General features: G+C 49.7%; 47 protein-coding genes (2 of these 47 cut by a window edge). 27 read left to right on the top strand and 20 right to left on the bottom strand.

Annotated features, from left to right (window positions below; genetic code table 11):
• From lon to CCC32_RS09680, 4 genes are all read left to right on the top strand, one after another.
• Positions 1 to 1,826, top strand: partial view of an endopeptidase La gene (gene lon / locus CCC32_RS09695; RefSeq protein ID WP_278842083.1) — the 3' portion only. Its footprint begins 640 nt before the window's first position; the window shows 1,826 of its 2,466 coding nt (coding positions 641–2,466); the start codon falls outside the window, past its left edge; its stop codon occupies positions 1,824 to 1,826.
• Between the two features lie 74 nt (positions 1,827 to 1,900).
• The gene (gene tgt / locus CCC32_RS09690; RefSeq protein ID WP_022316952.1) at positions 1,901 to 3,028 is read left to right on the top strand and encodes a tRNA guanosine(34) transglycosylase Tgt; all 1,128 of its coding nucleotides are present in this window, start codon (positions 1,901 to 1,903) and stop codon (positions 3,026 to 3,028) included.
• Positions 3,029 to 3,195: 167 nt separating this feature from the next.
• Positions 3,196 to 4,317, top strand: coding sequence for an LptF/LptG family permease (locus CCC32_RS09685; protein WP_287074463.1), 1,122 nt, complete (start codon positions 3,196 to 3,198; stop codon positions 4,315 to 4,317).
• A gap of 121 nt (positions 4,318 to 4,438) precedes the next feature.
• Complete coding sequence (locus CCC32_RS09680) at positions 4,439 to 5,893, top strand: DEAD/DEAH box helicase (RefSeq protein WP_287074087.1); 1,455 nt, start codon at positions 4,439 to 4,441, stop codon at positions 5,891 to 5,893.
• Between the two features lie 100 nt (positions 5,894 to 5,993).
• On the opposite strand, the gene rprY is transcribed toward CCC32_RS09680, so the two are convergent.
• The 6 genes from rprY to pyrB form a co-directional block, all read right to left on the bottom strand.
• The gene (rprY, locus tag CCC32_RS09675; RefSeq protein ID WP_042517498.1) at positions 5,994 to 6,692 is read right to left on the bottom strand and encodes a response regulator transcription factor RprY; all 699 of its coding nucleotides are present in this window, start codon (positions 6,690 to 6,692) and stop codon (positions 5,994 to 5,996) included.
• A 135-nt stretch (positions 6,693 to 6,827) separates the two neighbouring features.
• Positions 6,828 to 8,411, bottom strand: a complete 1,584-nt coding sequence (locus tag CCC32_RS09670) for a sensor histidine kinase (RefSeq protein WP_287074083.1) — start codon at positions 8,409 to 8,411, stop codon at positions 6,828 to 6,830.
• Between the two features lie 406 nt (positions 8,412 to 8,817).
• Complete coding sequence (gene htpG, locus CCC32_RS09665; RefSeq protein ID WP_287074081.1) at positions 8,818 to 10,872, bottom strand: molecular chaperone HtpG; 2,055 nt, start codon at positions 10,870 to 10,872, stop codon at positions 8,818 to 8,820.
• Between the two features lie 469 nt (positions 10,873 to 11,341).
• A complete protein-coding gene (gene glyA, locus CCC32_RS09660; RefSeq protein WP_287074079.1) occupies positions 11,342 to 12,622 on the bottom strand; it encodes a serine hydroxymethyltransferase in 1,281 nt (426 codons plus the stop codon).
• A 68-nt stretch (positions 12,623 to 12,690) separates the two neighbouring features.
• On the bottom strand, positions 12,691 to 13,146 hold the full coding sequence (gene pyrI / locus CCC32_RS09655; protein ID WP_022316518.1) for an aspartate carbamoyltransferase regulatory subunit: 456 nt from the start codon (positions 13,144 to 13,146) through the stop codon (positions 12,691 to 12,693).
• Between the two features lie 13 nt (positions 13,147 to 13,159).
• Positions 13,160 to 14,107 carry an aspartate carbamoyltransferase gene (gene pyrB / locus CCC32_RS09650; RefSeq protein ID WP_022316519.1) on the bottom strand — a complete coding sequence of 316 codons (948 nt, stop codon included), beginning with the start codon at positions 14,105 to 14,107 and terminating at the stop codon, positions 13,160 to 13,162.
• 274 nt (positions 14,108 to 14,381) lie between these two features.
• Here pyrB and CCC32_RS09645 point away from each other — a divergent pair, with 274 nt between their 5' ends.
• Both CCC32_RS09645 and ispE read left to right on the top strand, forming a co-directional pair.
• Positions 14,382 to 16,682 (top strand): penicillin-binding protein 1A, encoded by a 2,301-nt coding sequence (locus CCC32_RS09645; RefSeq protein ID WP_044072342.1) that lies wholly within the window; start codon positions 14,382 to 14,384, stop codon positions 16,680 to 16,682.
• Positions 16,675 to 18,021 (top strand): 4-(cytidine 5'-diphospho)-2-C-methyl-D-erythritol kinase, encoded by a 1,347-nt coding sequence (gene ispE / locus CCC32_RS12720; protein ID WP_353756456.1) that lies wholly within the window; start codon positions 16,675 to 16,677, stop codon positions 18,019 to 18,021. Before CCC32_RS09645 ends, ispE begins: the two co-directional genes overlap by 8 nt.
• Before the next feature lie 48 nt (positions 18,022 to 18,069).
• Here ispE and CCC32_RS09630 read toward each other — a convergent pair whose 3' ends face one another.
• On the bottom strand, positions 18,070 to 18,885 hold the full coding sequence (locus CCC32_RS09630) for a tetratricopeptide repeat protein (protein ID WP_287074075.1): 816 nt from the start codon (positions 18,883 to 18,885) through the stop codon (positions 18,070 to 18,072).
• 416 nt (positions 18,886 to 19,301) lie between these two features.
• Here CCC32_RS09630 and CCC32_RS09625 point away from each other — a divergent pair, with 416 nt between their 5' ends.
• Positions 19,302 to 20,489 (top strand): hypothetical protein, encoded by a 1,188-nt coding sequence (locus CCC32_RS09625; RefSeq protein WP_287074072.1) that lies wholly within the window; start codon positions 19,302 to 19,304, stop codon positions 20,487 to 20,489.
• A gap of 33 nt (positions 20,490 to 20,522) precedes the next feature.
• On the opposite strand, the gene CCC32_RS09620 is transcribed toward CCC32_RS09625, so the two are convergent.
• A complete protein-coding gene (locus CCC32_RS09620; protein WP_022316524.1) occupies positions 20,523 to 22,085 on the bottom strand; it encodes a PD-(D/E)XK nuclease domain-containing ATP-binding protein in 1,563 nt (520 codons plus the stop codon).
• Between the two features lie 257 nt (positions 22,086 to 22,342).
• A complete protein-coding gene (locus CCC32_RS09615) occupies positions 22,343 to 22,468 on the bottom strand; it encodes a hypothetical protein (protein WP_287074069.1) in 126 nt (41 codons plus the stop codon).
• 120 nt (positions 22,469 to 22,588) lie between these two features.
• Here CCC32_RS09615 and CCC32_RS09610 point away from each other — a divergent pair, with 120 nt between their 5' ends.
• The 7 genes from CCC32_RS09610 (at position 22,589) to CCC32_RS09580 (ending at position 30,716) form a co-directional block, all read left to right on the top strand.
• Positions 22,589 to 23,212, top strand: coding sequence for a BT4734/BF3469 family protein (locus tag CCC32_RS09610; RefSeq protein WP_287074067.1), 624 nt, complete (start codon positions 22,589 to 22,591; stop codon positions 23,210 to 23,212).
• Between the two features lie 269 nt (positions 23,213 to 23,481).
• Positions 23,482 to 25,701, top strand: a complete 2,220-nt coding sequence (locus CCC32_RS09605) for a DUF3987 domain-containing protein (protein WP_287074065.1) — start codon at positions 23,482 to 23,484, stop codon at positions 25,699 to 25,701.
• Between the two features lie 29 nt (positions 25,702 to 25,730).
• The gene (locus tag CCC32_RS09600) at positions 25,731 to 25,985 is read left to right on the top strand and encodes a DUF4248 domain-containing protein (protein ID WP_022315701.1); all 255 of its coding nucleotides are present in this window, start codon (positions 25,731 to 25,733) and stop codon (positions 25,983 to 25,985) included.
• 203 nt (positions 25,986 to 26,188) lie between these two features.
• The gene (locus CCC32_RS09595; protein WP_287074062.1) at positions 26,189 to 26,623 is read left to right on the top strand and encodes an HU family DNA-binding protein; all 435 of its coding nucleotides are present in this window, start codon (positions 26,189 to 26,191) and stop codon (positions 26,621 to 26,623) included.
• 975 nt (positions 26,624 to 27,598) lie between these two features.
• Positions 27,599 to 29,068, top strand: a complete 1,470-nt coding sequence (locus tag CCC32_RS09590) for a phosphohexomutase domain-containing protein (RefSeq protein ID WP_287074059.1) — start codon at positions 27,599 to 27,601, stop codon at positions 29,066 to 29,068.
• A 149-nt stretch (positions 29,069 to 29,217) separates the two neighbouring features.
• A complete protein-coding gene (locus CCC32_RS09585; protein ID WP_287074056.1) occupies positions 29,218 to 29,550 on the top strand; it encodes a hypothetical protein in 333 nt (110 codons plus the stop codon).
• 770 nt (positions 29,551 to 30,320) lie between these two features.
• Entirely contained in the window at positions 30,321 to 30,716 is a 396-nt protein-coding gene (locus CCC32_RS09580) for an endonuclease domain-containing protein (protein ID WP_287074054.1), read from the top strand.
• Between the two features lie 1,022 nt (positions 30,717 to 31,738).
• Here the strand turns inward: CCC32_RS09580 and CCC32_RS09575 are convergent.
• From CCC32_RS09575 to CCC32_RS09555, 5 genes are all read right to left on the bottom strand, one after another.
• A complete protein-coding gene (locus CCC32_RS09575; RefSeq protein WP_287074052.1) occupies positions 31,739 to 34,060 on the bottom strand; it encodes a pectate lyase family protein in 2,322 nt (773 codons plus the stop codon).
• Between the two features lie 15 nt (positions 34,061 to 34,075).
• Positions 34,076 to 34,519 carry a T9SS type A sorting domain-containing protein gene (locus CCC32_RS09570; protein WP_022316364.1) on the bottom strand — a complete coding sequence of 148 codons (444 nt, stop codon included), beginning with the start codon at positions 34,517 to 34,519 and terminating at the stop codon, positions 34,076 to 34,078.
• A gap of 204 nt (positions 34,520 to 34,723) precedes the next feature.
• Positions 34,724 to 36,220, bottom strand: coding sequence for a DUF5687 family protein (locus CCC32_RS09565; RefSeq protein ID WP_287074048.1), 1,497 nt, complete (start codon positions 36,218 to 36,220; stop codon positions 34,724 to 34,726).
• A gap of 69 nt (positions 36,221 to 36,289) precedes the next feature.
• Positions 36,290 to 36,892, bottom strand: a complete 603-nt coding sequence (gene lolA1 / locus CCC32_RS09560; protein WP_287074046.1) for an outer membrane lipoprotein periplasmic chaperone LolA1 — start codon at positions 36,890 to 36,892, stop codon at positions 36,290 to 36,292.
• An 84-nt stretch (positions 36,893 to 36,976) separates the two neighbouring features.
• The gene (locus CCC32_RS09555; protein WP_287074044.1) at positions 36,977 to 39,484 is read right to left on the bottom strand and encodes an FtsK/SpoIIIE family DNA translocase; all 2,508 of its coding nucleotides are present in this window, start codon (positions 39,482 to 39,484) and stop codon (positions 36,977 to 36,979) included.
• A gap of 140 nt (positions 39,485 to 39,624) precedes the next feature.
• On the opposite strand from CCC32_RS09555, the gene CCC32_RS09550 reads away from it, so the two are divergent.
• The 3 genes from CCC32_RS09550 to tilS all read left to right on the top strand — a co-directional run bounded on the left by CCC32_RS09550 (position 39,625) and on the right by tilS (position 43,080).
• Complete coding sequence (locus CCC32_RS09550) at positions 39,625 to 40,284, top strand: 3'-5' exonuclease (protein WP_278841208.1); 660 nt, start codon at positions 39,625 to 39,627, stop codon at positions 40,282 to 40,284.
• Positions 40,285 to 40,440: 156 nt separating this feature from the next.
• Positions 40,441 to 41,628: a class I SAM-dependent rRNA methyltransferase gene (locus CCC32_RS09545; RefSeq protein WP_287074041.1), complete on the top strand. Its 1,188-nt coding sequence runs from the start codon at positions 40,441 to 40,443 to the stop codon at positions 41,626 to 41,628.
• A 96-nt stretch (positions 41,629 to 41,724) separates the two neighbouring features.
• A complete protein-coding gene (gene tilS, locus CCC32_RS09540; RefSeq protein WP_278841206.1) occupies positions 41,725 to 43,080 on the top strand; it encodes a tRNA lysidine(34) synthetase TilS in 1,356 nt (451 codons plus the stop codon).
• A gap of 180 nt (positions 43,081 to 43,260) precedes the next feature.
• On the opposite strand, the gene nth is transcribed toward tilS, so the two are convergent.
• From nth to nusB, 6 genes are all read right to left on the bottom strand, one after another.
• Positions 43,261 to 43,908, bottom strand: coding sequence for an endonuclease III (gene nth, locus CCC32_RS09535; RefSeq protein ID WP_044064887.1), 648 nt, complete (start codon positions 43,906 to 43,908; stop codon positions 43,261 to 43,263).
• Between the two features lie 202 nt (positions 43,909 to 44,110).
• The gene (locus tag CCC32_RS09530) at positions 44,111 to 44,557 is read right to left on the bottom strand and encodes a DUF5606 family protein (RefSeq protein ID WP_044079703.1); all 447 of its coding nucleotides are present in this window, start codon (positions 44,555 to 44,557) and stop codon (positions 44,111 to 44,113) included.
• Positions 44,558 to 44,648: 91 nt separating this feature from the next.
• A complete protein-coding gene (gene coaE, locus CCC32_RS09525; protein ID WP_287074035.1) occupies positions 44,649 to 45,209 on the bottom strand; it encodes a dephospho-CoA kinase in 561 nt (186 codons plus the stop codon).
• A 136-nt stretch (positions 45,210 to 45,345) separates the two neighbouring features.
• Positions 45,346 to 46,326, bottom strand: a complete 981-nt coding sequence (locus CCC32_RS09520) for a CdaR family protein (protein ID WP_022316353.1) — start codon at positions 46,324 to 46,326, stop codon at positions 45,346 to 45,348.
• Positions 46,326 to 46,655: a preprotein translocase subunit YajC gene (yajC, locus tag CCC32_RS09515; RefSeq protein ID WP_022316352.1), complete on the bottom strand. Its 330-nt coding sequence runs from the start codon at positions 46,653 to 46,655 to the stop codon at positions 46,326 to 46,328. The genes CCC32_RS09520 and yajC overlap by 1 nt, the downstream gene beginning before the upstream one ends.
• 150 nt (positions 46,656 to 46,805) lie before the next feature.
• Positions 46,806 to 47,741, bottom strand: coding sequence for a transcription antitermination factor NusB (gene nusB, locus CCC32_RS09510; RefSeq protein ID WP_022316351.1), 936 nt, complete (start codon positions 47,739 to 47,741; stop codon positions 46,806 to 46,808).
• A 234-nt stretch (positions 47,742 to 47,975) separates the two neighbouring features.
• Here nusB and CCC32_RS09505 point away from each other — a divergent pair, with 234 nt between their 5' ends.
• From CCC32_RS09505 to CCC32_RS09460, 10 genes are all read left to right on the top strand, one after another.
• On the top strand, positions 47,976 to 48,569 hold the full coding sequence (locus CCC32_RS09505; protein WP_022316350.1) for a 50S ribosomal protein L25/general stress protein Ctc: 594 nt from the start codon (positions 47,976 to 47,978) through the stop codon (positions 48,567 to 48,569).
• Between the two features lie 279 nt (positions 48,570 to 48,848).
• Entirely contained in the window at positions 48,849 to 49,418 is a 570-nt protein-coding gene (gene pth / locus CCC32_RS09500; RefSeq protein WP_044072314.1) for an aminoacyl-tRNA hydrolase, read from the top strand.
• 6 nt (positions 49,419 to 49,424) lie between these two features.
• Entirely contained in the window at positions 49,425 to 49,844 is a 420-nt protein-coding gene (locus tag CCC32_RS09495; protein ID WP_022316348.1) for an RNA-binding S4 domain-containing protein, read from the top strand.
• A 112-nt stretch (positions 49,845 to 49,956) separates the two neighbouring features.
• Positions 49,957 to 50,523, top strand: a complete 567-nt coding sequence (gene purN / locus CCC32_RS09490; RefSeq protein WP_287074024.1) for a phosphoribosylglycinamide formyltransferase — start codon at positions 49,957 to 49,959, stop codon at positions 50,521 to 50,523.
• An 81-nt stretch (positions 50,524 to 50,604) separates the two neighbouring features.
• Positions 50,605 to 51,867: a type IX secretion system plug protein gene (locus tag CCC32_RS09485; protein ID WP_287074022.1), complete on the top strand. Its 1,263-nt coding sequence runs from the start codon at positions 50,605 to 50,607 to the stop codon at positions 51,865 to 51,867.
• Between the two features lie 354 nt (positions 51,868 to 52,221).
• Positions 52,222 to 53,328: an MORN repeat-containing protein gene (locus CCC32_RS09480; RefSeq protein ID WP_022316550.1), complete on the top strand. Its 1,107-nt coding sequence runs from the start codon at positions 52,222 to 52,224 to the stop codon at positions 53,326 to 53,328.
• Between the two features lie 210 nt (positions 53,329 to 53,538).
• On the top strand, positions 53,539 to 53,982 hold the full coding sequence (locus tag CCC32_RS09475) for a NanQ anomerase/TabA/YiaL family protein (RefSeq protein WP_022316551.1): 444 nt from the start codon (positions 53,539 to 53,541) through the stop codon (positions 53,980 to 53,982).
• A 67-nt stretch (positions 53,983 to 54,049) separates the two neighbouring features.
• The gene (locus CCC32_RS09470; RefSeq protein WP_287074020.1) at positions 54,050 to 56,116 is read left to right on the top strand and encodes an alpha amylase C-terminal domain-containing protein; all 2,067 of its coding nucleotides are present in this window, start codon (positions 54,050 to 54,052) and stop codon (positions 56,114 to 56,116) included.
• A 1-nt stretch (position 56,117) separates the two neighbouring features.
• Positions 56,118 to 57,272, top strand: a complete 1,155-nt coding sequence (locus tag CCC32_RS09465) for a DUF6057 family protein (protein ID WP_287074018.1) — start codon at positions 56,118 to 56,120, stop codon at positions 57,270 to 57,272.
• Between the two features lie 170 nt (positions 57,273 to 57,442).
• On the top strand, positions 57,443 to 57,671 hold the start of the coding sequence (locus tag CCC32_RS09460) for an L-threonylcarbamoyladenylate synthase (RefSeq protein WP_287074016.1). Its footprint extends 338 nt past the window's final position; 229 of the gene's 567 nt are visible here — the first part of the coding sequence; it begins with the start codon at positions 57,443 to 57,445; its stop codon lies off the right edge, out of view.

Raw genomic sequence — 57,671 nt, 5'->3', positions numbered from 1 at the left:
ACTCAATCAAAGACAGGGTGTTCGCCATGCTCAAGATAATAAACCGTGAGCTTCAGCTCCTGGAGCTCAAGCAGAACATACGTTCTAAAACCCGAGAAGACCTCGACGAACAGCAACGCGAATATTTCCTCAAGCAGCAGATCAAGAACATTAAGGAAGAACTCGGAAACGAAGACGGGCAGCCAGAACGCAAGGAACTGCTCGACAAAGCCCAAAAGAAAGCATGGAACGACGACGTGGAGAAGGTCTTCAAGAAGGAACTCGACAAACTCGACCTGCTCAACCCGCAGAGCCCGGAATACAGCGTGCAGCTTACATATCTGCAGACTCTCGTCTCACTTCCCTGGAACGAATACACCATCGACGACCTTGACCTGAACAGGGCAAGGAAAGTTCTTGATACCGACCACTACGGGATGGAAAAAGTGAAGGAACGCATCCTGGAATACATCGCCGTATTGAGTCTGCGAGGAGATTTCAAGTCGCCAATCCTCTGCCTCTACGGTCCTCCAGGAGTGGGCAAGACAAGTCTTGGCAAGAGCATCGCCAAGGCAATGGGCAGAAAATACGTCAGGGTGTCGCTTGGAGGTCTTCACGACGAGTCGGAAATCCGCGGTCATCGCCGCACATACATTGGTGCGATGCCAGGAAGAATCATCAAGAACATCCAGAAGGCAGGAGCTTCCAACCCTGTTTTCATCCTCGACGAAATCGACAAGATAACACAGAACACCGTGAACGGCGATCCCTCGTCGGCTCTTCTCGAAGTACTCGACCCAGAACAGAACAACGCTTTCCATGACAACTACCTCGATGTGGACTACGACCTGTCGAAAGTACTGTTCATCGCTACTGCAAACGACCTGAACACCATCCCGCGCCCTCTGCTCGACCGCATGGAGACAATCGAGGTAAGCGGCTATATCACAGAGGAAAAAGAAGAGATAGCCAAGCGCCACCTCATACCCAAAGAGAAAGACAACACCGGTCTTGGCGACCAGCGCCTCTCGTTCACCAAGCAGGCCACAGAAAAGATCATCGAACAGTATACGCGAGAGAGCGGAGTGCGCCAACTCGAAATCCAGATAAACAAGGCGCTTCGCAAACTCGCATTCATGAAAGCAAGCAAGGGAGAACTCCCGTTCTCGCGCATCACGCCGAAGGAGATAGAATCCCTGCTCGGCAAACCGCCTTTCTATCGCGACATATACCAAGGCAACGACTATGCGGGAGTGGTAACCGGACTGGCATGGACCAGCGTGGGAGGAGAAATCCTCTTCATCGAGACAAGCCTCAGCAAAGGCAACGGCAACAAGCTCACGCTTACCGGCAACCTTGGCGACGTAATGAAAGAGTCGGCTATGCTCGCACTTGAATACGTGAAGTCACACTCCGACGTGCTCGGAATAGACTACCGCATCTTCGACAACTGGAACATACACATCCACGTGCCGGAAGGAGCGACTCCAAAAGACGGCCCTTCTGCCGGCATAACGATAGCCACATCCATCGCCTCAGCCCTCACACAACGCAAGGTGAGAAAGAACACTGCCATGACAGGAGAAATAACGCTGCGCGGCAAGGTGCTTCCCGTTGGAGGAATAAAGGAGAAAATACTGGCAGCCAAAAGAGCAGGCATAACAGATATCGTGATGTGCAGGGAAAACAGGAAAGACATCGAAGAAATACCCGACATGTATCTGAAAGGACTTTCATTCCACTATGTGGAGAACGTGCTCGACGTGTGGGACTTCGCCCTGACAGACGAACTCGTGGACAACCCGACGAAATTCACGATAGAAGAAAAGGGAAAGACCGACAAATGAAACAAGCATCCACAACCGCCTTTCCCTAACATGAATAATACAACAACAGCAACAGAAAGAATATCAAAAAGAAAATGACATTCGAATTAGAACATACCGATCCAGCAAGCGACGCACGCACCGGAACGATTACCACTGCCCACGGCAAGATAAAGACACCCATCTTCATGCCTGTAGGTACATGCGGCAGCGTGAAAGGACTCCATTTCAGCGAACTCAGAGAGCAGGTAAAGGCACAGATAATACTCGGCAACACTTACCACCTCTATCTTCGACCAGGACTCGACACGCTGCAAAAGGCAGGCGGACTACACAAATTCAACACCTGGGACCGCCCCATACTCACAGACAGCGGAGGATTCCAGGTGTTCTCCCTCACGGGAATCAGAAAACTGAAAGAAGAAGGCTGCGAGTTCCGTTCACATATCGACGGATCGAAACATTTCTTCACCCCTGAAAACGTGATGGACACCGAAAGGATAATCGGAGCCGACATTATGATGGCATTCGACGAATGCCCTCCGGGCGAGAGCGACTACCAATATGCCAAGAAGAGTCTCGGACTGACCCAACGCTGGCTCGACAGATGCGTGAAACGCTTCAACGAGACCGAGCCTCTCTACGGCTACGAACAGTCTCTGTTCCCAATCGTGCAGGGCTGCACCTTCAAGGACCTGCGCCGCGAAGCAGCGAAGCATGTTGCCGACAAGGGAGCCGACGGCAATGCCATCGGCGGACTCGCCGTGGGAGAACCCACAGAAGTGATGTATGAGATGATAGAGACCGTGAACGAGATACTGCCGAAAGACAAGCCGAGATATCTTATGGGCGTGGGCACACCTCAGAACATCCTCGAGGCGATAGAAAGAGGTGTGGACATGTTCGACTGCGTGATGCCGACACGAAACGGCCGCAACGCCATGCTCTTCACCTACGACGGCACAATGAACATGCGCAACAAGAAATGGGAAAACGACTTCTCCCCCATCGACCCCGACGGCTGCGACATCGACAGACTTCACTCCAAAGCCTATCTGCACCACCTCTTCAAAGCCCAGGAGCTGCTGGCTATGCAAATCGCAAGCATACACAACCTGAGCTTCTATCTGCGCCTCGTTACCGATGCCAGACACCATATCGAGCAGGGCGACTTCGTGGCATGGAAGCGCTCAGTAATAGACAATCTGGGAAGACGCGTATAAAGGCGGTCTGGCAAGACGCACTTATAAACGACAAGGAAGACGCGTAAAAAAAACAAATGTAAAAGAAAAAGCAAATGAGCATCAAATCTTTGGCTACCAGATTCAAGCAGCGCATGCAGAAAACGGACCATCCTCTCACCTCCCGTCTAAAGTGGCTGGGAGAGCACATGAGGTGGCTCCGCTTCATCAACCCAAGCCGCTACATCAAGATTCTCGACTGGTATATAATAAAGAAGTTCATAGGAACATACATTTATTCCATACTTCTCATCATATCCATCTCGATAGTCTTCGACATCAACGAGAATCTGGCAAAGTTCGCACAGTATCATGCACCCCTCAAGGCGATAGTCTTCGACTACTACATGAACTTCGTGCCATATTTCGCAAACCTCTTCAGTCCGCTCTTCGTATTCATAGCCGTAATCTTCTTCACCTCCAAACTGGCAGGCAACTCAGAGATAATATCAATGCTGGCAGCAGGAGTAAGCTTCAAGCGACTGATGAGGCCATATATGATTTCGGCTTTGATAATCTCGGTCCTCACATTCTATCTCGGTTCCTACATCATCCCCAAAGGCACCATCGTGAGGCAGAATTTCGAGACGATGTATAAGAACAAGAAGAAGAACACGTCGGCCGACAACGTGCAGCTGCAGGTGGGCAGAGGCGTCATAGCCTACATACAGCATTACGACAACGAACTGAAAAAAGGCTACGGATTCTGCCTAGACAAATTCGAGAACAAAAAGCTCGTGAGCCATCTAACAGCCAGCGAAATACAATACGACACAATCTCCGACAGCAAATACCATTGGAAACTCACCAACTGGCGGCTGCGCAAACTGCAGGGAATGCGCGAAAAGATAACCAACGGAATGCAGCGAGACTCCGTGATAATGATGGAGCCGACTGACCTCGTGTTCTCCAAAGGCCAGCAGGAAACATTCACCAGCCCTCAGCTGAAGGAATACATCAGCAAGCAGATAGACAGAGGATCAAGCAACGTAGTGCAATACGAAGTGGAATACCACAAGCGCATAGCCACCTCCTTTGCCTCATTCATCCTCACCACCATCGGACTCTCGCTATCCTCACGCAAGAGAAAAGGCGGAATGGGAATGTATCTGGGAATCGGACTGGCTCTGAGCTTCGGCTACATCATGCTTCAGACAGTATCGGCAACATTCGCCATACAGGCAGACACACCGCCTATGCTCGCGGCATGGATACCGAACATCATATTCGCCGTGGTGGCATACTTCTGCTACCGCAAGGCACCTAACTGATAACAATAAAAAGCAAAAGCCTCCAACAGACAACAAAAAAAGCGATAGCATATAACTGATAACAAAAAGCGAAAGCATATAACTGATAACAATAAAGAAACGTTTTTAGAATAACAACGATATGGATTTCTACGATTTGGATTTGAGCGACAACACTCTTGACGCTCTCGACGATATGAACTTCACCACCTGCACACCCGTACAGGAACAATGTATACCACCCATCCTCGACGGACACGACCTGCTGGGCGTGGCACAGACAGGCACGGGAAAGACGGCAGCCTACCTGCTCCCTATCCTCAGCATGCTCGACGACGGAGGGTTCCCCAAGGATGCCATAAACTGCGTCATCATGAGTCCTACGCGAGAGCTGGCACAACAGATAGACCAGGCTATGCAAGGCTTCTCGTATTATATGAGCGAAGTGAACAGCGTTGCCGTATACGGAGGCAACGACGGCAACCGCTACTACCAGGAGGCTAAAGGAATGAAGCTCGGGGCCGACGTGATAATAGCAACTCCAGGACGACTCATAAGCCACATCACGATGGGAAACATAGACCTCAGCCGCTGCGCATTCTTCGTGCTCGACGAGGCTGACAGAATGCTCGACATGGGCTTCTCTGAAGACATCATGAACATCGCCAAGCTGCTGCCAGACGACTGCCAGACCATCATGTATTCTGCCACTATGCCGCCAAAGATAGAGCAGCTGGCGAAAACGCTCCTCAAGAACCCTACCGTGGTGAAGCTGGCGGTAAGCAAACCGGCAGAAAAGATTCATCAGGCAGCATACGTGTGTCATGAGAACCAGAAGATAAAGATGCTGCAGGAGATATTCAAGAACGAAGAGCAGCAGAGGATAATCATCTTCTCAAGCAGCAAACTGAAAGTGAAGGAGATAAACCGCGAACTGCTTCGTCTGGGCATAAACAGCTGCGAGATGCATTCAGACCTCGAACAGGCGCAGCGTGACGAAGTGATGTACCGTTTCAAGAGCGGACAGACCGACGTGCTCGTGGCTACCGACATCGTGGCTCGAGGCATCGACATCGACGACATATCAATGGTCATAAATTTCGACGTGCCACGCGATGTGGAAGACTACGTACACCGAGTGGGACGCACGGCAAGGGCAAACCGCGACGGCAAGGCGATAACGCTCGTGCGCGGTCTTGAAGTGGGCGACTTCATGAGGATTGAAGAATTCCTCGGTCGCACGATAGAGAAACTCCCTCTGCCCGACTATATCGGCAAGGGACCGGAATACAAGAAGATGAACCGTCCGGCAAGAAACGGTCGAGGCAGCAAGACAAGAGGAAGAAATAATGGTCAAAGAGGAAGGAACAACGTCAAGCGTAATGATGCTCCCAAAGGCAAAGGCGGCGGAAGGAATTCAGACAAAAGGAAAAGCAACAGAACCAAGGAAACCATTGTGACCAATGCTCCTGAAAATTCTCAAATACTGGAAACAAACAAATCCAATGCACCGGTGACAAACAACAAGAAACCACACAAACGCAGGAGAAAGCCTTCTGCCAATAAAACTAACAAAGATTCCAAACAAGACAAATAGTCTTGCACAAATAAAAAAGACGGGTAGTCAAAGCATTCATGGCCGATAAGTCAGACAGAATACTTAGGCTACCCGTAATTATTTGCACCTACGAGAGAAATTACTCCTCTTCCGGAGTGATGAGCTTATAGCCCTTGCCGTGGATGTTTATGATTTCAATCTGGTCGTCATCCTTCAGATGCTTGCGCAGCTTTGTGATGTATACGTCCATCGAGCGGGCGTTGAAATAGTTGTCGTCAATCCAGATAGTCTTCAGGGCGAAGTCACGCTGCAGAATCTCATTGGCGTGGCTGCAGAGCAGAGCGAGCAGCTCATTCTCTTTCGTGGTGAGCTTGGTCTGCTTCTCGCCGATGGTGAGCAGCTGCTTCTGTGTGTCGAAGGTGAATCTGCCGATATGATACAGCGTGTTCTCCTTGTTCTTCTTTCCACGAACGCGTCTGAGTATAGCCTCAATACGGAACACCAGTTCCTCCATTGAGAAAGGCTTCGTGATATAGTCGTCGGCACCAATCTTGAAACCCTCCAGTATATCCTCCTTCAGCGTCTTGGCTGTGAGGAAGATGATAGGCATGTCCGGGCTGCCCTGTCTGATTTCCTGTGCCAGTGTGAATCCGTCTTTCTTTGGCATCATCACGTCGAGAACGCAGATGTCAAACTTTGTCTTCATGAAAGCCTTGTAGCCAGCCTCCCCGTCGGGGCAGAGTTCTGCTGCATAGCCTTTGGCCTGCAGATATTCACGAAGCAACATTCCGAGGTTCTCATCGTCCTCGCAAAGCAAAATCTTAAGCTTGTCGTCCATAATCATATATTTTTATATTAGTATTCTTTTTGTTGAATATTAGTGTTTCACTTGTTTCAGAATCCGTTTCCTTTTTCAGAATCCGTTTCTACATTGTCTGTCCGATGTTGCAGGGGTATACTGCAATAGTGTTGATCACTCGTCGGCTCCTGTCTGTTTTCCGCTTTTTATCTCGGGCAGCGAGATGATGAACGTGGTTCCTTTTCCCCTTTCGCTCTCCACGTGAATCTCTCCCTTGTGGAGTTCTACGATTTTCTTCACGTATGCAAGTCCGAGTCCGAAACCTTTCACGTCATGCACATTTCCCGTATGCACTCTGTAGAACTTCTCGAATATCTTCTTCAGGTTCTCCTTCTTGAGTCCTATGCCGTTGTCTTTCACGGAGAGATACAGCCTACCGCCCTCGTTCCATGATTTTATCATCAGCTCCACTGGTCGGTCCGGATGCTTGTATTTCACGGCGTTGTCGAGCAGATTGAATATCACGTTGGTGAAATGCATCTCGTCCACATATATCGTCGGCTCTTTTGCGTTGAGCTGTGTCTGTATGTGTCCGCCCGTATGCTCCACACGCAATGTGAACGTGTTTGCCACATTCTCTGCCAGGTCATTCAGATCGAGTTCTTTCTTCTTGAAAATCGCCTTCTTGCGGTCGAACATCGACATCTGCAGCACTTTCTCCACGAGGAATCTCAGTCTCTTCGACTCGTCGTTTATCACTCCTCCCAGATGTTTCATCATCACCGGGCTCTTCGTCACGGTATCGTCAGATAGCATCTGTGCCGCGAGCGAAATGCTGCTGATAGGCGTTTTCAGCTCATGGGTCATGTTGTTTATGAAGTCGTTCTTTATCTCCGTATACCTCTTCTGTCTGAATATCACCACGATGGTGAATATGAATGTGATGAGAAGCACTATGGTGAATGCTATCGACGGTATCATGAACTTCACGCTGCTGAAGATGTAGTTGTCCATGTCGGGGAAATGTATCCTCACGATGCCCGACTTGTTGAGCGGGTCGTTTCTGAATAGTGTCTGAGAGTAGCTGTATTCCTCTCCCTCGTCGCTATAGTCGGGACATCTGTATTGCTCTCTTCCGTCCTGCGTTGAAACCGTGAAATGATACGGGATGCTCACTCCGTTGTTCATCAGCTCCGTCTTCAAGTCCTGGTCGAGCAGTTTGAAGTTAACCCTCTCTTTCAGAGGCTTGTCTGAAGCCATGTATAAGATATTGTATACCACCTCGTCGAGCAAAGCCTTCTGATAGACATATCTGTTTTTTATTATCTCCCTCATGGATTTCGTGGCTTCCGAGATGGAGTTCTTGTCGCTTCTCAGTATCATCGCCTTCGGCATCGAGGCGGGTCTCATCGTTATGGTCTTGAGCTCGAACGATGAATACACGTTTCCGTTCTTGTCTGCCACGGCATATTGGTGGCTGTGCTGCACGGTACCGTCCGGATGTCCGGAGCGTGTCCCCACGGAGTCGCTCTTATATGCGCGCCTCTCCGTTTCGTTCACCTCCTTTTCCAGATACTTCAGGGTTTCGTTGAGTTCCAGATTCCGGGCTGCCTGATAGAGGGCTTTGTTCACCGACTCGTCGAGCTGCTCCTTCTTCATCTTTATCATGGCATCCATGTATGTGAGCTGAAGGAAAAGCAGAGCGAGGAATGAAAATCCCATCACGCCAGCAATCAACCATATCGTTTTTTTCTTCATGCCGCAAATATATCCTATATTTAGCATTTGGCAATGGATAAAAGTTAATTTTCTGTTCCTTTTTCTATGTCGTTAACAAATATCGGTGTTTATACTTGACAATTATCAACTTTCGCCAGACATTAAGTATTCAAAATCACGGCAAGCCCTAATAAATGACCGGCATAAAAATCCCAGACGAGGCCATATAAAAGATAGGCATAAAAATCCCAATCAAGACCCTAATGACAAATTAGGATCAGAAACCTCTGTCAGGGCAAAACGGAAAAAGACGGGCAACCAAGTTCTAATTCCTTGATTGCCCGTCATCCGGTTATATATCCGGGGCTTGAAATTCCCGGTCATATCTGTTATCTCATCATCAGGAAATCTCTCTACAGATCTCTTGATGAAGGAGTCGTCATCATCAGATTATCTCTACCGATCTCTTGATGAAGGAGTCAAGCGCCTCGCCCTTTAGCATTCCGTTCTGCAGCAAAGCCAGGTCGATGAGCTGGTGTACCACCTTATTGTCTTTTGCGTGTGCTGCCACAATCTGCTCCTTCTTTGTGCGCTCATCGCTGAGTTTCTTTTCAGTAGCCGTCATGTCGTCTTTCTCCTCCTGTGTCACCTCTTCCGGCTTCTTTGCCTTGCGAGCCTCGCCGAGAGCTGCGAAACGTGCCTGGAGTCCCTTTATCTCTGCCACTACAGGTTTGAGCTCCTCTTCACATTCCTTCTCGCTCTTTTCGAGCACCGCCTTCACGAGTCTGTGGTCGGTGTTGAGCACGATGCTGTAGGCGTCTGGCATCTGGGCATAGAAGTTCATTCCGCTCTGGAATTTGCTTATGTCCTTCATTCTGCGCATATACTCGTTCTGGGTTATCACTACCGGCTGTGCGTTCTCTCCCAGGGCACCAGTCTCCACGTTGAACTCGATATGGTCGAGATGTGGCAGCTGGGTGCGGAAGGTAGCTGACAGAATGTCAGTCTGCTCCTGCGTCAGGTCAGTCTTCTTGAGGTCTTCCTTCACGATGAGTCTCTCCACGATGTCGCTGTCTACACGTGTGAAGCGCGACTTCTCCCATTTCTGCTCAAACATGTTCACGCATGGCGTGTCGAGTTGTCCGTCAAGCAGCAACACGCTGTAGCCCTTTGCCTTGGCAGCCTCTATGTATGAATACTGTTCGTCCTTGTCGGTGGCATAGAGATAGATGAGTGTGCCGTCCTTGTCGGTCTGTGCGTCCTTGATGAGCGTCTTGTATTCTTCTGTCGTGAAGTATTTGCCGTCTACGTCCTTGAGCAGTGTGAAGTCCTTGGCGCGGTCGTAGAAGTCCGGCTGCGAGAGCATTCCATAGTTGATGAAGAGCTTCAGGTCGTCCCATTTTTTCTCGAAGTCCTTGCGGTCATCCTTGAAGATTCCGTTCAGTCGGTCAGCCACCTTCTTTGTGATGTATGTCGAGATCTTCTTCACGTCGCGGTCGCTCTGCAGATAGCTGCGGCTCACGTTGAGCGGGATGTCCGGAGAGTCGATCACTCCATGTAGCAAGGTGAGGAATTCCGGCACGATGCCTTCCACCTGGTCTGTCACGAACACCTGGTTGCAGTATAGCTGTATCTTGTTGCGCTGCAGGTCGATGTTCGACTTTATCTTCGGGAAATAGAGTATACCCGTGAGATTGAACGGATAATCCACGTTGAGGTGTATCCAGAACAGAGGTTCGTCCTGCATCGGATATAGCTTGCGGTAGAACTCCTTATACTGCTCGTCAGAGATTGTGCTTGGTGTCTTTGTCCATAGCGGCTCCATGTCGTTGATGATGTTGTCCTCGTCGGTATCCACCTGCTTGCCGTCTTTCCATTCTGTCTTCTTGCCGAATGCCACTGGTACTGGCAGGAACTTGCAGTATTTGTCGAGCAGCGTCTGTATACGGCCTTTCTCGAGGAATTCCTTGCAGTCGTCGTCGATGTGGAGGATGATGTCCGTTCCGCGGTCTTCCTTCTCAGCGTCGGATATCTCAAACTCCGGACTTCCGTCGCAGCTCCATTTCACGGCTTTCGAACCGTCTTTCCAGCTTCGTGTCACGATTTCCACCTTTTTGCTCACCATGAAAGAGCTGTAGAAACCCAATCCGAAGTGTCCGATGATGGCATTTGCGTTGTCCTTGTATTTGTCGAGGAAGTCGGTCACTCCCGAGAATGCGATCTGGTTGATATATTTGTCAATCTCCTCTTCTGTCATTCCGATACCGCGGTCACTGATTGTCAGCGTTCCCTTCTCCGCATCGAGAGACACGCGAACTGTCAGGTCGCCCATCTCTCCTTTGAACTCGCCTCTCTCAGAGAGAGTCTTTAATTTCTGAGTAGCATCCACGGCGTTGCTCACCATCTCACGCAGGAATATCTCATGGTCTGAATAGAGAAATTTCTTGATCACCGGGAAGATGTTCTCGGTTGTTACTCCAATATTTCCTTTCTGTGTCATAATATTTAATTTTTAACTTTTTACTTTGAATGTTTGTTTTCTGACCATGTTTATACAAAAACAATGCCAAAACGAAATACGATGAGATGAGAATGCCAAACAAAATCCTCTCTTCTGATAATCTGAAATACAGGCAAGCCCTAATTACCGATAGGTTTGAGTAACACAATGTGGTTCATCACATAATATAAAGAGGTAATATAAGCAGGCTAAGGAGGTTGTTAAGACAACACAAAGAGGCTACTTCGGCAAGCTAAAGAGACAGTTGGCAATGGGCTGGAACGGTATGCCTCTGACACAGCTATAAAGAAAAAAAGACTAACCGCCCGGCAACAACCAGACAGATAGTCTTTTTATTATTATGTGTCTTGCGGATGTAATCCTCTATGGATTAAGCTGACGAAGGATGCCCCTCATCTTTTATCCACAAATACAGAATCAAGGGGTCTGATGACCCGTTGTGTGTATATTAATATGCGAACAAAGGATAATCCTTCATCACGTTGTTAACGCGCTGGCGTACAGACGCTATCACGGCTTCGTTCTCAGGGTCGTTGAGCACTTCCTCGATGAATTCGGCTATCTTCACCATCAGGTCTTCCTTTGCACCACGTGTGGTGATGGCAGGAGTTCCCAGACGGATACCGGAAGTCTGGAATGCGCTGCGGGTATCAAACGGCACCATGTTCTTGTTCACGGTGATGTCGGCAGCCACGAGAGCCTTCTCTGCCACCTTGCCGGTGAGGTCAGGATACTTTGTGCGCAGGTCTACGAGCATGCTGTGGTTGTCAGTACCGCCGCTCACGATGGCGAATCCGCGCTTTATGAGCTCTTCGGCGAGCTTTGCTGCGTTCTTCTTCACCTGCAGAGCCCACTCCTTGAACTCAGGCTGCAATGCCTCGTTGAATGCCACTGCCTTTGCTGCGATGACATGCTCCAGCGGACCGCCCTGCTGTCCTGGGAAGACGGCGCTGTTGAGCAGCTGGCTCATCATCTTCACCACTCCCTTTGGAGTAGTCAGGCCCCATGGGTTTTCGAAGTCCTTGCCCATCAGGATGATACCTCCGCGAGGTCCGCGAAGAGTCTTATGAGTTGTAGAGGTCACGATATGAGCGTATTTCACAGGGTTATCGAGCAGACCTGCTGCGATGAGTCCTGCCGGGTGAGCCATGTCAACCATGAAGATGGCACCCACCTTGTCGGCGATTTCTCTCATGCGCTTGTAGTCCCACTCACGGCTGTATGCCGAACCACCTCCGATGATGAGCTTTGGCTTGTGCTCGAGAGCGAGCTTCTCCATCTCGTCGTAGTCCACGCGACCTGTTTCCTTGTTCAGGTTATAGCCTATCGGATTGTAGAGTATTCCCGATGTATTTACTGCCGAACCATGTGAGAGGTGTCCGCCATGAGCGAGATTAAGTCCCATGAAAGTGTCTCCGGGCTTCAATACAGCCAGCATCACGGCGGCGTTAGCCTGTGCTCCGGAGTGAGGCTGCACGTTGGCATACTCTGCTCCGAAGAGTTTCTTGACTCTCTCGATGGCGAGTGTTTCAACTTCGTCAACGACCTCGCAACCGCCGTAATATCTCTTTCCCGGGTAACCCTCAGCGTATTTGTTCGTAAGCCACGAACCCATTGCCTGCATCACCTCGTCGCTGACGAAGTTTTCAGATGCGATAAGTTCCATACCCTTGAGCTGACGCTGGTGTTCTCTCTCAATCAAATCGAAAATCTCTTGGTCTCTTTTCATATGTACAAATATTTAAGATGAATATTAGTTGTCTGTAAAATCCATGTTGAAGAAGGCCTTCCTTCAGGTCAAACGAGTTTCACCTCGCTTATCACCTGCTCCTTGTCGCAGTAGTGACATTTAATTATGCCGCTGTTCTTGTCAATCACGTGGAAGATGGTGTTCATCGGCTCATTGTTTGTGATGCATTTAGGGTTGTTGCATCTCACGATACCTTTCAGCGTGTCAGGTGTCACCACTTTCTTCTTCTCCACCACCTCGTAGTCTCTTATCACGTTGAGCACCACGTTTGGCGCCACCACTGAGAGGCGTGAGATTTCCTCGTCGGTGAAGAATTTGTCTTCTATCTTTATGATACCCTTTTTCCCGAGTTTCTTCGACGGGTAGTTGTATCCTATGGTAACCGGTGTCTGAAGCTTCTGCAGTCCCAGCAGCGTTGCCACGGCATAGGTTTTCTCTGCCGGTATATGGTCGATGACGGTGCCGTTCTCTATAGCGGCCACGAGTCTTTCTTTCTTGCTCATCATAAGACTTTGTTTATTTTATTATCGTTGTGTCTGCCTCCACTTCTTCGAGGCTTATGCCCAGCACGTCGCAGAGTATCGCCTCTCTGGCATATAGTCCGTTCTGTGCCTGCTGGATGTAGTATGCATGTGGGTTCTCGTCCACGTCGTATGCTATCTCGTTCACTCTCGGCAGCGGATGCAGGATCTTCATGTTCTCTTTCGCCTTGCCGAGCATGTCGTTCTTCAGGATATACACGTCTTTCACTCTCTCATACTCCATGAGGTCTGAGAAGCGCTCCTTCTGCACTCGTGTCATATATATGATGTCAGCCCCTGCTATCACGTCTTCGTTGAAGTCTGTGTGCTCGATATACTTTATTCCGTGCTGTCTGCAATACAGTTTGTATTCCTCGGGCATCGCCAGCTCCTCTGGGGCTATGAAATGGAACGTAGGGTTGAAATGTCTCATCGCCATGATGAGAGAATGCACGGTACGTCCGTATTTCAGGTCGCCCACGAGGTATATGTTCAGGTTCTCGAGGGTTCCCTGTGTCTTGTAGATTGAATACAGGTCGAGCAGACATTGTGATGGATGCTGGTGAGCGCCGTCACCTGCGTTTACGATAGGAACGGGAGCTATTTCTGAGGCATACTGGGCGGCGCCTTCGATATGGTGGCGCATCACGATGACGTCTGCATAGTTAGACACCATGAGGATTGTGTCTTTCAGCGTCTCGCCCTTGGTAGCGCTCGTAACCTTGGCGTCTGAAAATCCTATCACACGCGCTCCCAGTCGGTTGGCTGCCGTCTCGAAGCTGAGCCTTGTCCTGGTGGACGGCTCGAAGAAGAGTGTGGCTACTACCTTGCCTTTGAGAATCTCACGGTTAGGATGCATTTCGAACGCCTGTGCCATATTCATCAGATACATTATTTTCTCTTTCGACAAATCGGCAATGGTTACAAAATCATGTTTTTCCATAAAATGAATTGTGTTTATATTTATCGACTGCGAAGTTAAACAATATTTTTAATTTAACCTTTCAAAGAGTGGAAAAATTATGTTTTTTGACGAATATAACTACATTTAAGACATAAAAGAGGGATTATTCTTAACTCGTTGGCTTAATTTCATTATCTTTGCAAGGATATAACATAATTGGCATGCGCATGATATGACATCAATACACGGCTGACGTATATGCGCATGATACTCCATCTGAAACAAAAGACAAGAAAACGAAGAAAAAAAGAAAATGAGAAGAGCATTGATACATTTCCTGTGGGCGGCGCTCGGCTGCGTCACTCTCGCGTCCCTTATAGCCTTCATAGCGATATGGAACGGATGGATCGGATACATGCCCGACGTGGAAGACCTTCAGAACCCTATCAGCAAATACGCCTCACAGGTGTATACGGCTGACAACAAGCTGATGGGAACCTACAACATGAACCAGGAGAACAGAATACATGTAGACTACGACAACCTGTCGCCATATCTCGTAAAGGCACTGGTGGCTACAGAGGACGAACGCTTCTACGAACATTCGGGAATAGACTTCATAGCCCTCGGACGTGCTATTATTAAAAGAGGTGTGTTGGGACAGACCAGCGCAGGAGGAGGCTCTACAATCACACAGCAGCTCGCCAAGCAGCTCTATTCAAACACGGCAGAGAGCACATCGGAACGACTGCTGCAGAAGCCCATAGAATGGGTGATAGCCATAAAGCTGGAGAAATACTACACCAAGGAGGAGATAATAACCATGTATCTCAACTATTTCGACTTCCTTCACAACGCCGTGGGAATAAAGAACGCCTCAAACGTGTATTTCAGCAAGGAGCCAAAAGACCTCAAGCTCGAAGAGGCCGCCACACTGATAGGACTCTGCAAGAACCCCTCGTTCTTCAACCCCGTGCGCTATCCCGACAGATGCCGAGAGAGACGCAACGTAGTGCTCGGACAGATGCTCAAGGCTGGAAAGATAACCCGCGGCGAATACCTCATGGCTACGGAGAAGCCGCTGGCCCTGAACTTCAAGCGCTCCGACCACAAAGACGGCATAGCAACGTATTTCCGCGAATTCCTGCGCCAATACATGATGGCAAAGAAACCGGAAAGGAGCAAATACCCATCGTGGAACCTCGTGCAATACAGCATCGACTCGCTGGCATGGGAGACAGACCCTCTGTATGGATGGTGCAACAAGAACGTGAAGAAGAACGGCGAACCATACAATGTGTATACCGACGGTCTGAAAATCTTCACCACCCTCGACTCCAGGATGCAGAAATATGCCGAAGAGGCTGTGCGCAAACACGTGGGAGGATTCCTCCAGCCTGAATTCAAGAAGGAGAACAGACTCAAGAAGAACGCCCCCTTCACCACCAACCTGAAGCCATCAGAGGTGAAGGCGATACTCGACCGCTCGATGCGGCAGAGCGACAGATACAGGATGATGAAGGCCCACGGAGCTACGGAGGAGGAAATTAGAGAGGCTTTCCAGAAGCCCACGGAGATGACCGTGTTCACCTATCGCGGCGACATAGACACCATCATGTCGCCTATGGACTCCATACGCTACGTGAAGTCGTTCCTCAGAGCCGGATTCATGAGCATGGACCCACGCACGGGAGCCGTGAAGGCGTATGTGGGAGGAATAGACTTCAACCACTTCAAATACGACATGGTGACACAGGGACGACGCCAGGTGGGTTCCACCATCAAGCCATTCCTCTACGCCCTGTCGATGTCTAACGGCATGTCGCCATGCGACGTGGTGAGAAACTCTCCAAAGCGCTTCGGCAACTGGGCTCCACGCAACAGCTCCCACGCCAGAATGGGACAGATGGTGACGCTGAAATGGGCACTCACGATGTCTAACAACTGGGTGTCGGCAGAGCTGATGAGCAGGATAAACCCTCAGGACTTCCTGCGAATACTGCGCGACTTCGGAATAAACACCTATGGCATATACCCCTCTTTAGTGCTCTGTCTGGGACCTAACGAGGCTTCGGTATGCGAGATGGTGAGCGCATACACCACCTTCGCCAACCACGGCATACACACATCGCCGATATTCGTGTCGAAGATTGAAGACAGCGACGGCAACGTGATAACCAACTTCCAGCCGAGGATGAACGAGGTGATAAGCGAAGAGAGCGCATACAAGATGCTGGAGATGCTGATGTCGGTAATCGACCACGGAACTGGCGGACGACTGAGATACAAATACAACATCGACTGCCAGATGGGAGGAAAGACCGGTACGACGAACAAGAACGCCGACGCATGGTTCATGGGCTTCACCCCGTCGCTCGTAAGCGGATGCTGGGTGGGCGGAGAAGACCGCGACATCCATTTCGACACCACGCGCATGGGACAGGGAGCCACCATGGCCCTGCCTATATGGGCTTACTACATGAAGAAGGTGTTTGCCGACAAGACCCTGGGATACGACCCAAAGGAGACATTCGACATACCTGAAGACTTCAACCCCTGCTCTTCTGAAGACGACAACAACGGACAATACAGCATTGAGGATATATATGAATAAGATAACACTCTTTCCATGTGCCAAGATAAACTTGGGACTGAACATCACAAGAAAAAGAAGCGACGGCTACCACGACCTGGAAACCGTGTTCTGCCCCGTGCCAATAGCAGATATACTGACTATTGAAAAAAACGGGAAACCTGCGGGATGCTCTCTGAAGACAAACGGTATAGTAATCGACGGAAGGGCGGAAGACAACATAATAGTGAAGGCGTATGACGAAATGGCAAGAAGACACACTCTGACGGGTGTCGACATCACAATCACCAAAAACATACCGATACAAGCCGGTATGGGAGGAGGGTCGGCAGACTGCGCATTCACGATAAAGGGACTGAACCAACTCTTCTCTCTCAACCTGACAGACAGGGAGATGCGTGACATAGCCAAGGGTCTGGGTGCCGACTGCGCCTTCTTCATCAACCCCACACCTGCCTACGCCACGGGCATCGGCGAGAAGCTGACTCCCGTCGACATTCCTCTCGACAACCACTGGATAGTGATAGTGAAGACCGATACCGCCGTGAGCACCCGTGAGGCTTTCGCCGGCATCTGCCCTCATGAGCCGGAAAGAAACTGTCGGGATATTGTGACTTCCGTTCCGCCAAGGGAGTGGAAGGACGTATTGTATAATGATTTTGAGGAAACGATATTCAAGCTCCACCCCACCCTTGCCGAAATCAAGCAAAGGCTCTACGAGGCGGGTGCCTGCTATGCCTGCATGAGCGGAAGCGGAAGCGCCGTTGTGGGACTGTTCGACGACAGGCCCTCTGTGGAGTCTACCGACAGGCTCAGAAGCGACTACAACGCCCTTGTCGCCACCTTCAAGCTGGGCAGACAGAAGGACAACGCCTTCGAGCTGCTGCCTCTCGTGGATGCAGAGGGCAGAGTGACGGGCAAGACAACCCGTTCTATGGCACATTGCGGCACGAAGCTGCTCCACCCCGTCGTACACCTCCACGTATTCGACACCCACGGCAACCTGTATCTGCAAAAGCGTCCGGCATGGAAAGACATCCAGCCTGACAGATGGGATACTGCCGTAGGGGGCCACATAGGATATGGAGAGAGTGTGGAGGAGGCTCTCCAGAGGGAGACCCGTGAAGAGATTTCCATCGCAGACTTCAGCGCCGAGAAGATCGACGCCTACGTGTTTGAGAGCAGATACGAGAGGGAATACGTGTATGTGTTCAAGACTGTTTACGACAAGGAAATACGTCCATCTGAAAATGAGCTCGACGGTGGCCGTTTCTGGAGCAGGGACGAGATACTGTCGTCTATCGGAAAGGGAGTCTTCACACCAAACTTCGAAAGCGAATACGTGAAGTATTTAAAGTAGAGGCTGCTTCTGCTAATTGGGTATTTTTAATTCTATATATTGTCATATTCACTTCGCCCTCTTGTAGAAATCTCTGAGCGACGCCCTTGCCACTCCCATCCTGACGAGTTCGTCGAGCTGTTTCCTTGCCTCTGCCGTCCGCCTGTCGCGTATCAGGGCGTCGGTATAGTCTATGCGGTATTCGGTGTTTGTGGAGTCGCGCTTTATCGCCTCCTCATAGTCGAATATGGCAAGCGCCACCATCCCCTGCTCCATCTCTATCCCCGCCCTTGCGGCATACGCCACGGCATTGTCGGGATACTGCGTCACGAGCCTGTTTATCTGGTCGAGAGCCTCCGTATACCGCTTGCTCTTCTGATTGAGCAGAGCCAGTCCGAGCTGTCCTTCGAAGTGTCCCGGCACTACCGTGAGCAGGCTCTCATAGTCTCTTCTCGCGAAATCGTCTCTGTGAAGCTTCTCGTTCGTGTAAGCCCTGTAGAAGAGGGCTGCCGGGTTGCCGGGTTCCCTTTTCAGGATATAGTCGTATTCGTCCTGTGCATACGCCCATTGTTCGAGTCTCAGGTTGTATCCCGCCTTCTTGAGTCTCAGGTCAGTTGAGTCCGGACTGTATGCCAGTCTGTCGGCAGCCACCTTGAGCGAGTCTCTGAGCTGGCTTCTGGTCTGCGCTCCCGCCTCTGTGTGCACACACATAAGCGCCATCACCACTATTGTGGCGTATCGTGCCACAATGAGTCTTGACAGAAAATAGAATTTTCCTGTCGCAGCCATGTTCCACACGTATGCCGTCTTGTCCACACATACCATCTTCCGTCTGATGATTTCCGCGAATGTCTGTATTCCCAATGGATATAGTCTTCTTGCCATGCCCTTGTCTTGATTTTCAATAATGCGTTATCAAGTTGCAAATATAATGATAAAAAACGACAAGCTGACAATAATAAGTTTTTTTCGATTTCAGCAACGCCTGTTAACCGTCATCTGTCAACCATCATCTGTTAACCGTCAACTGTCAACCATCATCTGTCAGCCGTCAACTGTCATCCATCATCTGTTAACCGTCAACTGTGAACCGTCAACTAAATTAAGTTAAAATTCAATTTTTTTCCACTTTCTTCATTGTAGCAAGCGAAATAATCACTAACTTTGGAATTTGTGAGTCATGAAATCTCTACGGGTGTGTAATGCAGCCTTTGCGGACTTCGCCGCCAATAGAAGAAAGCAAGTCCTGACCCATGGTCTGAAGTTCTCGCTGCCCTATCAAATCATCTAAAACTGCTGCCATGAACAACCTCTTCCCCACCTCCATATCCCCCGACGCCGCAGCTCTCGACATTCTCGAGAGGATGCCCGTCATGGAGCATGACGATATAGAAGACAAGCTGGCATTTGCCATCAGCAGCCATGGCATGAACGACGAAGACATCAACCGGCTCTGTTCCGTACTCAGCTACAGACTGTTCATCATCGAGAAGGAGCACGAGCATTTCCTGGACTTCACGCATCAATACAACGGGCTTTTCGCCGTGAAGAAGAAGGGCTATGTGAAATCGGTCCTCGACTGCTTCATGCGCCACAAGAAGATGGTGTTGCCGCTCATTACCATCATCCAGAGGCTTGCCCCCCAGCTCTACACCTCAGTGAGCAGCATGGCGTCGTCACCTTCTGCCGACATGTGGGCGGCTGCCTCTGCGATTGTCTGCAGCGACTGTCTCTTCGAGCGTGCCTACCCTTCGAGCGTGTCGAAGTTCATCGGTCTGCTTGTCAGGTATTTCGGATTCATCGAGGCTATGATCGGCTGCACCACGCAGCTGCTCCATGAAGAGCAGTGCATAAAGAATGATGCAGGGAAATGCCTCTACCGCATGGAACTCTCGATGAAGGAAGCGAAAGCGTATTACGAACCTCTTCTCAAGGAGGACCGTCTTCCTGCGTTTGCCTTCTTGATAAAGGAGAATGACCGCCTCTTCGATGAATACATGGCAGCCGGTGACAAGCGGCAGTTCGCCCAGAAACTGTTCCACGAAGTAGACGAAGCCGAGATGCGCAACCTCGCCTTCAAGGTTCTCATCGCCGAGCGCCTTGCCTGTGGGATGACCGCCGAGGAGCGTCTGCTCTTCGGCAACGACATGGTGAAGACCCGTCAGGCCCGCCTTCTGATAGATCATTTCGACTCTCTCTTCCTCGACTCCGCCTCCCGGCGCGACCATTCTCTCCTGGCTCTCATGTTCTGCAAATGGGCTATCGAAGACAATCCCAAGGCTTCTGTGAAGTCTGCCCACCGCTATCTGCTCTCGCTCTATCACGGGCATCACCGTCTTGCCGGCTACAACACGGTGAAGGGAAACGAACAGAAGCTCGGAACCGGCAGGCATTCGGAGCCCTACGCCACGTTTCTCAGGAGTCTCACAGACTTTCTGCTATCCTCCGGCGCATTGACCGAGGGCGACGGGGTGGCGGCGGAGATATAGTCCAGAGCTGGAAGGGCTGGGCTACAAGACATGTCATTCCTGCGTCAGCCATTCCGTTATGTTCCGTTCTTCCTTCACGCAGAAGTTTATGCCCACCTTCACTATCTTCTTGCCTTTCAGCACAAAGGCATCTGCATATCGCGCTGTGTTGATTTGTGCGAGAGCTTCTTCAGCCGTTTTGTCAAACTTGAGTTCCATTATAAAGATGTGGGTCTTCGTTTCGAGTACAATGTCAATCCTCCCCTTTGCCGTGCGCTGCTCCACCTGTATGTCATAGTCGGTGAGCAGAGCGAATATCAGATATAGCATCTGCTGATAATGTCCCTCGTATAAAGTATTGTCGCAGTATGGAACCGCTTCGAGAAAAGACTTCAGCAGTTCCAGGGCTCCGTTGATGTCTCCCCTGTTGATGAATGTCGACATGTGGGCAATCGCCACACGTCCCTCATCAGCGGCAGTCTCCATATAGTTTGGCAGCAGACTGTCGTATAGCCCAATACGTATTTCCTTGTTCGGGATATCGAGTGTATAGAGCCCAAGTTGCGGGTCATAGTCTTTTATCGTGAGATATCCGCTTTGATAGAGCAGCGGCATGATGCTCGACATGCTCTCTGTAGGAGCGTCGAACGATGACTCCTTTGCCTGCACTCCGCCGATGCCAGACGGCACGGTACCGAACTTCCTCATCATCTCTATCAGGAAAGTTGGTGTACCAGTGGCAAACCAGTAACCAGCCACCTTCTGTCTCGAGAAGCAGTTAAGCAGGCTGTAGGGGTTGAAAACATCTGGCGATGGCCATGCAAAGTGGTATCCGTCATAATTTTCGGTCAGCAGCCTTACTGCCGCCTCTCTCCCAACCGAGAGTTTTCGGGCGAGCTCATCCACATCGGCAGTCATCTGCGTCAGCAACTCCTCTCTTGTTATTCCACAGATGCCAGCATATTCATTGTCCATGCTGATGTTGGTAATGTTGTTAAGCTCGCTGAATATGCTGACCTGTGAAAACTTCGTTATCCCTGTGATGAACACGAAGCGCAGCATCCTCTCGCATTTCTTCAGCGGACTGTAGAAGTTGCGCATGACATCACGCAGTATGGCGAGCTGTCCGTCCTGATGCGCCACGTCGAGCAGCGGTGCGTCATATTCGTCTATCAGCACCACCACCTGTCTGCCTTCTTTCTCGTATATTGAAGTTATCAGATTTTCCAGACGCACGTTCTCGTCCACGGCATCACACTCAATGCCGAACCGTCTCTCCTCCTCTTCGAGCATATAGCCGATATAGCGTCTGAGTTGTCCGGCATCCTGATGTTTCCCTCCCGAGAAGTCGAAATGCACCACGGGATATTCCGTCCATTCCCTTTCCATATTTTCTATCTGGAGTCCTCTGAAGAGTTCTTTATCTGCCTTGAAATAACTTTCGAGTGTCGACACGAGGAGCGACTTGCCGAATCTCCTCGGACGGCTCAGGAAGAAGTGTTTGCCGCTGGTATGCGTCATACGGTATACATACCCCGTCTTGTCTATATACAGGAGATTTTCCTTTCTAATCCTTTCGAAAGTCTGTATGCCAATAGGATATAATTTCAATGCCATTATCTTGCGTTCATTTTGTTTGGCCGTAAAGATAATCAAAATTGTCTAAAACGCCTACAATATTCCGACAAAATCAAAAATAAAAATGGCAGATTTGGGTTTGTAGCCACTCCCGCTCCCTGCGACACAACGGCAAGACCGACCACCGACACTGATCACGGATCACGAATTCACCACACGCCATCACAATTCAACCACCATGAATCACGAATCATGAATCCCACGCGCCAACACAATCATTGATCGTGAATGATGTGTCACGATATTCCGGCTGCCATAATCCTGCCGACACGATATCCCCACTTACCCACCGGAAACCGACATCCCCACCCTGCCTGCTGACACGATTCCGGCTCCGAGAGGAACACTATGCAGAATTTCATCCTTCTGCCGCCTATCGCTACCTTTGCAATGCCATCCCACCGCCGGGGCGAGACAATAGTGTCTGACCCCCTCCTTCACGGCGGCTCGGGACTGACCGACACCGGCTGCCACTCAACAGAATGAAGGATGAGAGCGAGGCGAGCACGGCTACTGACATCATGACACACAACGGAAACCTGAGTCCCGACAGCTTGACAAAACGACAAGAGGGGCTGTTTTCTTTCTTCCTGGCTCCTGCCATGCAGGTGAAGCCCTGGAGCACTTTCAGCATCGGGAAGGCATACGAGTATATCACAACCGATATGGACGCACTGACGGCGACATACCGTCTGCGCGACATACACGACGAGAAGGAACGGAAGCTCTTCAAGAAGCGGGGCTTCGCCTTCTGCACCTTCTCGGGCATCTTCAGATACAGGTCGCGCGACGGGCTCATCAGCCACTCCGGACTGCTCTGCATCGACATCGACCATGTGGGCAGCCACTTTCAGCTCGACGACTTGCGCAAGAGGCTCATCGACGACGAGCAGTTTCTCACCGAACTCTGCTTCGTGTCGCCATCGGGCGACGGACTGAAATGGGTGGTGAGCATCAACACAGAGCTGTATCCCCACGAACTGTGGTTCGACGCCACACGGCAGTATCTGCTCGACAGGTATGGCATCGATGCCGACAAGGCATGCCGCGACGTGTCGCGCGCCTGCTTCCTGCCACACGACCCGGGATGCTATGTGAGAAGATAGGGATTACTCCGATTATCATCAGCCCCCTCTCGTTCTCCCCGTAGGGGAGGGACAGATACACTTGACTGGTTGATTGTCAATGGCTTATCAGATTCGGAGTAACCTGCATCTCCCCTACGGGGGAGAACGAGAGGGGGCTGAAGTTCATTGGCAAAGTAACCTGTTCCTTCCCTTTGGGAAGGTTAGGATGGGTTTTATCCTACAGGGGAGGGACAGATAGCATTGAGTGCTGACTATAGAGTTAAAAAAATCAAACAAAACAACAAATTATGAAACATACAATTTTCAATCCAGCAGAATATCTGGAACACAACGGCAACAACAAGCCGGACAACAAGAGAAACGCAAACGGCAGCAACGCCACACATGACAATGCCCACAACGCCATACACTGCGACAACCACAACGCCACATACTGCGACAACCTCAACGCCACACACTGCGACAACCACAACGCCACACCCCACGACACCCACTACACCACTCCCGACGACACTCTCGCAAGGGTGGCAGAAGTGGCTGACAGAGTGGCAGCATCGGGACGCGACATCACACAGGGCTACGACAACTGGCTGAGACTCGCCTTCGCACTTTCAGACGGACTCGGAGAGGCCGGCAGACAGATTTTCGACCGTCTCTCGCAGATGAACGCCGACTACGACACTCGGGAATGCAACCGACTCTACGACAACTGCATGAAAGGCCACAAGGGAGGAATCACTATCGCAACTTTCTTCCAGATGGCAAGAGATATGGCAAATGTTGACCTCAAGGAGATGGCAAGGGAAAGAGGGAAAAGAGAGGAAAAGTCTTTACAAAATTGTACCACTTGTCCCACTTGTCCCAATGTCCCAATGTCCCATATAACGGAAAATAAATGTAATAAAAAAGATAATATATTGATATATAATAACTTAGGCAAAACCACCATTTCCTGTTGGGACAATGGGACAATGGGACAAGTGGGACAATTTTGTAAAGACTTTTCCAACGGCTATACATTCTCCGACAAGTTGGATACGGAAGACCTCCCTCCCATACTCAATAGAATCATGCAGCTACACGACGACGTGGTGAGCCGCGACAAGATGATAATCGGAACGCTGAACATCGTTTCGGGCCTAATCGGAGCGGCAAGCGGAACGCCGGACATGCCCTCGGGAGTATACGGACTCTACGACGGCAGGAAGGTGTATGCTCCGCTATACAACATTCTCTTTGCCAATGCCGGTTCGTCGAAAGGCGACTTGAACTTCTGCCGACAGCTCGCCAAACCGCTGAAAGACGAGATGCGACGGGAATATGAGGGAAAGAAAATGGAATATGAAAGGCTGATGGCGGCATACGAGGCGAAACGGAAGCAGAAAGACAAGGGCGACCGCGGAGAGCCGCCCGTAGAACCCGTGTTCCGGACGCCATTCGTGCCCGGCAACAGTTCATCCTCGGCGGTATACCGCGCCATCGACGCCAACGGCGGATGGGGACTCATGTTCGAGACCGAGGCAGACACTGTGTCGGCAATGATATCATCAGACTATGGCAACTACTCCGACCTCATGCGCAAGGCGTTCCACCACGAGACGATAAGCATGAACCGGGTGAGCGAGAAGCTCCATATCGACGTGGACTCTCCGCGACTCTCCGTGATGCTCACGTGCACGCCCGGACAGCTGCAGCCGCTCTTTCCCAACTGGGAGAACGGACTGGGCAGCCGATTCTTCTTCTATCAGTTTCCGGAAGAGGAGCCGCACTTCAACAACGTGTTCGCACGCAACACCCGTCCCTTCGACGAGGAATACCTCAAGATGGGCGAAAGTCTGCTCAAGCTATACCACGCCCTGGAGGAGAGAAAAGGCAGACCCGTACAGTTCGTGATGAGTTCCAACCAGCAGGAGAGCTTCCTCGCCTCGTTTCAGGAGATGCTCAAAGACCAATACGAGATGCTGGGCTCCGAATACAAAGCCTTCGTTTACCGTCTCGCCCTCGGCGGATTCCGCTATGCCATGGTGCTCTCCACCCTGCGCCGCCTCGCCACGATGACCGACCTGGGAGGCATCTTCCAGCCCGAAGAGAGCGCAATGGTATGCGACGACCGCGACTTTGCCACAGCCATGACCATAGTGGAAACGCTCGCCAACCACACGGCACGTGTGTACACAAGGCTCGCAAAAGAAACGGAAAACCCGTTTGCCGAAAAGGGGATAAAGCTGACGCCGGAGGAAATAAAGATTTACCGGCGGTTGCCTGACGGCGAGTTCAAAGCAAGTGATTATATCGCCATCGCCAAAGAACAAAACATATCGCGAACATCCGCCTATCGTCTGATCAACCTCTTCTGCAATGTCTACGGCATCATCACCCCCACACGCCGAGGCCACTACCGCAAGGCGGCTGCCGGCAACAATGACGCATCGCAAAACGGCGGAACGGAAGCGCAAACCAGTGGAACAGAACCGCAAAGAGGCGGAACAGAGAATGCAAGCAACTGATTGTCTGACCATAAAACACCTATTTATATATGAACAACAACAGCAGACGAAACCCGCAGCCAGAACCCCAGAGGATGGCGATACGCACATACGGCAAGTCGGAACTGGCAATGCTATATTTCCCCGACTCGCAGCCACACACCGCCGTAAACCATCTCATGGCATGGATAAGGAGATGCAAGCCTCTGAGCGAGGAGCTCAAGAGCCAGCACTATGTGCGCACGGCAAAATGTTTCACCCCCAGACAGGTGGAAACCATCCTGAGACACCTGGGCGAACCGTGAGAAAAGACTGAAATAATCACTTATCCCACGCCAACGTATACTAACCCACGACCGCTAACGGCAGATGTGGTATCTTTGCAATGTGAATGATGAGAGAAGCAGTTGAGCACAACTTGCCGGAAGCTTTTTGAAGAGCGATTGCCAAGGCTTGGCGAATCTCCTCATCAGAAACCTATACTTTAACCCTTTAACGTAAAACAGTTATGATCAAGTACATCCTGAAAAAGAACAACGTGGAAGGCAGTCACTCCTTCGGCAAATGGTATGCCTTCCCGGTGAAAGAGAGCACCGTTGACATCGACAAGCTCGCTGAACACATGGCGGCTCACAACACTCCATATTCGGCAGGTGCCATAAAGGGGATCATCACCGACATGGTGTCGTGTATCAAGGAGCTGCTCCTCGAAGGACGAAGCGTGAAACTCCCCGACCTCGCCATCTTCAGCATCGGCATCAAGAACACCAGAGGCGGAGCTGTGAAAGAAGAGGAGTTCACCGTTGCCGCAAACATCGACGGACTGAAGCTCAGGGCGCGCGCCACCGGTTCGCTTCAGATGAAAGACCTGGAGACCAGTCTCAGACGCGCCACCGTGGTGGAAGCGAAGAAGAAGCAGCCCGTCACCCCCCCGAATGAATAATAACACAAAAACTTCATAGTGCATCTCAATTGTTTTTATTCTGTATCTTTACCATGAAAAGCACAGTCTCTCAGCGGAGAGCAAATGACCGGCGTGCTGCCCCAAGTTTCCTGAGCGCAGGAAAAGGCAGCACGCCTTTGTATTGGAACCTATCCTGACCTCAAACCCATCCTAGCCTTCCCGAAGGGAAGGAACAAGTTGCTCCTACAAATCACCATCAGCCCCCACCTAGCCTCCCCCGAAGGGGAGGGACAGATACACTTGACTGCTTGATTGTCAATGCCTTGTCAGATTCGGAGTAACCTGCATCTCCCAATCTTTGACAGAACCGGAGTAACCTGCATCTCCCAGTCTTTGACAGAACCGGAGTAACCTGCATCTCCCCTACGGGGGAGAACGAGAGGGGGCTGATGTTCATTGGCTGAAATCTTTAGCAGAGTAACTTGTTCCTTCCCTTGGGGAAGGTTAGGATGGGTTATCCTACGGGGAAGGAACAAGTTACTCCTGCTAGTGGATAAGTAGTTGACATTCAATCTCCTATGCTATCTGTCCCTCCCCTACGGGGGAGGTTAGGTGGGGGCTAAAGTTCAGATACAGAGTAACCAGTTCCTTCCCTTGGGGAAGGTTAGGATGGGTTTAAGGTTAGGATGGGTTTAAGGTCAGGATGGGGTTAAGGTTAGAAAGGGTTTAAGGTTAGAAAGGGTTCTATGAATTAAAAGCCACCGCATGATTGGCAATCTTGACAAAAAATCGTATCTTTGCACACGAATTACTACCTATGCCAGAACAAAAGCCCATCCGGGCAGATGAATCCATGATTGCGGCCACATGAATCCGCAGCCCATGACAGTACGGGCAATGACCATTGAAAACATATACGCAACGATGTTTCCAAACGATCATGAACGACATAAGACAATATAAGCACAACTATTCAAAACATATATATAATAGGTATTCACAAATTACACGACTATGAATTGGAAAAAACTACAGAATGGTTCGGACATAAGAGGAGTGGCTCTCGAAGGTATTGAAGGAGAGCACGTGAACCTCACGGAAGAGGCGGTGGAGACTATCGCCAGATCCTTCGTTTGCTGGACCAGAAAAACCACAGGCACAAACACACCCACAATCACCGTGGGAATGGACTGCCGCATTTCAGGTGACATGATTAAAGGAGCCTTCGTGAAGGGAGCCAAAGAGGCGGGAGCAAACGTGGTGGACTGCGGGCTGGCGTCAACGCCGGCTATGTTTATGACCACCATCAGCGAGCAACTGAAAGCCACTGCTGCAGTGATGGTGACGGCAAGCCATCTGCCGTTCAACCGCAACGGACTGAAATTCTTCACACCCAAGGGAGGTCTCGACAAGAAAGACATAACATCGATTCTCGACATAGCCGAAAGCGGAGAATATGCATACGACGGAGCTGAAGGCAGCTGCAAGACGCTCGACTTCATGACCATATACTCAAAGCATATCGCCGACTATATCTGCCAGGGAGTGAACGCCGACGAATACTCTCAACCGCTGAAGGGAATGCACATCATTGTGGACGCAGGAAACGGAAACGGAGGATTCTTCGAGAAGATACTCAAATCATTGGGAGCCAAGACCGAGGGAAGCCAGTTTCTGGAGCCGGACGGACACTTCCCTAACCACATACCGAACCCGGAGAACGCAGAGGCTATGGCTTCGGTATGCAAGGCTGTGGAAGAGAGCAAGGCTGACCTGGGAGTGATATTCGATACCGACGTGGACCGTTCGGCTATCATCGGACACAAGGGGGAGCCCATAAACCGAAACGCGCTCATAGCGCTCATAGCATCGGTGATACTGGAGGAGCACCCGGGGAGCACGATAGTGACAGACTCAGTGACGAGTGACGGACTGGCTGAATTCATCACCCGACTGGGAGGCAGGCACCACCGCTTCCGCAGAGGATACAAGAACGTGATAAACGAGGGGATAAGGCTCAACCAGACCGGTGAGGAATGCTGGCTTGCAATAGAGACATCTGGACACGCAGCACTGAGAGAGAACCATTTCCTGGACGACGGAGCTTATCTGGCAGCAAAGCTCATCGTAAATGCGGCTAAGCTATACAGGCAGGGCAAGCGTCTGGACGACATGATTGCCACTCTCAAGCAGCCGAAGGAGAGCAAGGAGATAAGGATAAAGCTGACGGAACCCGACTTCAAGGCGCAGGGAACGGAAGTATTGGAAGACATGAAGGCGAAAGTCGCAGGAATGGCTGGATGGACTATCGTGGAACCCAACTACGAGGGACTTAGAGTGAGCTGCACTGACGACGGGGAAAAGGGCTGGTGGCTCTTGCGTATGTCGCTGCACGACCCCGTAATGCCTCTCAACATAGAGAGCAACGTGGAAGGAGGAGTGGCTGCGATAGAAGCCAAGCTGAAAGGAATGGGACTGCTCTGAGAATGACAAGACCGGCTGACGAACGTTCTGTGGCATACCGCAAGACAAGGATTTTGGGGTATACCATAAGACAAGGATTTTGGGGTATACCATAAGACGAGCGTCGGGGAATAAATACATAAGAGAAAGAAATTGGAACAAGACTAAATATGAAAAACGAAAGCGAGAACATCGTGGCACAGCCACTGGACACTCCCGAAGCACAGGTGTTGTGGGGAATACTCATGGCGTATGGATATGTGGGAGAGGATCTGAAGCCCGTAGACCCCGATACCAAGAAGGCGACGCTGCTGGCTGACTCTATCGCCACCCTGCTGCAGATAAGCCCCAGATGGGAGCCTTTCGAGCGGATGTGGGGAATGACCGACATGGAAGCGACATTCAGCAGCATTAGCGAAACGGACAGCTGCAGAGAGTGGATAAAAGAGGTGAACGCCGTAATGCCTTCGCCGGACATTCTGAAGATGTATGGAAGCATGTAAGAACTGGCTAAACCCAAATATAATGGTCTTATAAGCGACTTGGAAAATATAATGGTCTTATAAGCGACTTGGAAAATATAATGGTCTTATAAGCGACTTGGAAAATTTAATGATCTTATAAGCGTCATCGATAATACGATAGCAGAAGTATTCAATCTTCCAAGCTATCTGTCCCTCCCCTACGGGGGAGGCTAGGTGGGGGCTGATATGATTAAGAGGGGCTGATATCGAGAATAGGACTAGGTTTCTCCTGTAATCATCAACAGCCCCCTCTCGTTCTCCCCCGTAGGGGAGATGCAGGTCACTCCGAATCTGATAAAGACTGAGAGATGCAGGTTACTCCAATTCTGTCAAAGACTGAGAGATGCAGGTCACTCCGAATCTGATAAGCCATTGACAATCAACCAGTCAAGTGTATCTGTCCCTCCCCTACGGGGGAGGCTAGGTGGGGGCTGATATGATTAAGAGGGGCTGATATCGAGAATAGGACTAGGTTTCTCCTGTAATCATCAACAGCCCCCTCTCGTTCTCCCCCGTAGGGGAGATGCAGGTCACTCCGAATCTGATAAAGACTGAGAGATGCAGGTTACTCCAATTCTGTCAAAGACTGAGAGATGCAGGTCACTCCGAATCTGATAAGCCATTGACAATCAACCAGTCAAGTGTATCTGTCCCTCCCCTACGGGGGAGGCTAGGTGGGGGCTGATATGATTGGTGGGGGCTGAAGTCAGATACAATAGTTGTAATAAATTAATATAAATAAAAGTTTCATGAAATACAAACCTACAATAATAACGAGTAATGATAAGGCAAGACATCTTCGTCGTAATGCCACACCAGCTGAGATTAAGCTGTGGCAATATCTTCGAAACAGGATGCTTGGCGTCAAGTTCAGACGTCAATGCCCTGTAGGTCCATACATACTCGATTTCTATAGTAGTGATGTGAAATTGTGCATCGAACTTGATGGTACCGTTCATGATAGTCTCAATGCCCATTCTTATGATTCTGACAGGACGCAGTATTTAAATGGATTAGGAATAACCGTTTTACGTTTTGACAATTCAATTGTATTTGATTGTATCGATGGGGTGATAGAGAGTATTCTTCATTTCATAAATAATCCCAAACATATTCCTGGAGATTGCATTAATTTGCTACTTTGAAATTATTTTTGGTAATTCTATTGTATATCCGGTTCCTCAGACATCAGCCCCCTCTCGTTCTCCCCCGTAGGGGAGATGCAGGTCACTCCGAATCTTATAAAGACTGAGAGATACAGGTTACTCCGGTTCTGTCAAAGACTGGGAGATGCAGGTTACTCCGAATCTGATAAGCCATTGACAATCAACCAGTCAAGTGTATCTGTCCCTCCCCTACGGGGGAGGCTAGGTGGGGGCTGATATGATTAAGATGGAGGCAGATGTTGTGAATAGGAGGAAGTTTCTCCGATTATCATCATCAGCCCCCTCTCGTTCTCCCCCGTAGGGGAGATGCAGGTCACTCCGAATCTGTCAAAGACTGAGAGATGCAGGTTACTCCGGTTCTGTCAAAGACTGGGAGATGCAGGTTACTCCGAATCTGATAAAGACTGAGAGATACAGGTTACTCCGGTTCTGTCAAAGACTGGGAGATGCAGGTCACTCCGAATCTGATAAGCCATTGACAATCAACCAGTCAAGTGTATCAGTCCCTCCCCTACGGGGGAGGTTAGGTGGGGGCTGAATTGGAGATGCAATGTTACTCCGCTTATCATCATCAGCCCCCTCTCGTTCTCCCCCGTAGGGGAGATGCAGGTTACTCCTGTTCTGTCAAAGACTGGGTGATGCAGGTTACTCCGAATCTGATAAGCCATTGACAATCAACCAGTCAAGTGTATCTGTCCCTCCCCTACGGGGGAGGTTAGGTGGGGGCTGATGGTGATTTGCAGGAGTAACTTGTTCCTTCCCTTTGGGAAGGTTAGGATGGGTTTGAGGCGAGGTGGGGGCTGAAAAGGTGGTGCAGGTTACTCTGGCTTATGGATAAGCTGTTAAAAGACCACAAAGACTTGCTAATTGGCTAATACGAAACAACGGAGTGTTCCCATAAGCGAATATGTGTAACACTCCGTTGTTATTTTAACCCAAATCGGTAATTAGGCGAAGCTGCTATAAAAAAAGCGCCAAACAACCTAATGACCGATAGGAAATTATTTCAGAGGTTCAATCTTTATTCCGAAGAGATTGCGTGAATCTGCCTTCGTCAGTTCGTGGGCGCCGGCAGAGAGAGTCTCTGTATAGTAGCTCACGGTTGCAGTCTTCTTCTCGCCGTCTACCTTCAACGAGGCAGTCTCGGCATCTGCGAAATAGAAAGTGGCCTTCATGCTCTCAGCAAGTGTGAAAGTGATTGATGTGGTTGATTCCATCTTCACACAGGTGTTGTAGGTAGTGCCGTCGATAGTGGCAGTACCCTTTGATGTGGAGTAGTTGCCAGTAACAGTGAAGAGTGAGCTTGATGGTGTCTTGCCCTCAAAGGTGCAGAGCACGGTACCCTCTACGGTAGTGCTGCCGCCACCGGTCTCTGAGCCGGAACCGCCTTCAGAACCGCCACCAGGCTGTGTGCCGCCTGTCTCTGAGGAGTTGCCTCCCTCGCCATAGATCTTCACGAGTGTGGTCTTGTAGTTGTCGAGGGCTGAACCGAGAGCTGAGTCGTATTCGTATGACTGGTCTTTGCCTGTGAAATCCCATGAGAAGTCGCCGTGGTTGATGCGTCCTGCACCATAGAAGCCTGTGACTACAGCAGGTACATCCTCTGCAGCATCAGCCTTGTATGAATACATCAGAGAGGCGTTGGTGTCGAAATTGTCGTATGAAGTGGCACCCTGGAGTGTCTTTACTGACGAAGGCACCTGCTCGTCGCGTGATGAAGCCTCGTAGGCGTCGAAGTTCACGTTGTCCTGCTGATAGGTGACGAATGAGAAGTTGGAGGTCTTCTCGGCGAATACGTTGCCGAAAGACTTTATGATTCCACCATCCTCACCTGAGAATGTGCCCTTGGGATCGTACTTCACGTCGGAACCCTGCTTTGAGATGAGCATCGGCTTGTTGGTAGAACGGAAATAGTTGTTCTCGGCAAAGACGCTCGAACCGCTTGTAGCTCCGATACCGTATTTTGCCACTCCGTCGAAATAGTTGTTCCATACGTGAACGCTCATAGTGCGGATGCGCGGACAACGGGAGTCTGCATGGTCGAACCAGTTGTGCTGATATGTGATATAGTTTGGCTTGCTCTCGCTTGTCATACCGCAGAGAGAGCTCTTGCCGGTATCCCAGAAGCGGTTGTATGAAATGGTGAGATACTGTGAGTCGCCCTTCAGGTCTACTGTTCCGTCGCCCTTGGCATGGTCGCCGCCTCCGTTAGGACCATAGAAGAAGTCCATGTTGTGTATCCAGATCTTGGAGTTCTTGGTGTCGAGAGAGATGCAGTCGTCCATGCAGCGCATGATGGCAAGATTGCGGAACTCCACGCTCGAAGCGTTGCGGCAGAGGAATCCAAAGCTGTGTACTGTGGCATCGTCGCCCACGCCCTCGAATGTGAGGTTCATCTCGCTGTATTCTCCCTTGCCCTTGATCTGAAGACCCTCTTCAGAGCTTGACACCTTGTCGAGGTCTGACTTCTTCACCAGTCCGATGAAACGGAAAGCGATAGGTGTCTTGTCCTGACCTTTCTGATAACCGTCGATGATTGCCTGGATACCGGTACAGGTGCCGGCTCCGGCAACGTCGGTAGAGATTGTCTTGGCTGTCATGGCAGTAACGTAGAACACCTTGGCTCCGGCTTTCAGCGTACCGTCGGTATTGTAGGCTCCAACGCCGTTGTTGCCACTCTTGAACTGAGCGAAGCCCTCACGGCTGTAGTTCTTCACTTTCAGGTTTGTTACGTAGCTTGCCGAGCTGGCTATCTCGTTTCCGTTGGCGTCAACGGCAACTACCTTCAGCGAATATGTTCCGGCAGCAAGACCGAGCACGTCGGCACGCACATACGACGGATAGAGGCGTACGAGCTGCTTGTCGATGAGCTTGTCGTTGCAATACACATTGTAGGATTCTGCTCCGGAGAATGGTGCCCATTTGGCATAGGCACTCTCAAGCCAGCCCTTAGACTCCGTGATGTTGATGGCTCCGGCAGGATTGTTGATGTCGCCGCTCTCACCGCCTTCTTTTGCCTTGGCAAAGGCTATGCGGCTGACATTGCCAGAATACACGTCGGATGCTGAACCGCTGAGGGGGTTGATGGTGATGTTGCCGCCATTGATGTCTACGGATGATATAGACTCGGTGTTGTAATACTTCACGTCGTTTGAAGTGAGCGTGAGGCGCATCTGGTTCTTGTTCACGTTGAGCGGCACGTTGTTGCCTGTGGATGGAGTGAGTGAACCTCGATTAGTGGTCAGGTCACTCTTTGTCTGTGCTGAAGCACTGACGAACAGCATACACAGGAATGCTGTGAGTATTGATTGTAACTTTTTCATTTCGTAGTGATGGTTTTAGCGTTTTACAAATTTCACGATCTGCGTGCCAGCCTTCAGGATGTAGACTCCCGAACGGAAATCCCCGACATTGACCTGTGTGGTCTCCTCGCCTGCTCTGAGAGAAGCCATCTTCTTACCGGAGATGTCGAAGACAGCAACCGGAGTGCCTGCAGCAAGACCGGAGATGTCGAGACGACCGTCAACAAGACCGTTGAGCTTGAAAGTGTTGATACTGTTGATTGATGAAACGTCGCTGAAATCCAACACGACATCGTCTAATGCGTATGACTCCTCAGAGCCTTCGAAATGCAACACTACGTTGTCGCCACTGAAAGTGAGCTGGGTGACGGTTTTCTCAACCGTCTGACCGTTGATGGTCAGGGTTTGCACGACATCAGCATTTGCCGAAAGGCACAATGACATCAATGCCAGTGAAACCGCAATGATTCTTTTTTTCATTTTTTAATTTAAAGATTAGTTCGGTAGATTAATTCTATATAATTATCGTCCTTTCATAAAGAAGTCCGACAGACATCGAGGACGCTTGTGTTCCTCGTGGAGTGTTTCTGATTTGCATCGGCAAAAATAAGAAAAAAACCGGCAAAGAGATTATGCTCCAGCCGGCTTTCTATCGTAAACGTTTACACTAGTATCAAAACTACACTATCGGGAAGTCATGAAGCCCTCAAGGTTGGCATACTTCCGCTTCATCATGCGCACGTATATATTGTTTATCCAGTATTTATGGGTGAAGATGAATGCCAGACCTACAGCCATCAGGATTATATAAGTCATCGTGTCGCTGAAAAACATCTTGAGCATAGGGAGGATGAATGAGGGGGCGAAAAGGGCTACAACCTCATAGACCACCTGGATATAGTTGGTTTCAAGACCGCTCTTCTTCGTAAGCTTGGTGTTGAGAGGAAGCGTCTGCTTGTTGGTAACGGCAAGCTGCATCAACAGACAGAACAACGGTCCGGCTGTGAATATCATCAGCGAGACGAGCATCAGGAGGCTGTATTTGCCCGTGAACACCGTAGGGAGCATGAGCAGGAGGGGAAGAAGGAGAACGACGGAATAGAAGTAATATTTCGCTTCCAACAGACTGCGGATATTCTCTTTCCTCACCATCAGGCATTCGATGAAATTGCCTTCGTAGCTCATTATGCGCACGTGGTTGACACCGACGAGGATGAAGGGATAGACGCTCCAGAACTGGGTGGAGAAGTCATCGTCGTAGATATCGGTGAATGAGTTCAGAAGGCTCAATATCACCACGAAAACGATTTGCAGAAGGAATGTCTTGCGCATGTTCTTGTTGCGGAGCACCATCTTGAGCTCGAGCTTCAGATATTCGCCGGTCTGATTGAAACGGTCGAAGAAATCGAATGAGGAGATGGAGCGCAGATTGAGTTCTTTTTCTGCCTGTGTCTCGGATTTTATGCAACGGTATTGTACCGTTCTGTTGACCATGAACAGGACAAGCAGAAGACCAAAGAGAAGAAGGAACAGAAGGGGGTTGCAGTCTGCCACAAGGGTTCCGATGCCGGAATATACGGACAACAGCTTGGTGATGCCACCTACAGGCCATGGAATAAAAAGCAGAGCATAGACAAGAAGAGGCAGCAGGATGAGCCAGGCTCGCTCTATGACAAGTGTGCGGCAGAGCATATAGAACAAACTGTTGCACACGATGAACAGATGGAAGCCCAACACAAGAAACAATGTGGAGAAAAGGCCATAGCCGAACAATACGCTCATCAGAGAGAATGGCACAGTGACTGACAGCCACAGGAGATTGCCATAAGAAAAGACGCTCGACAGAAGGAAACAGTCTACGCAGTCGTAACGCCGCAAAGGCAGCAGCAGATAGGGCTTCACCATCTGAGACGGAGTGTGCTGCATGAAAAAGCGAGCCAGAAAGTCTACAGCAAGCAGAAACGGCAGTATGGAGAAGAAGAACTGGGGAGCCGTGAAAGTGGTGGAGTCGTTGGCTATAAGCGACAACAGGACGGCTATGAACATCATATACAAGACGAGCATCACACCGCCAAGAATCATGAAGAACTTGGCTATGCTGTTGGTCTCGAAAGCCACATTGCGACGTTCTGAGAGTCTGACATGACGACGCAGAGTACGGTAAACCTGGAATTTGTTCATATTCTTGATGAAATGTCTTTAAACGGCAAAATTACCGTGGGCGTTAAACCGCATAATGACCGTTGGGGATTATCTCAGGTCGATAACTTCAGCATTGGGATATTCCTTGCTGTTGAACCGGAAATGGGAATCTGAGAGATTGACCTTACGGAAGTTGGACACGCGGATAGTGGTCCATCCGCCGGACTGACGCATCTTGACTGTCTGGAGCTGATAGCTCTTGCTCACGGTGACATACATCTCCTTTATCGTGCGGCCCTTGTTCACGGCATCCATGTGTACCTGCCATCCATTGCCCAGCTTCTTCACGGAGAGTTTGTAGCCGTTCTTGTAGATATACAGGAACTTGTATGGATTCATTGACTGCTGCTGAGCCTCGGTTGGAGTACTGATGTTCACCTCCTGAGACTTTTTCATGTATGTCCATTGAGTGCGACCGTCATACCATACTACGGATGCCGGGGTGTAGGCATAGAACTTGTTGCCCTTGACGGCTACTGTGCCACTCACGTTGCCCAACTTGCCGGAGGCGCTGAAGTTGGCTTTGGCTCCAGACTTGCTGTAGAGCGTCTGTGCTGTCTTGTCGAGTATCTTACGGGCTTCCTTGGCGTTCTGGCCATAAGAAAGGCAGAAGACCATGACAAGAGAGAATATTAACAATAAACGTTTCATGAATCGTTGAATTTTATTTGTCTGTTATTATATGTCCTATCCGTCATATATGTTCTATTCGTCATATATGTCCTATTTTGATAATCAGCCTCTGAGAGAGACGAGCAGGTTCTCCAGACTGTTTTCATCGGCAAGAAGCACCTCACGAGGCTTGCTGCCTTGTGCTGCCCCTACGATGCCTGCCTTCTCGAGCTGGTCCATCAAGCGTCCGGCACGATTGTATCCGATAGAGAAGCGGCGTTGTATCATAGAAGTTGAACCCTGTTGGGTAATCACTATAGCGTGGGCTGCCTCCTCAAACAACGGGTCGAGAGCATGACCGTCTAATCCGCCACCAGATACTTCTGCCCCCTCTTCGGATGCCGGCTCCGGAAGTTCGAGAGGTTCTACAGGACCTGGTTGTGAACTGATATACAGGTTTATCTTCTCCACCTCGGGAGTATCCACGAAGGCACATTGCACACGCACAGGCTCGTTGCCGCTGAGGAAGAGCATGTCTCCCCTACCGATAAGCTGGTTGGCGCCAGGACGGTCGAGGATGGTACGCGAGTCTATCATCTGGCTCACCTTGAAGGCCATACGCCCAGGGAAGTTCGCCTTGATGTTACCGGTGATGATCGAAGTGGTAGGACGCTGGGTTGCGATTACCATGTGGATACCTACGGCTCGAGCGAGCTGGGCGATACGTGCTATAGGAAGCTCCACCTCACGGCCTACCTGCATGATGAGGTCGCCGAACTCATCGATTACTACAACGATATATGGCATGAACTCGTGTCCGTCGGTAAGGCGGAGCTGATGGTTCAGGTATTTGCGGTTATACTCCTTGATGTTGCGTGCTCCAGCCATCTTCAAAAGGTCGTAGCGGGTGTCCATGAGCTTGCAGAGACTATTGAGCGTACGCACCACCTTCTTCACGTCGGTAATGATAGGTTCGTCATCACCAGGCACCATAGCCATGAAATGGTTGGCGATGGAAGAATACACGCTGAACTCAACCTTCTTGGGGTCGATGAGCACAAGCTTCAGTTCATTAGGGTGTTTCTTAAATAATAATGATGTGATGATGGCATTGAGTCCGACAGACTTACCCTGACCCGTTGCACCGGCCACGAGCAGATGCGGTATCTTGGCGAGGTCTACCATGAACACTTCATTGGTGATGGTCTTGCCCAGGGCGATAGGAAGTTCAAAACTGGTCTTCTGGAATTTCTCCGAATTCAAGATGCTCTCCATCGACACGATGTTCATCTTTGCATTCGGCACCTCTATACCGATGGTTCCCTTGCCTGGAATAGGAGCTATGATACGCACTCCGATAGCCTTGAGGCTCAAGGCGATGTCGTCTTCAAGGTTTCTGATTCTGGAGATCTTCACTCCCTCTGCAGGTGTTATCTCATAGAGGGTGATTGTAGGGCCTACAGTTGCAGAGATTGTCTTTATCTGCACACCGAAACTGCTGAGCACCTCTACGATACGGTTCTTGTTTGCCGTCTGCTCCTTCATGTCGATATATGGCTGGTCGTCATCATCGTATTTCTTGAGCAGGTCGAGAGTAGGGTATTTATAGTTGAGCCAAGGCTCCTTAGGGTTGATTGGCGTGTCGAGAGGATTCCCGGCAGGAGCCACAGTCCTTGATGTTGACGACTTGGAATCTCCCTCTGCCGGACGTATCGTGAAGCTCGGATCTGAAGTTTCTTTCGATTTCGGCATAGGTGTGGCCGGATTATTCAGAGGCGTTGTCTCTGTCTCCTCAGCATCAACATTAGGCACGATGTTGACAACTGGCGAACCAGAGTCGCTGAAGTCCACCGTCTGCTTCAGAGTCTCCCTGTATTTGCCTGTTTCAGCAGCCTCTGAACCGGCAGCCGCAGAGACAGCAGAGGATTGTGCAGAGTCATTCATATCAGAAGCGGCGTTACCTCCGCCCTCACCCTTGGCGTTGGTGACATAGAAGCCGACGCGGTTCTGAATCATGCTTACGGGGTTTAATATTTTCCTTACCACCATCACCGTTTCCGAACTGAGATATGTGAGGAAAAGGATTGCCACCAAGACGAGGATTCCGATAAGTCCCGGCAGTCCGACAACATTCTCAAGCCACTGGCAACAGTACTCTCCATGTCCGCCTCCTGGATTATACACCTCGCCACCGATAAGAGGCGTGAGGAACTTGGTGGCAAATATTGATGTCCAGAGCATTATGACGCTGAAGCACAAGAATGTCTTTATCAGATTGGGATTGTATGCCTTGACGAGTTTCAGACCCACGATACACAGGAATACGGGTATCATGAAGGCAGAATAGCCGAAGCATTGGCAAATGAAGAAATCCGACAACAAAGCGCCCAATGGACCACAGGCATTCTGGAAGGCGCTGTTCTTGCTGAACCAGTCGCCGGGACGCATATCCATGACAAGGCTCTGGTCGATGGACGCTGTGGCGAAATAGGATATGAATGCCACGACAAGCCATACGGAACAGACAAACAGAATGATACCGAATATGAAATTGAAGATATCATTTTGGAGCATCTGTACTCCCATGACTTCTGCAAAACTTTGTTTTTGTGCTTTCTTTTTCTTTGCCATTATTACGCTTGATTGATTATTTTAATGAGTGCGCGAAACCATTTCACGCTTATGTTCATGCAAAAGTAACCGAAATTTGCAAGAAATACGCAAAAACTCATATTTTTTTTCTAATTTTGCAAGTCCATTGATATTTGAGAATGAAAAAAGTAATATATAACAAAATCGACAAACACGCAGTGACAGAAATGCCAAGGGCTGTTTTTGAGGGACGCATCTTCGTCATAACAACCGAAAGAGATGCAGACAGAGCAGTGGAATACCTTCTCACACAGCCTATTCTCGGCATTGACACCGAAACGAGACCTGCTTTCAGAAAGGGGAAGCAATACAAGGTTGCCCTGCTGCAAGTGGCGACATACGACACTTGCTTTCTGTTCAGACTGAACAACACAGGCATGACAAAATCAATAATAAGACTGCTTGAGGACGAGAGCATTCCGAAAATCGGACTCTCGCTACACGACGACATAATATCGCTGCACAAAAGGGCTGAATTCAAGCCGGGCAACTTCATCGACCTGCAGAAGCATGTGGGAGAAATCGGAGTGGAGGACCTGAGTCTGCAGAAACTTTACGCCAACTTCTTCGGACTGAAAATCAGCAAGGCGCAACGGCTCACGAACTGGGAGGCGGACATACTGACGGACAAGCAGAAGGTGTATGCCGCAACAGACGCCTGGGCATGCATAAAGCTATACGACGAGCTGATGAGACTGGAGAGAAACAAGGATTTCGAACTGAGAATCGTGAAGCCGGCAGAAGAGACAGTAGAGGCAATGGCAAAGAAGCAAGCATAAAGTATTTCACCTACGGCTTGATGACCGCTTGTGAAACCAACGGTATGATGACCGTTCGTGGGATTAACGGCATGATGACAGTCAGTGGGAGTAACTGACTGATGACCGTTTGTGGGATTAACATAAAAATAATATAATATAGAATTCGATTATAGTATGACTCAATACAAGTCTGTTTATTTGAAAAGAGGGAAAGAAGAAAGCTTGAAACGCTTCCACCCTTGGGTTTTCTCTGGTGCCATAGCAAAGATGGACGAAAGTATAGAAGACGGCGACACGGTGAACGTGTACACGTCGGAAGATAAATTCATAGCCGTAGGCCACTACCAGATAGGAAGTATTGCCGTGAGAGTGTTGTCGTTTGAGGAGCGCTCCATCGACAAGGACTTCTGGGAAGAGCGCCTCTCAGAGGCTCTGAAGATGAGACTGGCAATCGGAATTGCCGACAACTATGAGAACAACACCTACAGACTTGTTCATGGCGAGGGAGACAGCCTGCCGGGACTGGTGATAGACTGCTACGGAAAGACTGCCGTGATGCAGGCCCACAGCGTTGGCATGCACATCAACAGGACTGACATTGCCGAAGCATTGGTGAAGGTGATGGGCGGAAGGATAGAGAACGTGTTCTACAAGAGCGAGACCACCCTACCCTACAAGGCAGACCTCGGACAGGAAAACGGCTTCATCATCGGAGGCTGTACCGACAATACGGCAGTGGAAAACGGACTGAAATTCCATGTTGACTGGCTGAAAGGACAGAAGACAGGATTCTTCGTTGACCAGAGAGAGAACCGCAGTCTGCTTGAGAAATACGCAAAGGGGAAGAACGTGCTCAACATGTTCTGCTACACAGGAGGCTTCTCCTTCTATGCCATGAGAGGAGGAGCAAACCTCGTACACTCCGTTGACAGCAGCGCCAAGGCAATAGACCTGACCAACGCCAACGTGGAACTCAACTTCCCTGGCGATGAGAGGCATCAGGCTTATTGTGAGGACGCATTCAAATTCCTTGACAACGCAGAGGATTTCTACGACCTCATAGTGCTCGACCCACCGGCTTTTGCCAAACACAGAGCCGCCCTACACAATGCCCTGAAAGGCTATACACGACTGAACGTAAAGGCTTTTGAGCGTATCAAGCATGGCGGAATACTGTTCACATTCAGCTGCTCACAGGTAGTGACGAAAGACAACTTCAGGAATGCCGTGTTCACTGCAGCTGCCATATCAGGACGAAACGTGAGGATACTGCATCAGCTGCACCAGCCGGCTGACCATCCTATCAACATCTACCACCCGGAGGGAGAATACCTCAAGGGTCTCGTGTTGTATGTGGAATAATTAGTTGCATGGTGAACAATATGTTGCATGTGGATTAATTGCTGTATGTGATTAATTGCAGCATGTGGAATAACATATAGAAAAGACAACCGTATCTTGAAAAGTTTTCTAAATAGCGTCAGCAGATTCATAAAGGAAGAAAAGCTGATGGAGGCAGACGGACTATACCTTGTCGCGCTGTCGGGAGGAGCCGACAGCGTGGCACTATTGCTATGTCTGAAAGATCTGGGATACAGAGTGGAGGCAGTACATTGCAACTTCAGGCTCAGAGGAGAAGAGTCTGACCGGGACGAAGATTTCTGCAAGAGGCTTTGCGAGAAAGAGAATGTCATGCTCCACATCACCCATTACGACACCCGGTCGTATGCCTCGCTCCACGGGATAAGCATAGAGATGGCGGCAAGGAATCTGCGCTACAGCTATTTCAAGCAGCTCAGAGAGGACATGGGGGCGGCAGGCATCTGCGTAGGCCACCACATGGAGGACAGCGTGGAAACCATGTTGCTCAACATAATAAGAGGAACGGGAATAAAGGGCGTGACGGGAATAGCAGCCAAAAACGGACATGTGACAAGACCCATGCTCTGTGTCTCCCGCAACGAGATAGAAGACTATCTGAAGGAAAGGGGGCAGACTTACATCACAGACAGTTCAAACCTCGTGAACGACGTGAAGAGAAACAAGCTCAGACTCGACGTCATGCCTCTGATAAGGGGAATAAACCCTTCGGCAGACAAGAAGATGTTTGAGACTACAAGAAGGGTGACAGAAGCCAACAGGGTGTTTGAACACGCAATAGAAAAGGCGGCGGAGGACTCTACAGCTGTAAAGGACAACTATCTATTCATCAATATAGAGAGGCTCAAGCGCCAGGTGTCTCCCGAATACACACTCTACCACATCCTTTCAAGACACTCGTTCTCGTCGGCTACCATAGACGACATATTCTCAAATCTGGACAATCTGAAGAACGGAAGCATCTTCTCTTCAGACACCCACAGGCTCGTTGCAGACCGCGGTTTTCTCGTGATAGAACGGAATGAAGACAAGGACAGCAGAAATGAGAAGCCTTTCATATTGCCCGAAAGCGGCACATACATTATCAACGAGACCACGAAAGTAAGAATCAAGGAGGAAACCACAGAAGAGGGATTCACGCCAAGCCGAAGCCAGTTTACCATAAGCGCAGATGCTTCGAAAGTGAAATTTCCTCTCAGAATACGCCGTTGGACCCAGGGCGACTGGTTCATCCCCTTCGGAATGACAGGAAAGAAGCTTGTCAGCGACTATCTGACAGACAGGAAAATGGCATTCTTCGACAAAGAGAAACAGCTTGTCATGACAGATGCCGGAAACAACATCCTATGGCTTATAGGCCAACGCCTGGACAACAGGTTGAGGATTTCTGGAAACACAAAGAAGATCTTGACAATCGAGTTTATTTGCAATTGAAATATAGGCAATTGTATAGATTAGACAATTGCATAACCAATTGAAGTTTCCATATAAACACAACTTCAAACCAACAAGTTATGAACAGGCGTTTCACCGGTTTACAATGCAGAAACGCCCTATACCCAAGCAACAAACTTGCGGTTATTGAAGAGCAAACAAGCAGACCGCCTCTGATGACTAATAGCCCTTGAAATCCATGATTTTGGGGCAGAACCCTTTAAAGGGACAGTTCTCGCAATGCGGCTTTCTGCTTGTGCAGACATACCTGCCATGGAGCAAGAGCCAATGATGAGCGTCGGCCAGCAACGCTTCAGGGATGTTTTTCGTCAGACACCGCTCCACCGCCAATGGAGTGGCAGCAGATTTCGGCACAAGCCCCATTCTGTGGCTCACACGATAGACATGGGTGTCGACGGGCATTGCAGCCTTTGAAAAGGCAACGGCAAGCAGCACGTTGGCGGTCTTGCGCCCCACACCCGGCAGACTGGTGAGATCGTCGAGTGCCGAAGGGACCTTCCCTCCAAACTTCTCCTGTATGGCCACCGAGAGTTCCACGAGGTGCTTTGCCTTGGAATTGGGATATGAAATGCTGCTGATAAACGAAAGCACATCTTCAGGATCTGCCTCTGCCATTGCCGCCGCATCAGGATAATGCCTGAACAATTCCGGCGTCACCTGGTTCACCCTCTTGTCTGTGCATTGGGCGCTCAAGACTGTAGCCACAAGCAGTTGGAAGACGCTGCCGAATTCCAGTTCCGTGGTGACGTGTGGAGAAACTTCCGCAAAATGTCTCAAGACAGCTTCATAACGTTCAGAGCGTTTCATATCTCAATTTCAATGAATATCCAGGTCGGTGACTTTAATAGTCGAGGACTAATATGTTAAAAGACTATGTGGTCGAAGCATATTGTTGCCGGAGACTATTATTGTCGTAGACTTTGTTATCGTAGACTATTGTTGTCGTAGACTTTGTTGTCGCAGACTATTATAGTCAAAACAATATCGTTTTCGAAGACTATATTTTGGTTTACTCAGCCTTCTCAGCAGCTTCTTCTGTAGCCTCTTCTGCATTTTCCTCAGGGTCAACGAAATTCGTCACACCGTTGGAAACCAGGATGTTATACCACTGGAGAAGCTTCTTGATGTCGCTGTCGTGTACTCTGTCGCGGTCGTAGTCAGGAAGAATTTCGGCAAAATAAGCGTGAAGTTCGTCCTTGCCACACTTCTTGTAGTCGAGCGAGCATACCTTTCCGTCCTCCTTGCGGAGCACAGAATCGAGAATATTCATCAATGGAACATCCTCAGCCACTGTATACATGGCGATGTCGGAAAGACTTGTCACTCTGTCGCTTGCGAAGATAGGCAGGCGGCGATGGGTTTCGTCCAAGGCTTCAACGATAAGGTTCATCTTTGAACTTGACACAAGCTTATAAAGTCCGGGCTTTCCGGAAACTGACAAAATTGTAAAATCCATTTCAAATATTTGTTTAATAATAAATTAATAAGTTCTCATTATCGTCCCGACGATGTCATAGGGACATGACACATCAGCAGACGTTCAGATTTCAGCGTAGGCGCAAAGCCGCCAGCACGTCGTCAATCTGCGGTTCCAAAGGTTTGCTGCCGTCGTTGAGGATAACGAAATCGCTTTTAGCCTCCATCTCCTCCTGACTCATCTGGCAGTTTATCCATTCTCTTGCCTTCTCTCGCGTTATAGAGTCGCGGACGATGATTCTGTCCACCCTCACCTCTATCGGTGCCGATACGCAAACCACGCAGTCCACGAGCTTGTCGAATCCGCTCTCGAAGAGGATGGCGCACTCCATGAATTGAAGTCCCGAGGCTTTGAAATCGTCGGCCACAGCGGGATGCACGATGGCGTTAATCCTTTTCTTGTTGTCTTCGGCGTCAAGAAGAAACTTTGAGATGACAGCCTTGTCGGGCTTTCCGTCTGCATAGGCATCCTGTCCTATCAGGTCTGTCAAAGCCTTTCTTACGGATGGCGACTCGCGCATTATGCGTTTGGCTGCGCTGTCGCAGTCGTAGACCTCTATCCCCCTGCTTTTCAACAAGGAGCTGACGTATGATTTTCCGCTTCCTATTCCGCCTGTAATGGCTGCTTTCATAATTGTCTCCATTATTATAGACAGCCACCATCGAGGGGCTATACATGCTCTCTAATAGCCGCTGTCAATATTCTACCTATTTATATAATAGCTGCCAGAAAGGGAGTTCCTGTGGTATTTATGACTTTCTTTTCCGCTACTGTTCTTCAATGAGGTAGTCCACATGTTCTATTTCGGTATGCGCATTCTTCACGCCATGCGGCACGGATGCAATCTTGAGCGTGCATTTGTCAGAAGGCGCTGAGAGAATCTCGTTGTAGTCTACCACCACCTTGAACTTGTTGGTGTTTATGGTTCTGAAGATGCTCGCGCCAACGGTGAAGACCACTTTAACCCTCGACGGGAATGTTCTCAACACCTTTCCCTCCGGCATGTTGAGCGCCGAGATGGGAACCTCTGCACTTTCCTCGGTCAGCACATCCGGATAGACAGCCATCCTGACACGGGAGGGCACACATTTCACTCCTCTGATTTCCATGAGGTCAAGGTCGCGTCTGATGGTGTCCTTGAGGTTTTTGATATTGATCCGCTCTGTGTAGATGTACTTTATGCTGTCGAGCATTTTCTGACTGCCGTAAACATCCACCATATCGGGCGAGAATTCTATCTTCGCCAGATAATAGCTTGCGTCAGCCTGTATGTTTCCCGCCAGTCTTACGGGCAGCCGCTTGTGCATTCCGTAATTGTAGAAGTATTCCAGCTTGTCGGGCTTCACTCCTGTCACCTTCGACGAACTGTATAGTTCGGCATAGATCAGCTTGGTGAGTTCCGACGCAGACACGGAGCCATACCCCTTGTTCTTGATGTATGAAGAGAAGGGTATGTCTATCCTTTTCAGTTTGTCACCATATATATATGTACATAGAGTATAGCCTTTGTCTTTCACAGTCACCTTTATCGTGTCTTCGGTGTCGCTCGTCGGTACCACGTTTTTAGGTATGTTCACGATGCGCACGGGAATCCTGAGTTCTTTCTCATAGGTGTCGTTCAGGGCCAACAACAGCCAGAAGGCTCCGCTCAGGGCGAGGAAGAACAAAAAAATCAGGAACTCCTTGTTCACGATATTGAAAAAGGAGTTTCTGACTATACTGTATATACTTTTCAGGATGCGTTTCATTATTTTTCCTTGCTGACGGTTGCAGAAGCTGCGACATCAGCAAATACAGAACCTTTGTCAACTGTTATAACCACGCCCTTTGCGATTTCGAGCTCGATTTTGCCTGTAGCGATGTCCACTTTCTTGATGGTGCCGTAGATTCCTCCGCCTGTCACCACCTTTGAGCCCTCCTGCAGCGAGTTCTGGAAATTGCGTATTTCCTTCTGCTTTTTCTGCTGCGGACGAATCATGAAGAAATACATGATGGCAAAGATCACCACCATCATTATAAGGAACTGCATGCTGCCTCCACCCTGTTGCTGGGCAGCCAAAAACATTGTTGTGTTCATAATTTACTGTTATGTTTGTTTTAAATGTTAATCGTTTGTCTGTTTTTTGGGCGTCTCGCCTGTTTTAATGTCAAGCACTTTACCTGTTTTAATGCCAGGCGCTTTGCCTGTTTATATGCCAGCCGTTATGCGTGCTGAATTACGGATGCGTCATCTTGTCGGCATCACCTTCATCATCTTGCCTGTGTCGATGAGGTAGCGGGCGATGGCGTCGAGCATTCCGTTGATATAGGAGCCGCTTCTCGGAGTGCTGTAGAGTTTCGCCAGGTCAACGTATTCGTTGATGGTCACGTTCACCGGTATGTTCGGGAAGTTCATCATCTCTGCAATGGCTATCTGCATTATCACCACGTCCATATAAGCCAGGCGCGAGAAGTCCCAGTTGCGCGAGGTCTCGCTCATGAAGCGCTGATACTGGTCGGCGTTGAGGATTGTGGCGCGGAAGAGCTTCACGGCGAACTCCTTGTCTTCCTCGTCCTTATATTCCGGCAGGAGCTCCTGCAGTTCCTTGTTTGCCGGATCAAAGCGCTTGATGGTCTTGAGCACGAAGGTGTCCACGATTTCCTTGTCGTCGTTCCAGTAGAGACTCTTCTCCTCGAGCATGGCGTCAAGGTTGTCGTTGTCCATGATGATTGCCTTGTAGAGCTTGCGCCACGCCTCGCGGTCGGCTTCATACGAGTCGGTCTCGTCAGCCACATAGTCGGCATAAATCTGGCTCTGCTCTATCTGTGTGAGCAGGTTTCTCACGAACTCCACGCTGTCGTCCCATGTCTGCTTCTGATTCTCGAGATACTCGTTGAGCTGCTTGTTAGCTTCGAGCTGAAGGGCGAACTTGTTGTTTGCAAACTTGCCTGAGGGCAGAGTTGTGCCTTCTCTCTTTGCACGGGAGAGCTCCACTTCATAGCGCAGGCGCGACTCTTTGGAAACAGCTACAATCAGGGACAGCAGACAATTATACAGGTCGTATGCCTTGGAGAGGCTGAACAGCAGCTCCTTCTCGGCATTATCCATGTTGTGGTTACCGTTTTGATAATATGCGTAGGTTAACTGGACAATTTTTATCCTTATCAATTCTCTGTTTATCATCTTATAATATTAAAATGAACGTGTATTTCAAAAAAACCGATGCAAAAATACTTATTTTATGCGGTACTTGCAAGAAAACCACGGTGTTTTATCTATTTTTATTTATAATATTTGCGTATTAATCAAAAAAGAAATACCTTTGCACCGCTTTTTCGAGCACTACGTGAATAGAATTCTCGTGTGATGGTGAATTAAGCATTAATTATTAACAACTTAATTTAGAGTAACACAATTATGAAAGAAATTGAAGTAAAAGGCCAGAAGAGAACTGATTTGGGCAAGAAGGCAGCCAAGGCTATGCGTAAGGAAGGTCTGATTCCATGCAACCTCTACGGTGAGGCAAAGAACGCTGACGGCGCTCCTGAAGCATTGTCAATCGCTTGTCCTATGAGCGAGTTGAGAAAGATCGTCTACACTCCACACATCTACGTTATCAAGCTCGTCATCGACGGCGAGGAGCGTACAGCGATTCTCAAGGAGCTTCAGTTCCATCCGGTAACAGACGCCCTCCTTCACGTTGACTTCTACGAGGTTAACGACCAGAAGCCTATCACTGTGGGCATCCCTGTCAAGCTCAATGGTCTGGCACAGGGTGTACGCGACGGTGGACGTATGAACCTCTCTATCCGCAAGATCGACGTTACAGCGAAATACCAGGCTATTCCTGAGCATCTCGACATCGACGTTACTGCCATGACTATCGGCAAGAGCATCAAGGTTGGCGACCTGCACTTCGAGGGTCTTGAGATGGCAACAAGCAAGAACGTTGTGGTTTGCTCAATCAAGGCTACACGTAAGTCTATCGCTGCAAGCCAGGCTGAGGCATAATGCCATAGATTTAGCAAGAAAAGAAATTTATCACGGGGTGGTTCTGAATTTTAATTTGGAATCACCTTTTTTAGATTCAACCCAAATCGATCATTAGGGCTTGCTTGGATTTTGATTTCTTAGAAGAGTGGATTTTGTTTGGCTTTTAATCAGTAATAACGAGCTATTGCAAATTAAAAACAAGCAAAAGACGCCTTATAAAGAGCAAAAGGCAACAAGCAGTTATAAAATATCACATTGAACGGCATAATGACCGTTTGGAGTTTAAAGCAATACGTAATGGAAAAATTCTTGATTGTAGGATTGGGAAACCCCGGCAGCGAATATTCGGGAACACGACACAACACGGGATTCATGGTGGTAGACGCCATGGCTGAGGAGGCTGGAGCCTCTTTCGACGACAAGAGATACGGATTCGTGGCTGAGACTTCGGTGAAGGGAAGAAAACTCTTTCTGCTGAAGCCTACCACATTCATGAACCTCAGCGGCAACGCCGTGAGATACTGGATGAACAAGGAGAACATACCCATGGAGCACCTGCTCGTGGTGGTGGACGACCTGTCTCTGCCACTGGGAGCCCTCAGACTGAAAGGCAGCGGAAGCAACGGCGGACACAACGGACTGGGAAACATACAGTCGGTGATGGGCACGCAGAAATACGCACGCCTCAGAGTGGGAATAGGCAACGACTTCCCCAGGGGAATGCAGGTGGAATGGGTGCTCGGCAGATATGATTCAGAGGAAATGGAAACCCTCAAGCCGGCGATAAAGACTTCGTGCGAGATAATAAAGAGCTTCGCCCTTGCCGGCATTGACATAACGATGAACCAGTTTAACCACAAGAAATAAGGAAACATGCAAGAGTCTGCGAGAATAGACAAATGGCTGTGGGCGGCAAGGATCTTCAAGACCAGGTCGCTGGCTGCCGATGCCTGCAAGAACAGCCGCGTCACGATAAACGGAACCAACGTGAAGCCTTCTCACATCGTGAAATGCGGAGAGACGGTGAGCGTGAAAAAACCGCCGATAACCTATTCGTTCAAGATACTCCAATGTATTGAAAAGCGCGTGGGCGCAAAACTCATACAGGACATCTACGAGAACGTGACCGACCCGAAACAGTATGAGATACTGGAAATGAGCAGGATAAGCGGATTCGTGGACAGAGCCCGTGGCACAGGACGCCCCACGAAGAAAGACCGCCGCAGCCTCGACGCCTTCATAGAGCCTGCAATGTTCGGTTTCGACGAATACGACGACGACCCGGACGACTGAAACCCAACCGCCCGCAAGGGCAAGCTACAATGAAAACTAACGGCAGGACGACCGTCTGGACGGTTGCCCAGCCAAACCTACCATAATATAATCATAATAACATTTACCCAATATGAAGAACATAGCCATATTCGCATCCGGCAACGGAACAAACTGCGAGAACATAATCAGATACTTCGAGAACTCGGAAACGGTGTGCGTGGCTCTCGTGGTGTGCAACAACAAGAGCGCACAGGTGATAAAGAGGGCGGAGAAATTCGGAGTGCCCGTGGAAATAGTGAACAAAGAGGGATTCAAAGACAGCTCCAGAGTGCTGCCCCTGCTGGCAGACCACAACATATCATACATAATCCTCGCAGGATTCATGCTCCTCCTGCCCGACTACCTCACAGAGGCTTACAAGAACAGGATAGTCAACATACACCCGTCGCTGCTGCCGAAATACGGCGGAAAGGGCATGTATGGCGACAACGTGCACAAGGCAGTGAAGGAAAACGGCGAAAAGGAAAGCGGAATAACAATCCATCTCGTGAACAACGAATACGACAAGGGACAGATACTGAAACAGTACACCACCCCACTCTCGCCCGAAGACTCCGCCGACGACATCGCCCGCAAGGTGCACGCACTAGAATACGAACACTACCCGGAAGTGATCGAGCAGCTGCTCAGCCGCTGACAGCAGCCATAATTACTGCCGCAGGATTCCGCCACTCCTCCACACCGGACCCCCCTGCTCTATATAAAGAATAAAGAAAACATGAAAAGAACAATCCTTCTGGTCCCGCTCCTAGCTCTCAGCCTGGTCTCCCGCGCCCAATACAACGAGATACACAAGGCAGGGATAAAGACGCTGCAAGTGGTGTGCGGCGACAAATGGCTCGCGCTCCCGATAATGAAACTCCGTTCTGACAATCCAAGCCAGAACAGGATAAACATATCATTCGACGACCTGACACACACATACCACCGCTACACCTACAGCATCACCCATTGTGAAGCCGACTGGTCGCCGTCGGAGCAGCTCTTCGCAAGCGACTACATAGAAGGATTTGCCGAAGACAACACGATAGACGACATCACGGAATCCATAAACACAAACGTGGACTACACCCACTACGCCTTCTCCATACCCAACGAGAAATGCAGACTGAAGCTCAGCGGCAACTACAAGGTCACGGTTGCCGACGGAGACACGGGCGAAGAAGTGCTCACGGCATGCTTCATGGTGGTAGACCCGAAGGCGGGAATATCTATGGGCGCCACCACAAATACCGACATCGACACCAACCTCGCCCACCAGCAGATATCCATGAAGCTGTCGTACAACGCGCTGAGAGTGGCCGACCCCGAAACACAGATAAAGACCGTGGTGATGCAGAACAGGAGATGGGACAACGCCATACGCAACGCACAGCCACAATACAAGACGCCAAGCGGACTGGAATGGCGGCACAACAGGGAGCTCATCTTCGAGGCGGGAAACGAATACCACAAGTTTGAAACCCTCGCCACATCACACGCCACGATGGGGATAGACGAGATATCGTGGGACGGGGAGAACTACCACGCACACGTGTTCGCCGACGTGCCCAGACCGTACTATCTCTACGACGAAGACGCCAACGGAGCCTTCTATATCCGAAACAGCGACAACATAGAGAACGAGAACACGTGCGACTACATGTACGTGCACTTCACGCTCGACAGCAAGCAAAGATACCCCGGCGACATCTATCTGAACGGCGAATGGACATACAACCGCTTCCTGCCCGAATACAAAATGGAATACAACGAGAAGAAACGGCGCTACGAGGCCGCCATCCTGCTGAAGCAGGGCTACTACTCATACCAATACCTGATGGAGAGCAGCGATGCCACCATGAAGACCTCCCCGTCAGAAGGGAACTTCTATCAGACGGAAAACAAATACCAGGCGTTGGTATATTACAGAGGACAAGGCGACAGGACAGACCAACTCGTTGGCTATCAGGAGATTCAGTTAAACCCAAACGGTCATTAGGCCGTTCAATGTAGCATTTTAATACTGCTAGCAGTCTTTTGTTTTTTTATAAGGCGTCATTTGCCTGTTTTTAATTCGCATCAGTCAGCTATTACTCATTAAAAGCCAAACAAAATCCACTCTTCTAAAATTCCAAAATCCAAGCAAGCCCTAATGACCGATTTGGGTTAAAAGACAAACAAGATTCGTCCTTCCACAAGAGGAAGGCTTGTCGCTCCAAACCCCAAAGGCAGTCTGAAGCAAGGAGACGCAGCTCTAGTATCGACAGGACCGGCTATTATGAAAAAAGCTGAAAACATTTGGCTGTCTCGAAAATTATCATTACCTTTGGAGTAAATTTTAAAGCGACCTAAAGTGAAGAAAAAATTATACATACTACTGATATCCCTCATGCCGCTGGCAGGCTTCGCACAGAAGATAACGCTCGGCTCATGTGTGACCAAAGACGGAGGGCAATACAAAGGGGAGATGCTCGCGGGAAAACCCAACGGCAAAGGAAACGCCATATATAAGAACGGGGACACCTATGAAGGCGAATACGTGAAGGGAAGACGCCAGGGATTCGGCGTGTACACATTCTCCGACGGAGAGAAATACGAAGGACAATGGTATCAGGACCAGCAGCACGGCAAGGGAACATACCACTTCATGAACAACAACAAATACGACGGACTCTGGTTCAGAGACTACCAGGAGGGGCATGGAGTGATGTACTACTACAACGGCGACAAATACGACGGAAACTGGTATCACGACAAACGTAACGGAAAAGGACGATACACCTACGCCAGCGGAGCATACTACGACGGACAATGGAAAGACGACAAGAAATGCGGCGAAGGGTTCTTCGACTGGGGTGACGGAACCACATACAAGGGAATGTGGCTCGACAACATGCGCTCGGGAAAGGGAGTGAACAAATACTCCGACGGAGACGTGTATGAAGGTGAATGGCTCGAAGACATGCAGAACGGCAAGGGAATATACAGATTCAGAAACGGAGACGTGTATGAAGGAGACTACCTGCACGGCAAACGCACTGGAGAAGGGATATTCAGATTCGCCAACGGAGACAAATACACAGGACACTTCAACGAAGGGAACATGGAAGGAAACGGCACCTTCGCATGGAAAAACGGAGACGTGTATGTGGGCTCATGGAAGCAAGACAAGCAGAACGGACACGGAAAGCTGACAAAGAAAAACGGCGACGTGTTTGAAGGCGAATTCAAAGACGGACTGCAGAACGGAACGATGATAATCCACTTTGCCGACGGAAGGAAATTCAAAGGAGTATACAAAAACGGAAAACGCAACGGAAACTCAATAGAAGTGGACAAAGACGGCAAAAGGACCGAAGGAGAATACAAGGACGACCTGAAAGACGGAAAGTTCATCATAAAAGACCGAAACGGAAACATCACCGCACAGGAGATGTACAGGATGGGCAGAAAGTCCTGACAATCAAAGAGCTGTAACAAAAAGGCACGGAAAACCGACTGCCGAAAGACTGAGGGACCAATGGCCGAAAGGAACAGGAAACCCAATGACAGGAAAGGCAAAGAGGCCGCCAGCCCGGAATGACGCAGCGCAAACGGAAAACGAACAACAACGGAGCCCCAAACACGGAGCGACGGACAAACGACAAATCTAACAAAAAAACAAAGCATCATGGTAATTGACACAATCGACAACCTGGAGAAGTACGCGACACTCAACCCGCTCTTCAAGGACGTGGTGGAATTCATCAAAGCAAACGACCTCAACACTCTCGAGGAAGGAAAGCACTTCATCAAGGACAAAGACCTCTTCGTCAACATACAGACCGCAAAGGGCAAGACAAAACAAGAGGCAAAGCTGGAGACACACAAGAGGATGATCGACATACAGATTCCGCTCTCGGCAGAAGAGACATTCGGATACACACCACTATGCAACCTGCCAGAAGAGGAATACAACGAAGAGAAAGATATCACGAAATACGCTATCCTCGCCGACACATATTTCACATGCAAGCCTGGGGAATTCGCAATATTCTTCCCGCAAGACGGCCATGCACCATGCGTGTCGGAAGAACCTCAGTTCAAGAAGGCTATATTCAAAGTGCTGGCATGACGCCTGCATACAGCGGAACAATGAGAGGAGGATAAACATCAACTAACGAAACAACTATCAGTAAATCATGGCAAGCAGAACAACGAAAGCCGATTCGCGGAAAACGGCAACGGCGAAAAAGGACCGGCCCAGACATATAGGCATCGTGCAGAAAGACCCGTATCTCGAACCATACGAAGACGCCATACGTGGCAGACACGAGCATGCGGAATGGAAAAAGAACCAGCTGACAAACAACGGAAAGAAGACGCTTGCCGCATTCGCCAGCGGACACGACTACTACGGACTACACAAAATGAAGCGCGGATGGGTGTTCAGAGAGTGGGCGCCGAACGCAACCGACATCTATCTCGTGGGCGACTTCAACAACTGGACGGAGGACGAAAGATACAGAGCCAGAAGAATAGAGGGAACGGGAAACTGGGAACTCAAACTCTCTGAAAAGGCGATGAAACACGGCGACCTCTACAAGATGCACGTGTATTGGCAAGGAGGCGACGGAGAGAGAATACCGGCATGGGCACAAAGAGTGGTGCAGGACGAAGAAACCAAGATATTCTCGGCACAGGTGTGGACCCCCGAACCTTATGTGTGGAAGAAAAACAAATTCGCCCCATGCAAATCGCCGCTACTCATATACGAATGCCACATCGGAATGGCACAGGACGCCGAAAAGGTGGGCACATACACGGAATTCAGAGACAACGTGCTGCCCAGAATACAGAAAGACGGATACAACTGCATTCAGATAATGGCAATACAGGAGCACCCGTATTACGGATCCTTCGGCTACCACGTGAGCAGTTTCTTCGCACCGTCGAGCCGTTTCGGAACACCCGAAGAACTAAAGTCGCTCATCGACACGGCACACGGGATGGGAATTGCTGTGATAATGGACATCGTGCACAGCCACGCCGTGAAAAACGAGACCGAAGGGCTGGGAAACCTGGCAGGAGACCCCTGCCAATACTTCTACGGAGGCGACAGAAGGGAACACCCTGCATGGGACAGTCTGTGCTTCGACTACGGAAAAGACGACGTGGTGCACTTTCTGCTCAGCAACTGCAAATACTGGATGCAGGAATTCCGATTCGACGGATTCCGGTTCGACGGAGTGACCTCGATGCTGTACTACAGCCACGGACTGGGAGAGGCGTTCTGCAACTACGGCGACTACTACAATGGTCATGAAGACGACAACGCCATCTGCTATCTCACACTCGCCAACGAACTCATACACGAAATCAACCCCAAGGCTATAACAATAGCCGAAGAGGTGAGCGGAATGCCAGGACTGGCTGCCAAGGTAAAAGACGGAGGAATAGGATTCGACTACAGAATGGCGATGAACATCCCCGACTACTGGATAAAGACGATAAAGGAGAAAAGAGACGAAGACTGGAAGCCGAGCAGCATCTTCTGGGAGGTGAAGAACAGAAGGTCCGACGAGAAGACTATCAGCTACTGCGAAAGCCACGACCAGGCTCTCGTAGGCGACAAGACGATAATATTCAGACTCATCGACTCCGACATGTACTGGCACTTCAAGAAGGGCGACGAGAACGGAACAGTGGTAAGAGGAATAGCCCTGCACAAGATGATAAGACTCGTCACGGCAACGACCATAAACGGAGGATATCTCAACTTCATGGGCAACGAGTTCGGACACCCGGAATGGATTGACTTCCCACGCGAAGGCAACGGATGGAGCTATAAATACGCACGCAGACAATGGAACCTCGTAGACAACAAGGAACTGGACTACCACTATCTGGGCGACTTCGACAAGAGGATGCTCGAGACGATGAAGATGGTGAAGAACTTCCAGAACACCAGACTGCAGGAAATCTGGCACAACGACGACGACCAGATACTGGCATACATGAGGGGTGACCTGCTCTTCGTGTTCAACTTCAACCCAGTAAAATCGTTCACAGGATACGGATTCCTCGTGCCGACAGGCTCCTACGACGTGGTGCTCAATACAGATGCAAAGGAATATGGGGGATTCGGGTTTGCCGACGACAGCATCACCCACCTCACAAATTACGACCAACTGTATGTGGACCAGCATAAAGAATGGCTGAAACTATACATTCCGGCAAGATCTGCAGTAGTATTGAAGAAGAATTAAAATGACCAAAAGTATATTCACAAACAGAGGCAATGACACATGGATTGCAGAAATTGCATGTGCCATTGTCTTTTGCATTTTCACATTCGCCTACCTGTTTTTTTATCAGGCAGACCTCCTGACAATGGAGCAGCACGTATTGTCTGACGGACTGACAAAATACAACCGCACCATAGGAGCTGTCATCATCACGGCAATCCTGCTGCTGCTTCAGCAGGGAGTGGACGCGGCAACGAAGAGGACAATCAAGATGCCGGCACTCACCTACTTTCCCCCGGCGATGCTGCTGGCGATGCTCACCGACATCAGTCCGAGCATAGACCACGGCTACACTATTGGCAAATGGGCATGGCTCGCCCCCCTGCTGCTCACGGCTTGGGGAGGAGCGGCGTATGTTTCGGCAAGACATAAAGACAGCGACAGCCCGAAGCAGAAAACCATAGTGCAGACTATATGGGAAAACATTCTGGCAATGGCCGCCCTATATATTTTCATAGGCGCCACGGCAAACACAGACAGAGTGTTCCACGAGAGGATGAAAATGGAAGTGATGGTGGCTGAAGGCAAATACAAGGATGCGCTCAACGTGAAGACAAGCAAGGCTGACAAAGACTCCACAATCACGATGCTCAGAGCCTACGCCCTGGCAAGAGAGGGCAAGATGGGCGAAAGACTGTTTGAATACAGAGTGTATGGAGGGTCGGAAGCACTGCTGCCAAACGGCAGTACGGTGAAGAGTCTGCTACTGCCTAAATATGAAATATTCCGCTTCGTGGCAAAGCCGGCAGTAGAGAAGATGGGGGTGACACAGTATCTGAAATGGATGAAAAAACACAGATACGCCAAAAAGCCGCTCAGGGACTATCTGCTCTGCGCCTATCTTATGGACAGGAAGATCGACCTCTTCGTGAAAGAACTCGTGGACGACAAGGAAACGGAATTCGAAAAACTGCCGAAACACTACAGAGAGGCTCTGATATTATACAACCACATCAGGTCGAACCCTATGGTTTCTTACCACAACGACATCATGGACACCGACTACACAGACATGCAGAACATTCTGAGAAGCGTAACGAACAAGAAAGAGGCAATGTCGATGGCTGGAAAATCATACGGCAACACATACTGGTATTATTATTTCTCAGGAAAGTGAAGTGGAAAGACTGCATTTTCTTGAACAAAAATTTCAAGCATAAATAAATTTAGCTTAATTTTGCATATCTGCATCAGTAATGAATGTGTAGAGAAGAATGTTTAAACAACTAAGGAAGAACTGAAATATATAACGGAGGAAGGAAAGTAAAATATAACGGAGAAAAGACAATGAAAACGGAAGATGACATAAAGAAAGCAGTAGAAGTGATGAGAAACGGCGGGATTATATTATACCCCACCGACACGATATGGGGCATAGGCTGCGACGCCACAAACAGAGACGCCGTGGAAAGGATCTACAAGCTGAAGCGACGCGACGACCACAAGGCGATGATCTGCCTCGTGGACTCTGACGCAAGGCTGCAAAGATACGTGAGAAACGTGCCGGAAGTGGCAT

Source organism: Prevotella sp. LMAG:51, assembly GCF_008680225.1.
In the GTDB taxonomy this organism is placed as follows: Bacteria; Bacteroidota; Bacteroidia; order Bacteroidales; family Bacteroidaceae; genus Prevotella; species Prevotella pectinovora.
This window is presented reverse-complemented; position numbering and strand designations above follow the sequence as displayed.

Excerpts from the sequence above, each read along its gene's own strand:
- tgt (WP_022316952.1), top strand. The coding sequence starts at position 1,901 with ATGACATTCGAATTAGAACATACCGATCCAGCAAGCGACGCACGCACC.
- CCC32_RS09685 (WP_287074463.1), top strand. The coding sequence starts at position 3,196 with ATGAGGTGGCTCCGCTTCATCAACCCAAGCCGCTACATCAAGATTCTC.
- CCC32_RS09680 (WP_287074087.1), top strand. The coding sequence starts at position 4,439 with ATGGATTTCTACGATTTGGATTTGAGCGACAACACTCTTGACGCTCTC.
- rprY (WP_042517498.1), bottom strand. The coding sequence starts at position 6,692 with ATGGACGACAAGCTTAAGATTTTGCTTTGCGAGGACGATGAGAACCTC.
- CCC32_RS09670 (WP_287074083.1), bottom strand. The coding sequence starts at position 8,411 with ATGAAGAAAAAAACGATATGGTTGATTGCTGGCGTGATGGGATTTTCA.
- htpG (WP_287074081.1), bottom strand. The coding sequence starts at position 10,872 with ATGACACAGAAAGGAAATATTGGAGTAACAACCGAGAACATCTTCCCG.
- glyA (WP_287074079.1), bottom strand. The coding sequence starts at position 12,622 with ATGAAAAGAGACCAAGAGATTTTCGATTTGATTGAGAGAGAACACCAG.
- pyrI (WP_022316518.1), bottom strand. The coding sequence starts at position 13,146 with ATGAGCAAGAAAGAAAGACTCGTGGCCGCTATAGAGAACGGCACCGTC.
- pyrB (WP_022316519.1), bottom strand. The coding sequence starts at position 14,107 with ATGGAAAAACATGATTTTGTAACCATTGCCGATTTGTCGAAAGAGAAA.
- CCC32_RS09645 (WP_044072342.1), top strand. The coding sequence starts at position 14,382 with ATGAGAAGAGCATTGATACATTTCCTGTGGGCGGCGCTCGGCTGCGTC.
- ispE (WP_353756456.1), top strand. The coding sequence starts at position 16,675 with ATGAATAAGATAACACTCTTTCCATGTGCCAAGATAAACTTGGGACTG.
- CCC32_RS09630 (WP_287074075.1), bottom strand. The coding sequence starts at position 18,885 with ATGGCAAGAAGACTATATCCATTGGGAATACAGACATTCGCGGAAATC.
- CCC32_RS09625 (WP_287074072.1), top strand. The coding sequence starts at position 19,302 with ATGAACAACCTCTTCCCCACCTCCATATCCCCCGACGCCGCAGCTCTC.
- CCC32_RS09620 (WP_022316524.1), bottom strand. The coding sequence starts at position 22,085 with ATGGCATTGAAATTATATCCTATTGGCATACAGACTTTCGAAAGGATT.
- CCC32_RS09615 (WP_287074069.1), bottom strand. The coding sequence starts at position 22,468 with ATGAAATTCTGCATAGTGTTCCTCTCGGAGCCGGAATCGTGTCAGCAG.
- CCC32_RS09610 (WP_287074067.1), top strand. The coding sequence starts at position 22,589 with ATGAAGGATGAGAGCGAGGCGAGCACGGCTACTGACATCATGACACAC.
- CCC32_RS09605 (WP_287074065.1), top strand. The coding sequence starts at position 23,482 with ATGAAACATACAATTTTCAATCCAGCAGAATATCTGGAACACAACGGC.
- CCC32_RS09600 (WP_022315701.1), top strand. The coding sequence starts at position 25,731 with ATGAACAACAACAGCAGACGAAACCCGCAGCCAGAACCCCAGAGGATG.
- CCC32_RS09595 (WP_287074062.1), top strand. The coding sequence starts at position 26,189 with ATGATCAAGTACATCCTGAAAAAGAACAACGTGGAAGGCAGTCACTCC.
- CCC32_RS09590 (WP_287074059.1), top strand. The coding sequence starts at position 27,599 with ATGAATTGGAAAAAACTACAGAATGGTTCGGACATAAGAGGAGTGGCT.
- CCC32_RS09585 (WP_287074056.1), top strand. The coding sequence starts at position 29,218 with ATGAAAAACGAAAGCGAGAACATCGTGGCACAGCCACTGGACACTCCC.
- CCC32_RS09580 (WP_287074054.1), top strand. The coding sequence starts at position 30,321 with ATGAAATACAAACCTACAATAATAACGAGTAATGATAAGGCAAGACAT.
- CCC32_RS09575 (WP_287074052.1), bottom strand. The coding sequence starts at position 34,060 with ATGAAAAAGTTACAATCAATACTCACAGCATTCCTGTGTATGCTGTTC.
- CCC32_RS09570 (WP_022316364.1), bottom strand. The coding sequence starts at position 34,519 with ATGAAAAAAAGAATCATTGCGGTTTCACTGGCATTGATGTCATTGTGC.
- CCC32_RS09565 (WP_287074048.1), bottom strand. The coding sequence starts at position 36,220 with ATGAACAAATTCCAGGTTTACCGTACTCTGCGTCGTCATGTCAGACTC.
- lolA1 (WP_287074046.1), bottom strand. The coding sequence starts at position 36,892 with ATGAAACGTTTATTGTTAATATTCTCTCTTGTCATGGTCTTCTGCCTT.
- CCC32_RS09555 (WP_287074044.1), bottom strand. The coding sequence starts at position 39,484 with ATGGCAAAGAAAAAGAAAGCACAAAAACAAAGTTTTGCAGAAGTCATG.
- CCC32_RS09550 (WP_278841208.1), top strand. The coding sequence starts at position 39,625 with ATGAAAAAAGTAATATATAACAAAATCGACAAACACGCAGTGACAGAA.
- CCC32_RS09545 (WP_287074041.1), top strand. The coding sequence starts at position 40,441 with ATGACTCAATACAAGTCTGTTTATTTGAAAAGAGGGAAAGAAGAAAGC.
- nth (WP_044064887.1), bottom strand. The coding sequence starts at position 43,908 with ATGAAACGCTCTGAACGTTATGAAGCTGTCTTGAGACATTTTGCGGAA.
- CCC32_RS09530 (WP_044079703.1), bottom strand. The coding sequence starts at position 44,557 with ATGGATTTTACAATTTTGTCAGTTTCCGGAAAGCCCGGACTTTATAAG.
- coaE (WP_287074035.1), bottom strand. The coding sequence starts at position 45,209 with ATGAAAGCAGCCATTACAGGCGGAATAGGAAGCGGAAAATCATACGTC.
- CCC32_RS09520 (WP_022316353.1), bottom strand. The coding sequence starts at position 46,326 with ATGAAACGCATCCTGAAAAGTATATACAGTATAGTCAGAAACTCCTTT.
- yajC (WP_022316352.1), bottom strand. The coding sequence starts at position 46,655 with ATGAACACAACAATGTTTTTGGCTGCCCAGCAACAGGGTGGAGGCAGC.
- nusB (WP_022316351.1), bottom strand. The coding sequence starts at position 47,741 with ATGATAAACAGAGAATTGATAAGGATAAAAATTGTCCAGTTAACCTAC.
- CCC32_RS09505 (WP_022316350.1), top strand. The coding sequence starts at position 47,976 with ATGAAAGAAATTGAAGTAAAAGGCCAGAAGAGAACTGATTTGGGCAAG.
- pth (WP_044072314.1), top strand. The coding sequence starts at position 48,849 with ATGGAAAAATTCTTGATTGTAGGATTGGGAAACCCCGGCAGCGAATAT.
- CCC32_RS09495 (WP_022316348.1), top strand. The coding sequence starts at position 49,425 with ATGCAAGAGTCTGCGAGAATAGACAAATGGCTGTGGGCGGCAAGGATC.
- purN (WP_287074024.1), top strand. The coding sequence starts at position 49,957 with ATGAAGAACATAGCCATATTCGCATCCGGCAACGGAACAAACTGCGAG.
- CCC32_RS09485 (WP_287074022.1), top strand. The coding sequence starts at position 50,605 with ATGAAAAGAACAATCCTTCTGGTCCCGCTCCTAGCTCTCAGCCTGGTC.
- CCC32_RS09475 (WP_022316551.1), top strand. The coding sequence starts at position 53,539 with ATGGTAATTGACACAATCGACAACCTGGAGAAGTACGCGACACTCAAC.
- CCC32_RS09470 (WP_287074020.1), top strand. The coding sequence starts at position 54,050 with ATGGCAAGCAGAACAACGAAAGCCGATTCGCGGAAAACGGCAACGGCG.
- CCC32_RS09465 (WP_287074018.1), top strand. The coding sequence starts at position 56,118 with ATGACCAAAAGTATATTCACAAACAGAGGCAATGACACATGGATTGCA.